At 49.6% G+C, this 57,671-nt stretch carries 50 protein-coding genes and 1 tRNA gene (2 of these 51 cut by a window edge); 44 read left to right on the top strand and 7 right to left on the bottom strand.

The window, feature by feature from the left end; translation table 11 throughout:
• The 5 genes from JRC49_00535 to JRC49_00515 all read left to right on the top strand — a co-directional run.
• On the top strand, nucleotides 1–489 hold the final stretch of the coding sequence (locus JRC49_00535) for a phosphonoacetaldehyde reductase (protein QTE71353.1). The gene continues 648 nt to the left of window position 1, outside the view; 489 of the gene's 1,137 nt are visible here — the last part of the coding sequence; its start codon lies beyond the left edge, outside the window; it ends in the stop codon at nucleotides 487–489.
• Between the two features lie 2 nt (nucleotides 490–491).
• Complete coding sequence (gene radC / locus JRC49_00530) at nucleotides 492–1,193, top strand: DNA repair protein RadC (protein ID QTE71352.1); 702 nt, start codon at nucleotides 492–494, stop codon at nucleotides 1,191–1,193.
• A gap of 3 nt (nucleotides 1,194–1,196) precedes the next feature.
• The gene (locus JRC49_00525; protein QTE71351.1) at nucleotides 1,197–1,829 is read left to right on the top strand and encodes a YdcF family protein; all 633 of its coding nucleotides are present in this window, start codon (nucleotides 1,197–1,199) and stop codon (nucleotides 1,827–1,829) included.
• Nucleotides 1,830–1,833: 4 nt separating this feature from the next.
• On the top strand, nucleotides 1,834–2,553 hold the full coding sequence (gene rsmG, locus JRC49_00520) for a 16S rRNA (guanine(527)-N(7))-methyltransferase RsmG (GenBank protein ID QTE71350.1): 720 nt from the start codon (nucleotides 1,834–1,836) through the stop codon (nucleotides 2,551–2,553).
• Between the two features lie 54 nt (nucleotides 2,554–2,607).
• Nucleotides 2,608–2,689: transfer RNA gene (locus JRC49_00515), tRNA-Leu, on the top strand.
• A 76-nt stretch (nucleotides 2,690–2,765) separates the two neighbouring features.
• Here JRC49_00515 and JRC49_00510 read toward each other — a convergent pair.
• Nucleotides 2,766–5,108 (bottom strand): SH3 domain-containing protein, encoded by a 2,343-nt coding sequence (locus JRC49_00510; protein ID QTE71349.1) that lies wholly within the window; start codon nucleotides 5,106–5,108, stop codon nucleotides 2,766–2,768.
• 256 nt (nucleotides 5,109–5,364) lie between these two features.
• Here JRC49_00510 and JRC49_00505 point away from each other — a divergent pair, with 256 nt between their 5' ends.
• From JRC49_00505 to JRC49_00490, 4 genes are read left to right on the top strand one after another with little or no spacing between them, the layout of a single operon-like run.
• Nucleotides 5,365–6,729: a phosphoglucosamine mutase gene (locus tag JRC49_00505; protein ID QTE71348.1), complete on the top strand. Its 1,365-nt coding sequence runs from the start codon at nucleotides 5,365–5,367 to the stop codon at nucleotides 6,727–6,729.
• On the top strand, nucleotides 6,729–7,388 hold the full coding sequence (locus JRC49_00500; protein QTE71347.1) for a UDP-N-acetylglucosamine pyrophosphorylase: 660 nt from the start codon (nucleotides 6,729–6,731) through the stop codon (nucleotides 7,386–7,388). Before JRC49_00505 ends, JRC49_00500 begins: the two co-directional genes overlap by 1 nt.
• 30 nt (nucleotides 7,389–7,418) lie before the next feature.
• Nucleotides 7,419–8,150: a glucosamine-6-phosphate deaminase gene (locus JRC49_00495; GenBank protein ID QTE71346.1), complete on the top strand. Its 732-nt coding sequence runs from the start codon at nucleotides 7,419–7,421 to the stop codon at nucleotides 8,148–8,150.
• A gap of 3 nt (nucleotides 8,151–8,153) precedes the next feature.
• On the top strand, nucleotides 8,154–8,972 hold the full coding sequence (locus tag JRC49_00490) for an MBL fold metallo-hydrolase (protein QTE71345.1): 819 nt from the start codon (nucleotides 8,154–8,156) through the stop codon (nucleotides 8,970–8,972).
• Between the two features lie 40 nt (nucleotides 8,973–9,012).
• Here the strand turns inward: JRC49_00490 and JRC49_00485 are convergent, their stop codons facing one another.
• A complete protein-coding gene (locus JRC49_00485; GenBank protein QTE71344.1) occupies nucleotides 9,013–11,097 on the bottom strand; it encodes a glutamine synthetase III in 2,085 nt (694 codons plus the stop codon).
• A gap of 205 nt (nucleotides 11,098–11,302) precedes the next feature.
• Between JRC49_00485 and JRC49_00480 the strand changes: the two genes are divergently transcribed.
• The 24 genes from JRC49_00480 to dnaX all read left to right on the top strand — a co-directional run bounded on the left by JRC49_00480 (nucleotide 11,303) and on the right by dnaX (nucleotide 40,586).
• Complete coding sequence (locus JRC49_00480; protein ID QTE71343.1) at nucleotides 11,303–11,599, top strand: hypothetical protein; 297 nt, start codon at nucleotides 11,303–11,305, stop codon at nucleotides 11,597–11,599.
• A 2-nt stretch (nucleotides 11,600–11,601) separates the two neighbouring features.
• A complete protein-coding gene (locus JRC49_00475; protein QTE71342.1) occupies nucleotides 11,602–13,926 on the top strand; it encodes a UvrD-helicase domain-containing protein in 2,325 nt (774 codons plus the stop codon).
• Nucleotides 13,923–15,887, top strand: coding sequence for an NAD-dependent DNA ligase LigA (gene ligA, locus JRC49_00470; GenBank protein QTE71341.1), 1,965 nt, complete (start codon nucleotides 13,923–13,925; stop codon nucleotides 15,885–15,887). Before JRC49_00475 ends, ligA begins: the two co-directional genes overlap by 4 nt.
• A gap of 35 nt (nucleotides 15,888–15,922) precedes the next feature.
• Nucleotides 15,923–16,690 carry a site-2 protease family protein gene (locus JRC49_00465; GenBank protein QTE71340.1) on the top strand — a complete coding sequence of 256 codons (768 nt, stop codon included), beginning with the start codon at nucleotides 15,923–15,925 and terminating at the stop codon, nucleotides 16,688–16,690.
• 22 nt (nucleotides 16,691–16,712) lie between these two features.
• Entirely contained in the window at nucleotides 16,713–17,513 is an 801-nt protein-coding gene (locus tag JRC49_00460) for a segregation/condensation protein A (protein ID QTE71339.1), read from the top strand.
• Nucleotides 17,503–18,063, top strand: a complete 561-nt coding sequence (scpB, locus tag JRC49_00455) for an SMC-Scp complex subunit ScpB (GenBank protein ID QTE71338.1) — start codon at nucleotides 17,503–17,505, stop codon at nucleotides 18,061–18,063. Before JRC49_00460 ends, scpB begins: the two co-directional genes overlap by 11 nt.
• A 48-nt stretch (nucleotides 18,064–18,111) precedes the next feature.
• Entirely contained in the window at nucleotides 18,112–21,006 is a 2,895-nt protein-coding gene (locus JRC49_00450) for a peptidase C11 (protein ID QTE71337.1), read from the top strand.
• A 24-nt stretch (nucleotides 21,007–21,030) separates the two neighbouring features.
• Nucleotides 21,031–22,890, top strand: a complete 1,860-nt coding sequence (locus tag JRC49_00445) for a TIGR03960 family B12-binding radical SAM protein (protein ID QTE71336.1) — start codon at nucleotides 21,031–21,033, stop codon at nucleotides 22,888–22,890.
• Nucleotides 22,868–23,542: a DUF2344 domain-containing protein gene (locus tag JRC49_00440; GenBank protein QTE71335.1), complete on the top strand. Its 675-nt coding sequence runs from the start codon at nucleotides 22,868–22,870 to the stop codon at nucleotides 23,540–23,542. Before JRC49_00445 ends, JRC49_00440 begins: the two co-directional genes overlap by 23 nt.
• A 2-nt stretch (nucleotides 23,543–23,544) precedes the next feature.
• The gene (locus tag JRC49_00435; GenBank protein QTE71334.1) at nucleotides 23,545–24,651 is read left to right on the top strand and encodes a ribonuclease E/G; all 1,107 of its coding nucleotides are present in this window, start codon (nucleotides 23,545–23,547) and stop codon (nucleotides 24,649–24,651) included.
• Nucleotides 24,648–26,045: a tRNA (N6-isopentenyl adenosine(37)-C2)-methylthiotransferase MiaB gene (gene miaB / locus JRC49_00430; protein ID QTE71333.1), complete on the top strand. Its 1,398-nt coding sequence runs from the start codon at nucleotides 24,648–24,650 to the stop codon at nucleotides 26,043–26,045. The genes JRC49_00435 and miaB overlap by 4 nt, the downstream gene beginning before the upstream one ends.
• A 15-nt stretch (nucleotides 26,046–26,060) precedes the next feature.
• Nucleotides 26,061–26,468, top strand: coding sequence for a YlbF family regulator (locus tag JRC49_00425; GenBank protein QTE71332.1), 408 nt, complete (start codon nucleotides 26,061–26,063; stop codon nucleotides 26,466–26,468).
• Nucleotides 26,469–26,481: 13 nt separating this feature from the next.
• Nucleotides 26,482–29,079, top strand: coding sequence for a DNA mismatch repair protein MutS (gene mutS, locus JRC49_00420; protein ID QTE71331.1), 2,598 nt, complete (start codon nucleotides 26,482–26,484; stop codon nucleotides 29,077–29,079).
• Between the two features lie 43 nt (nucleotides 29,080–29,122).
• Nucleotides 29,123–31,009: a DNA mismatch repair endonuclease MutL gene (mutL, locus tag JRC49_00415; GenBank protein QTE71330.1), complete on the top strand. Its 1,887-nt coding sequence runs from the start codon at nucleotides 29,123–29,125 to the stop codon at nucleotides 31,007–31,009.
• Between the two features lie 12 nt (nucleotides 31,010–31,021).
• On the top strand, nucleotides 31,022–31,945 hold the full coding sequence (gene miaA / locus JRC49_00410; GenBank protein QTE71329.1) for a tRNA (adenosine(37)-N6)-dimethylallyltransferase MiaA: 924 nt from the start codon (nucleotides 31,022–31,024) through the stop codon (nucleotides 31,943–31,945).
• Between the two features lie 9 nt (nucleotides 31,946–31,954).
• Nucleotides 31,955–33,205 carry a methionine gamma-lyase family protein gene (locus tag JRC49_00405; protein QTE71328.1) on the top strand — a complete coding sequence of 417 codons (1,251 nt, stop codon included), beginning with the start codon at nucleotides 31,955–31,957 and terminating at the stop codon, nucleotides 33,203–33,205.
• Between the two features lie 80 nt (nucleotides 33,206–33,285).
• Complete coding sequence (locus JRC49_00400) at nucleotides 33,286–34,098, top strand: transketolase (protein ID QTE71327.1); 813 nt, start codon at nucleotides 33,286–33,288, stop codon at nucleotides 34,096–34,098.
• A gap of 4 nt (nucleotides 34,099–34,102) precedes the next feature.
• Nucleotides 34,103–35,020, top strand: coding sequence for a transketolase family protein (locus JRC49_00395; protein ID QTE71326.1), 918 nt, complete (start codon nucleotides 34,103–34,105; stop codon nucleotides 35,018–35,020).
• 85 nt (nucleotides 35,021–35,105) lie between these two features.
• Complete coding sequence (locus JRC49_00390) at nucleotides 35,106–35,975, top strand: diacylglycerol kinase family lipid kinase (protein ID QTE71325.1); 870 nt, start codon at nucleotides 35,106–35,108, stop codon at nucleotides 35,973–35,975.
• Nucleotides 35,976–36,028: 53 nt separating this feature from the next.
• Complete coding sequence (locus tag JRC49_00385) at nucleotides 36,029–36,571, top strand: hypothetical protein (protein ID QTE71324.1); 543 nt, start codon at nucleotides 36,029–36,031, stop codon at nucleotides 36,569–36,571.
• On the top strand, nucleotides 36,552–37,181 hold the full coding sequence (locus JRC49_00380; protein ID QTE71323.1) for a hypothetical protein: 630 nt from the start codon (nucleotides 36,552–36,554) through the stop codon (nucleotides 37,179–37,181). Before JRC49_00385 ends, JRC49_00380 begins: the two co-directional genes overlap by 20 nt.
• Before the next feature lie 5 nt (nucleotides 37,182–37,186).
• Nucleotides 37,187–38,593 carry a cysteine--tRNA ligase gene (locus JRC49_00375; protein ID QTE71322.1) on the top strand — a complete coding sequence of 469 codons (1,407 nt, stop codon included), beginning with the start codon at nucleotides 37,187–37,189 and terminating at the stop codon, nucleotides 38,591–38,593.
• Nucleotides 38,511–38,948 (top strand): helix-hairpin-helix domain-containing protein, encoded by a 438-nt coding sequence (locus JRC49_00370; GenBank protein QTE71321.1) that lies wholly within the window; start codon nucleotides 38,511–38,513, stop codon nucleotides 38,946–38,948. The genes JRC49_00375 and JRC49_00370 overlap by 83 nt, the downstream gene beginning before the upstream one ends.
• Before the next feature lie 12 nt (nucleotides 38,949–38,960).
• Complete coding sequence (gene dnaX / locus JRC49_00365; GenBank protein ID QTE71320.1) at nucleotides 38,961–40,586, top strand: DNA polymerase III subunit gamma/tau; 1,626 nt, start codon at nucleotides 38,961–38,963, stop codon at nucleotides 40,584–40,586.
• A 50-nt stretch (nucleotides 40,587–40,636) separates the two neighbouring features.
• Here the strand turns inward: dnaX and yajC are convergent, their stop codons facing one another.
• The 4 genes from yajC to JRC49_00345 all read right to left on the bottom strand — a co-directional run bounded on the left by yajC (nucleotide 40,637) and on the right by JRC49_00345 (nucleotide 44,219).
• A complete protein-coding gene (gene yajC, locus JRC49_00360) occupies nucleotides 40,637–41,026 on the bottom strand; it encodes a preprotein translocase subunit YajC (protein ID QTE71319.1) in 390 nt (129 codons plus the stop codon).
• A gap of 109 nt (nucleotides 41,027–41,135) precedes the next feature.
• Nucleotides 41,136–41,492, bottom strand: coding sequence for a DUF1667 domain-containing protein (locus JRC49_00355; protein ID QTE71318.1), 357 nt, complete (start codon nucleotides 41,490–41,492; stop codon nucleotides 41,136–41,138).
• Nucleotides 41,493–41,497: 5 nt separating this feature from the next.
• A complete protein-coding gene (locus tag JRC49_00350; protein ID QTE71317.1) occupies nucleotides 41,498–42,757 on the bottom strand; it encodes an FAD-dependent oxidoreductase in 1,260 nt (419 codons plus the stop codon).
• Nucleotides 42,738–44,219: an NAD(P)/FAD-dependent oxidoreductase gene (locus JRC49_00345; GenBank protein ID QTE71316.1), complete on the bottom strand. Its 1,482-nt coding sequence runs from the start codon at nucleotides 44,217–44,219 to the stop codon at nucleotides 42,738–42,740. The genes JRC49_00350 and JRC49_00345 overlap by 20 nt, the downstream gene beginning before the upstream one ends.
• Nucleotides 44,220–44,380: 161 nt before the next feature.
• Here JRC49_00345 and JRC49_00340 point away from each other — a divergent pair, with 161 nt between their 5' ends.
• From JRC49_00340 to JRC49_00310, 7 genes are all read left to right on the top strand, one after another.
• Complete coding sequence (locus tag JRC49_00340; GenBank protein ID QTE71315.1) at nucleotides 44,381–45,307, top strand: 1-phosphofructokinase family hexose kinase; 927 nt, start codon at nucleotides 44,381–44,383, stop codon at nucleotides 45,305–45,307.
• Nucleotides 45,308–45,312: 5 nt separating this feature from the next.
• Entirely contained in the window at nucleotides 45,313–45,780 is a 468-nt protein-coding gene (locus JRC49_00335) for a GNAT family N-acetyltransferase (protein ID QTE71314.1), read from the top strand.
• Nucleotides 45,777–46,556 carry an alpha/beta hydrolase gene (locus JRC49_00330; GenBank protein QTE71313.1) on the top strand — a complete coding sequence of 260 codons (780 nt, stop codon included), beginning with the start codon at nucleotides 45,777–45,779 and terminating at the stop codon, nucleotides 46,554–46,556. The genes JRC49_00335 and JRC49_00330 overlap by 4 nt, the downstream gene beginning before the upstream one ends.
• Before the next feature lie 163 nt (nucleotides 46,557–46,719).
• Nucleotides 46,720–48,168 (top strand): UDP-N-acetylmuramoyl-tripeptide--D-alanyl-D-alanine ligase, encoded by a 1,449-nt coding sequence (locus JRC49_00325; protein QTE71312.1) that lies wholly within the window; start codon nucleotides 46,720–46,722, stop codon nucleotides 48,166–48,168.
• A 19-nt stretch (nucleotides 48,169–48,187) separates the two neighbouring features.
• The gene (locus tag JRC49_00320; protein QTE71311.1) at nucleotides 48,188–49,399 is read left to right on the top strand and encodes a D-alanine--D-alanine ligase; all 1,212 of its coding nucleotides are present in this window, start codon (nucleotides 48,188–48,190) and stop codon (nucleotides 49,397–49,399) included.
• 12 nt (nucleotides 49,400–49,411) lie between these two features.
• The gene (locus JRC49_00315; GenBank protein ID QTE71310.1) at nucleotides 49,412–51,301 is read left to right on the top strand and encodes a 1-deoxy-D-xylulose-5-phosphate synthase; all 1,890 of its coding nucleotides are present in this window, start codon (nucleotides 49,412–49,414) and stop codon (nucleotides 51,299–51,301) included.
• The gene (locus JRC49_00310; protein QTE71309.1) at nucleotides 51,237–52,106 is read left to right on the top strand and encodes a TlyA family RNA methyltransferase; all 870 of its coding nucleotides are present in this window, start codon (nucleotides 51,237–51,239) and stop codon (nucleotides 52,104–52,106) included. Before JRC49_00315 ends, JRC49_00310 begins: the two co-directional genes overlap by 65 nt.
• On the opposite strand, the gene JRC49_00305 is transcribed toward JRC49_00310, so the two are convergent.
• On the bottom strand, nucleotides 52,101–52,799 hold the full coding sequence (locus JRC49_00305) for an RluA family pseudouridine synthase (protein ID QTE71308.1): 699 nt from the start codon (nucleotides 52,797–52,799) through the stop codon (nucleotides 52,101–52,103). The genes JRC49_00310 and JRC49_00305 overlap by 6 nt on opposite strands.
• Before the next feature lie 75 nt (nucleotides 52,800–52,874).
• Between JRC49_00305 and JRC49_00300 the strand changes: the two genes are divergently transcribed.
• From JRC49_00300 to JRC49_00285, 4 genes are all read left to right on the top strand, one after another.
• Complete coding sequence (locus tag JRC49_00300; GenBank protein QTE71307.1) at nucleotides 52,875–53,687, top strand: NAD(+)/NADH kinase; 813 nt, start codon at nucleotides 52,875–52,877, stop codon at nucleotides 53,685–53,687.
• 26 nt (nucleotides 53,688–53,713) lie between these two features.
• Nucleotides 53,714–54,169 (top strand): arginine repressor, encoded by a 456-nt coding sequence (locus JRC49_00295; GenBank protein QTE71306.1) that lies wholly within the window; start codon nucleotides 53,714–53,716, stop codon nucleotides 54,167–54,169.
• A gap of 14 nt (nucleotides 54,170–54,183) precedes the next feature.
• The gene (recN, locus tag JRC49_00290; GenBank protein QTE71305.1) at nucleotides 54,184–55,905 is read left to right on the top strand and encodes a DNA repair protein RecN; all 1,722 of its coding nucleotides are present in this window, start codon (nucleotides 54,184–54,186) and stop codon (nucleotides 55,903–55,905) included.
• 149 nt (nucleotides 55,906–56,054) lie between these two features.
• Nucleotides 56,055–57,671, top strand: the 5' portion of a protein-coding gene (locus tag JRC49_00285) for a pyruvate, phosphate dikinase (protein ID QTE71304.1). 1,026 nt of this gene lie beyond the right edge of the window; only the first 1,617 of its 2,643 coding nucleotides appear in the window; the start codon lies at nucleotides 56,055–56,057; the stop codon falls past the right edge of the window.

Below are 57,671 nucleotides of genomic sequence, written 5' to 3'. Positions count from 1 at the left end.
CTTGAAGGCGATCTGCATGCGGCCGAAGAGATGCTGGATGCCAGCTATCAGAGCGGCAAAGCCATTCAGATTACGCGTACTACTGCAGCGCACGCCATGTCTTATATGATTACCAAGAAAATGGGACTGGCACATGGACACGCCTGTTTTCTGACGCTTCCTGTTCTTTGGGAATCAATGCAGGACAAGGAGGAGATGCAGGACATCCTGAAAGATCTGAGTACAAAGATGCGCCTTGGAGATATAAGAATGGGTCCCAAACTGCTGAAGGGCATCCTGTATGATCTGGAGATGCTGATTCCGCCTGTGCCCGACGAAGCTGTGCTGGAGGAACTGGCTTGCTCTGTTAATACAGAACGGCTTAACAATCATCCGGTGAAAATGACAAAAGAAGAAATCAAACAAATCTACCGCAGGGCCATGATACTCCCCAGGGCCAATGAAAAGCAGGCGTGCCTGGATATCTGGAGATACTACGGGAGGGAATAAAGATGGAAGACAACATTCATGCCGGTCATCGGGAACGAATGAGGGAACGGTTTATTCACGACAAAGGATTTGAGAATTTCGAAGATCATCAGATCCTTGAACTCCTTCTTTTTTATTCCAAAACCAGAGGAGATACCAATCCGCTGGCGCATGAGCTGCTTGATCAGTTCGGCAGCCTGAAAGGGGTTCTGGAAGCCAGACCGGAACAGCTGATGCAGGTGAATGGGATCGGAGAACAGCAGGCAACGCTGATCAGCATGGTTGTTCCGCTGACCAGAGTATGGCACAGATGCGCCATGACCGAGCCGCAGAAGATCGGCAACAGCAGGGAAGCGGAGAATTATTGCCTTTCCATTCTGGCTGGAGAACGTACAGAACGGTTTTATGTCATCTCCCTGAATGCCAAGTGCAATGTCCTTGGCCGGCGGAAAATTTCCGAAGGTTCATTGAGTGAGGTTTCAGCCTATCCGCGGATGGTTATGGAAACCGCGCTGAACTATAACGCGCACAGCGTATTGCTGTGTCACAATCATCCAGGAGGAACCTGTGCCCCGTCCCCAGAGGATATATCTTCCACCATCCAGCTGCAGAGGTTGCTGAACGGCGTGGGCATTCTGGTGCTGGATCATATTATTGTGGCGGGAGACAGGACGTACAGCATGATTCAGCACGGAGACATTGATTACAGAATAAAAGGCAGGTAAAGCATGAAAGGGAAAAGGAAACACCTGCTGCCATTGCCGGCCAGGATCATCATCCTGCTTGTTACGCTGGCGGTGGTAGCTTATACAGGTATTATCGGATATGTTTGTATCAATGAAAGGAGCGTGCAGACAACTGTGCCGGAAAAGGACAGTTATGATGCTATCATCGTTCTGGGCGCACAGGTAAAGAAGGACGGAACGCCCAATGTTCAGCTCAGCTGGAGGCTGGACGCCGCCTGTGAAGCATACGGACGTAAAGCGGTGCCTGTTGTTGTCTGCGGCGCGCAGGGCAGGGACGAGCCGGTTACTGAAGCAGAAGCCATGAAAAAGTACCTGATGGAGAAAGGCGTTCCGGAGACTGATATCCTCACGGATCCTGAATCCTTCAATACAAATCAGAACCTGAAAAATGCCGCGGCGCTCCTGAAGAGTATTCCAGACGTCCGGAAGGTCCTGATTGTAACAAGCGACTATCACGTTCCGCGCGCGCTTGCGCTGGCAAAGGATCTTGGCTACGAGGCATGTGGACTTGGCAGCCCATGCAAACCCGAATACTGGCTGCGGAATCATGCGAGGGAAGCACTTTCATGGTGTAAATACTGGGCAGTAAAGTATCTTCATCTACCGTTGGAGTAAGTGTATGAACAGCAAAGAAATCAAAACGCGGCTGGAACTGAATGAAGTGCCGTTCAGGGAAGATTTGCCTGAAAAGCTGTACCTGTATCTGGAACTGCTCCGTGAATGGAACAGCAGAATGGATCTGACGGCTGTGACAGATGATGAGGAAACTGTTGATAAGCACTTTATTGACAGTCTGATTGTGCTGAAAACGGGCCTGATCAGGGGCAGTGAAAAACTGATTGATGTCGGTACAGGTGCGGGATTCCCGGGACTTGTGCTGGCCATGGCCTGCCCGGAAATGAAAGTAACGCTGCTGGATTCACAACAGAAGAGACTGTCGTTCCTGGAGACAGTGGGTGAGAAAAGCGATACAACAAACATTACCCTTGTACACGCCAGGGCTGAGGACGGTGCAAGAAAAAAAGAGCTGAGGGAACAGTTCGATATTGCTGCAGCACGGGCTGTGGCACCGATGAATGTTCTGTGTGAATATCTGCTGCCGTATGTGGCAGTGGACGGATGCGCGCTCTGCTGGAAAGGTCCCGCACTGAAAAATGAGCTTGAAAGCGGAAGAAAGGCTGCACATTTGCTTGGCGGCAGGATTGAGATGCCGGTGGAAGGTTCCGTGCACGGACGGGACTGGGATCACATGATCCTGCCGGTCAGAAAGATTCAGCATACCGCCTCCATTTATCCTCGAAAAGCCGGTACTCCGAAAAGTAAGCCGCTGGGTCTGTAAAAAGGACAGAACAGCTTGACGCATTTTTCTGTCGAATGGTATACTATCTTCAATGCGGTTGTGGTGGAATGGCAGACACCGGGGACTTAAAATCCCCTGCCCATAAAGCGTGCGGGTTCGAGTCCCGCCAACCGCACGAAAAGCGGCGTATGAACATACGCCGCTTTTTTATCATAATGATCTGAAATCGAAGATTATTCCTGTTCAGAGTATTACGGTTCGGTTTCTGTACCGATTGAATCGAAATTGAATTCAAATGTATTCAAGGTGCCGGCGTTTGGATGAATCCAGCCGGTTTTTCCGTTTTCAAGCCTGATCTGATACCAGCCGTTATCAGACACATCCAGAATCTCATATTCAGTGGAGGCTTTTGCAAAGCCGATTACCCGGGAGGAAAATTTGGGCTTTTTGTGCACGTTTGGATTGTTTTTATCTCTGATCCGGATTCGCTTGACAACGATCACATCTTCACTGCCGTCCAGGGAAAGGGAATTTCCGGAGGAAGAAACGAAGGTGTTGATATACAGGTTCTGCAGGTCTTCAATCCGCTTTTCACAGACTGCCAGTTTTTCCTGAAGCGACGCATTTTCATCGGAGAGCGACTGTAAGTCCGCTTCGGCTATCTGACTCTTTTCTGTTTCCTCGGTCCGGGCTGCAGCGTCTGCGGTTAAGGAATCAATCTGCTGCGCCTTGACAGCAATCTCAGCCTGCAGTGTTTCGATGATCTTTGCTTTATCAGAAAGATCATTTTCCAGGCTGCTGATCTGCTCAGTGCGGGAGGAAAGGTCTGTGTTCAGCGTTTCAATCTGCTGAGACAAATCAGACAGATTTGTTTTCTGCGTGCTGATCTGCGTTTCCTGATCTGCGACGACCGCGGTAAGGTTTTCAGCCTCTGTGTTTTTTTCGGAAAGGGAAGCCTGAAGGGTTTCAATCAGGGTATTCTTTTCTTCCAGTTCATTACTGAGTGTCTGAATACGGGCATCCTTTTCTGCGACAGCGGAGTTGAGGGTAAAAATCATAAGGGATTTGTTTTCAACTTCGGATTTCAGGTTTTTCAGTTCTTCAGTATTGTCAGGAATGTCAGCGCTATTCGAGACGGCTGCTTTATCCGCAATGTCAGGTTCGGAAGAGGCTGAGGCAGCAGGAACTGCGTCAGTACTGTCATTGCCGGATTTGTCTTTCAGCTCGGCAATGGTCTCGGTAAGCTCGCTGATCCTGGAATCCTTTTCGTCAACTGCGGAAGATAATGTCTGGATCTGAGACTCTTTGCCAAGAATGCTGGTTTCCAGCGCTGTGATCCGGCTGCCCATGGCTTCATTATCGGCGGTGATGGACTCAATAAGCGTGTTTTTTTCGGTGAGGGCGTTTTCCAATGCTTTGATCTGTTGTTCCTTTTCCGCGATATCGGCATTCAGGGAAGCAATCAGAGCGGTATAATTCCCGGAATCTGCTTCCTGGATGAGGCCGGAGGATTGCTGATCAGCATTCTCTGAAGACAGCGCAGCATTAACGGATATGTCTTCCGGTGCTTTTTCGGCCAGAGTCTGAATCTGCTGTTCTTTTTCTTCCAAAACGGCATTCAGGGAGCTTATGAGGGTGTTTTTTTCCTCCAGATCGGCTTCCAGTGAGACGATTCTGGTATTCAGACTGTTATTCTCGGCGGCAATCGTTTCAAATCCGGCTTTCTCCTCTGTGAGCGCATTGTCCAGGGAAATGATCCGCTGTTCATTCGATGCCATATCAGCTTTCAGAGAGTCAATCTGATCATCTTTTTCTTTCAGGGCAGATTCGAGTTCGCTGATTCGTGCGGCATTTCCTTCGCCTGCGGTTATAAGAGATTCAATTCCCGCAGCTTTTTCGCTGACAGTATTATTCAGGGCCTGAATTTGTTTATCCTTATCCACAATGTCATTATTCAGTGAAACGATCTGTTCGGCTTTTTGATCCAGTTCTGCCTGCAGCTCGCTGATGAGGCTTTCCTGTGAGTCTGTTGCTGAAGTGAGGGACAGGATGTCCGCCTTTTTTTCTGTCACTTCGTCAGTGAGTGATACAATCTGCTGCTCTTTTTCAGCAATTTCAGCCTCCAGTGAATCAATCAGAGCGGCTTTCTGGGCGGTATCATCGGTCAGTGATTGTATTGTGGAAGCCTGTTCTTTGCTGCTTGATGAAAGGGATTCAATCTGTTTGTTCAGGTCAGCAATCTGAGCGGAGAACTCATCCATCCGGATCTGCCTGTCAGCAAGATCGGTTTCATACTGCTGCAGCTGAAGGTTTTGATCGGACAGGAGGGATTCTGCTTCAGCTGATTCTGCTTCAAGAGAATGGATCCGGTCATCTTTTGCCAGAAGATCGCCGTTCAGGTTCTCGATTTCGGCATTGCGAAGTGAAATATCAGACTCAAGCTTTCTGACATTCTCAGAGAGTGTATCTATATTCGCGGAAAGGGAATCAATTTTCCGGTCTTTATCCTGATTGCCTGAAATATACAGAACACAAAAAACAACTGCCAGTACAGCCAGCATAGCCGTAAGTATAAACAGAAACCCTCTCTTCATCGGAAAAACCTCCCGGTCAGGTGCTGAGTATTCAGAAAACGAGGGATATAAAAGGGTATTTGTATTATCTCATACGCATCAGAATAAAGTCAAACAAAGAAGAAAAGAAAGATATTGTCTTTTAGGGGAGTGATGTTGCAGCGTCTACCATATCATGTATTGACAAGACAAAAATAAGACGTTATAATACATCTGATTTTTGCGGTGATTTTATTTTTTCAGACAAAGTTTATGTAACTGATAAGGAGGACAAGCAATGGGCAGATATTTCGGAACGGATGGATTCCGCGGCAAAGCCGGCGTTGTTCTGACCGCTGAACACGCATTCAAGACAGGACGATACCTGGGCTGGTATTACGGCAAAAAACACCTGGATGACAAAGCAAGAATTGTAATCGGTAAAGATACACGGCGCTCCTCATACATGTATGAAAGCGCGCTGGCCGCCGGCATTACTTCTTCCGGTGCTGACGCATATCTGCTGCATGTTACAACGACTCCGTGCGTGAGCTATATCACGAGGACGGAGGATTTTGACTGCGGCGTGATGATTTCAGCAAGCCATAACGTCTTTTACGATAACGGCATCAAGCTGATGAACGGAAAAGGCGAAAAAATGGACGATGAACTCCAGGATGCCATTGAAGACTATATTGACGGAAAAACGGAAGAACTGCCCTTTGCAGCGGAAGACCGTATTGGCTGCACCGTTGACTTCTATACCGGCAGAAACCGCTATATCGGATATCTGACCAATCTGGCCACACGTCCTTTTGATGATCACAAAGTGGCCCTGGACTGTTCAAACGGCAGCAGCTGGATGATAGGTCCCGCGGTATTCAACGCGCTGGGCGCAAAAACCTATGTTATACACAATAAACCGGACGGCCTGAACATTAACCGGAACTGCGGCAGTACACATATTGAGTCCCTGAAGGAATATGTGAAAGAGAATAAACTGGACGTTGGTTTCGCTTTTGACGGTGATGCCGACCGGTGCCTGGCTGTGGATGAGAACGGCAATGAAGTGAACGGTGACAAGATCATGTACATCTGCGCCAAGTATCTGAAGAGCAAGGGTCAGCTGCCGAGCAATACGGTTGTAACCACGATCATGAGCAATTTCGGCCTTTATAAGGCGCTGGATGCGGCCGGAATCAACTATGAAAAGACTGCAGTGGGCGACAGGTATGTTTATGAGAATATGAAAGCTTATAACCACCTGATTGGCGGCGAACAGAGCGGTCATATTATTTTCCGCAAGCACGCCCGGACCGGCGACGGCCTGATCACCGCGATTATGCTGATGGAAGTGATGATCGATACGCAGCTGCCCCTGTCAGTCCTTGCGGAGCCCTGCAAAATGTATCCGCAGGTTCTGAAAAATGTGGTTGTGGACGATAAAGACGGCACACTGGCTGAACAGAAGGTAATGGACGCAGTGAATCACTGCACGGAGGAGCTTGGCGACGCCGGACGCGTCCTGCTTCGCAAGAGCGGCACAGAACCGGTGCTTCGTGTGATGAGCGAGGCAACCAGCACCGAGGAATGTGAAAAGTATGTTGATTATATTATCGAATCCATGAAGGAAAGCGGACATCTGATTGAGGTGAAAAAGTAATGCTGAGGACAAAAGATCTGTATGACCTGACTCATACCCGGGCTGCATCCATCCTGGAGAATACTGAGTATCCCTGGGAAGCACTTGCCAAAATCAAGGACTTTATCATTGAGCTGGGGAAGACCCTGCCCAAGGAAGAATTTGATGAAGTCAGCGAGAACGTCTGGATTGCCAAGGACGCAAAGATTTATCCCAATAACTATATCGGAGCGCCTGCCATCATCGGGCACGAAACCGAAGTCAGGCCTGGTGCATTTATCCGCGGCAGCGCGCTTATCGGAGATCACTGCGTGGTTGGCAACAGCACTGAGTTGAAAAACGTGATCCTTTTTGACAACGTACAGGTTCCGCACTACAATTATGTCGGCGACAGCATACTGGGATACAAAAGCCACATGGGTGCCGGATCCATCACTTCCAATGTGAAAAGCGACAAACTGCTTGTGGTTGTCAAATGCGGAGATGAGAGAATCGAAACCGGCCTGAAAAAAATCGGCGCTATGCTGGGGGACCGGGTGGAAGTAGGATGCAACAGCGTGCTGAATCCCGGTACAGTCATCGGACGTGATTCCAATGTGTACCCGACATCCTGCGTGCGCGGCACAATCCCGGAGAAAAGCATCTGGAAGAACAACGGCACCGTTGTTGCAAAAAAATAAAAAAAAAATCATTTCAAGGGGGAAATGAAAATGAAGGTTATTATCGCAAAGGACTATGAAGACGGCGCACGTAAAGCTGCGGACATTATCGAGAAGATCGTGAGGGAAAACCCTGAGTGCACCCTCGGCCTGGCTACAGGTTCCAGCCCGGTGGGAATGTACAGGGAGCTGGCGCGGCGCTGCAAGGAAGAAGGCCTGGATTTCAGCCGGATTCACAGCGTGAATCTGGACGAATACGTCGGCCTGGACGGTACGCATGACCAGAGTTACCGCTATTTTATGAATACCAATCTGTTTGACCATATCAACATTGACAAGGCCAACACCTATGTGGCCAAAGGAACCGGCGATGTCGCGGCAAACCTGAAAGAGTTCAATGACATACTGGACAAGACAGAGATTGAAATTCAGGTTCTGGGTGTCGGACCGGACGGTCATCTCGGTTTCAATGAGCCCGGTGAAACGCTGTATGACGGCGCCCATGAGGAAACACTGGATGATTCCACAATCGAGGCCAACAAACGGTTCTTTGCGAGCAAGGAAGATGTTCCCACACATGCGGTAACAATGGGTATGGGAAACATCATGCGGGCGAAGCGTCTGATTATGATCATTAACGGCAATAAGCAGGAAGCGGCAACTAAGCTGCTGATCCAGGACAAGATTGATCCGAAATGCCCCTGCACCTTCATGCGGCTGCACAGGGATGCCACAGTGATTATTGAAAAGAAACTGGCTGACGAAATCGGCTATAAGGCGTAAAGAATGTTTCATGCTGAAAAAGTATTCCCGGGAGTGACGCACATCTCTGATGCCATGGGTGTCTCCATGACGTTGATTGAGGGAACGGAAAGCGCCATTCTCTTTGATGCGGGATACGGAACAGAAAATGTAAAAGCTTTTGTGCAGACACTGACAGGGAAGCCTGTCAGTGTGCTGCTTTCTCACGGCCATCATGATCATATTCTCGGAGTCAGATGGTTCGGTGAAAGCAGGATGTGTTCCGAAGATCTGGATGAATTCAGACAGCGGACTGGTTCCCTGCAGAGAATGAAGGTGGCAAAGCAGGCGGAACAGAAAGGCGTGCCGATACCGGAAGACTTTATGTCCGTATGCTTTAAAGAGCCGGAACCCATCCTCTTCGATGAATTATCCGGGCGGTTTGAAAAGACTACAGTGGAGCTCGGTCAAATGCAGGTACAGGTGATTCATGTTCCCGGACACACACCGGGAAGCATTGTGCTGTATCTGAAGGAGCTGCAGCTGCTTCTGACAGGCGACGACTGGAATCCATGCACATGGATATGGTTTCCTTCCTCGCTGCCGGTATGCAGATGGCGGGAAAATATGAAAGAACTGGTCCGTACTCTGGAAAAGGAGCATGGACAGGAAATCCTGCATGTGCTTTGCTCCCATCAGCCGATGGTAAGATCAGCAGAGGAGCTGAAGGCATTTCTTGAGTATATGGATGATGAAAGGCTGGAATCCGCGCCGGCTGTGGATATGGGCGTGCCCATAGAAACCCACGAAATCCGGAAAGAGCCGGAAGGCTGGACCCTTCTGTTCGATAAGGAAAAGCAATAAAATACAGGCTGCCGTACGGCAGCCTGTTCGGTTTTTGGAATCAGATGCTGAAAAGCAGTTCGTTATAAGTCGGGAACGGCCAGTAACTGCGTTCAGTCAGCTGCTCAAGCGCGTCTGCGGAGGAACGCAGGTTTGACATGGCGGGCAGAACGGTGTCATGCATATAGCGTGCAGCAGCCAGCAGGTCGTCCCCGGCGGGGAAAGCGCTGACAGCAGATTCGAGCATGGTGAGATCCCGGTTCAGTTGATCTGTGGTACTGCAAAGCGTGGACACCAGCTCGGTACCGCTGGATAAATCAACGCCGATTTCCCGGATGTTCCTGGACGCCGCAGCAATGTCACCGGTGAAACGAAGTACGGCAGGCAGGATCTGACGGCGGGTCATCATAATCATGGTTTTAGCTTCGATCATGATGATTTTGGCGTAGGAATCCAGGCCGATATCCCGGCGTGAACGAAGCTCAGACTCGGAAAGAACCTTATGGGTCTCAAAAAGACGGATATTCTTTTCCGCCGTATAGCAGGGGAGCGCGTCCACCGTGGAATCCAGCCGGGCAAGACCGCGCTTCTCAGCCTCTTCCACCCATTCGTCCGTATAGTTGTTGCCGTTGAAAATGATGCGTTTATGATCGTGAATGGTTCTGACGATCAGATCATGCAGGGCGGTGCGGAAATCGGCTGCATTTTCAAGCTCGTCAGCAAACTGACGGAGGCTTTCCGCGACAATGGTATTCAATACAACATTGGCATCGGAAATGGAATCAGATGAACCGAGGGAACGGAACTCAAATTTGTTGCCGGTAAAGGCAAAGGGGGAAGTCCGGTTGCGGTCTGTGGTGTCTTTCGGGAATTTGGGAAGCACATGAACACCGATGGTCATGTCGGTTTTTTCACGCCCGTTATAGATGGAACCGGCTTCCAGCGCCTCAAGGATTTCAGTAAGCTCATCCCCCAGGAAGATACTGATGATTGCGGGAGGAGCCTCGCAGCCTCCGAGACGGTGATCGTTTCCGGCAGAGGCCACAGATGCACGGAGAAGATCCTGATACTCATCCACGGCCTTGATCACAGATGTCAGGAAAAGCAGGAACTGGGCGCTTTCATGTGGACTGTCACCGGGATTCAGGAGATTATAGCCGGTGTTGGTAAACATGGACCAGTTGTTATGCTTGCCGCTGCCGTTGACCCCGGCAAAAGGCTTTTCTGACAGCAGGCAGTGAAGACCGTGGCGACGGGCGACTTTCTTCATGATTTCCATTGTCAGCTGGTTGTGGTCGCAGGCAACATTCACGATGGAATAAATCGGGGCCATTTCATGCTGAGCGGGAGCAGTCTCGTTATGTTCTGTTTTGGCAAGCACGCCGACTTTCCACAGCTCTTCATTCAACTCTGTCATAAAAGCCTGGACCCTGGTTTTGATTGTGCCGAAGAAATGATCACCCAGCTCCTGTCCTTTGGGAGCAGGGGCTCCGAAAAGTGTGCGTCCAGAAAAAATCAGGTCGCTACGTTTGTCATAAAGCTCTTTCTCGATCAGAAAATACTCCTGCTCGGGACCGACTGTGGGCATCACGCGGGTAGCATCCAGACGGCCGAACAAACGGAGAATGCGGACTGCCTGCCTGTTCAGCGCTTCCATGGACCGAAGCAAAGGAGTCTTTTTATCCAGCGCTTCTCCGCCGTAGGAACAGTAAGCTGTCGGAATGCAGAGAACGTGTTCCTTGATAAAGGCATAGGAGGTAGGATCCCAGGCAGTATAACCGCGAGCCTCGAAAGTGGAGCGCAGGCCGCCGCTGGGCAGGGAGGATGCGTCCGCTTCGCCGCGGACCAGTTCTTTCCCGGAGAACTCCTGGATGACTTTACCACCCTGTACCGGAGTAATAAAAGCGTCATGTTTTTCAGCTGTGACGGAATTCAGCGGCTGGAACCAGTGCGTATAATGTGTGGCACCGCGTTCCAGAGCCCAGTCCTTCATGGCGTTTGCAACAACGCTTGCAACCTGGGGATCAAGACGGCGGCCCTCATCAATGGTCTTATGCAGGGTTTTGTAGGTTTCCTTGGGGAGACGCTGGCGCATCACGGAATCATTGAATACATTGATACCGAAATTCTCTTCGACAAACGCCATTGGAATCCCACCTTTCATCATCATAAGTATATGTCAGTTTAGAAGAGATAAAGAACCGTGTCAAGGGTTTATTCATAAGAAGCACACGGATACATAGCAAAGGTAAACATTAAAAACGTAACAATTAATACATATTTTTTTCGGGGAATTTATGGTATCATATATTCGCACGCTAAAGTGTGAAATTGAGCGGGAAGTGACGTTTATGTTTGAACCTAAAATCAGAAACAGTCAGACCGATCTGCTGATGAAGGCTATCCTTACGCTGAAGAGCGAGGAAGATGCGTATCGCTTCTTTGAGGATATCTGTACGATCCCGGAAATCAAGAGCATCAGCCAGCGGCTGGAAGTGGCTTATCTGCTTGACAGAAAGGAAACTTACCAGAAGATCGCGGAGGAGACCGGCGCATCCAGCGCCACGATCTCCAGGGTTAACCGCTCGCTTTCATACGGAGCGGACGGCTATCGCCGTGTTCTTGACGCTATGGGAGAAGAAAAATAAGCATGGATCTGACTACATTAAACCCGGAACAACGAAAGGCCGCTGAAACGCTGGAGGGCCCTGTACTGATTCTGGCCGGAGCAGGAAGCGGCAAAACCCGGGCACTGACCTACCGGGTTGCAAACCTGATTGACCACGGAGTGCCTGCCTGGTCGATTCTGGCACTGACATTTACAAACAAGGCAGCAAAAGAAATGAAAACGAGGGTGCAGAGCCTGATTGGTGAGGAGAAGGCTGAAGAAGCCTGGATCAGCACCTTTCACTCCACCTGTGCCCGGATTCTTCGCAGAGATATTGAAAAGATCGGATACAGCCGGTCTTTTACGATTTATGATGACGATGATCAGCAGAGGATCCTGAAGGATATCCTGAAACAGCAGAATATAGACGATAAGTTCCTGCCGGTAAGGGAAATACGGGCTAAAATCAGCGACGCAAAAAACAAAATGCTCATGCCGGATGAATGGTTCGCAAAGTCACTGCGCGACAGAAGATCCTCCATGATCCATGATGTCATGACGGAATATGAAAAGCGCATGAAATCAATGAATGCGCTTGATTTTGATGACCTGCTGCTGAAAACCCTTGTATTGCTGGCCGACCATCCGCCTGTCCTGGAGGTATACCGGAGACGATTCAGGTATGTCATGGTCGATGAGTATCAGGATACAAACCGCACACAATATGAGCTGCTGAGACTGCTGACAGCGGAAAGCCGGAATCTATGCGTGGTCGGGGATGATGACCAGAGCATATACGGATGGCGCGGCGCGGATATACGGAATATCCTCGAATTTGAAAATGATTACCCGGATGCAGTCGTCATCAAACTGGAGCAGAATTACCGCTCCACAGGCAATATCCTGGATGCTGCCAATCAGGTTATTGCCCATAATGAAGGCCGGAAGGACAAAACCCTGTGGACGGAACACGGTGACGGAGACAAGATTGTCAGTTACTGCGGACAGGATGAAAGAGACGAAGCGGCCTGGATTATCCAGCAGATTCAGGAACTGAAAAAACAGGGAATCCCTTATGGGGACATGGCGCTGCTGTACCGGACGAACGCGCAGAGCCGTATTCCTGAAGAAGTACTTATGCAGGCCGGGATTCCTTACAGGGTTTTCGGCGGGCAGAAATTCTACGAACGCAAGGAAATCAAGGATATCCTGGCATATCTGAGGGTGGTTGCCAATCCGGCGGACGATATTTCGCTGACCCGTATTATCAATGTACCCAAAAGATCGATCGGGGATACAACAGTTCAGGCGCTGGCAGAACATGCAGCAAGACAGGGCCTGCCGCTTTTTGCCGCGATGGCGGATCTTCCTGATGATATGAGCAGCCGCGCCAGAAACTGCGTGACAGAGTTTTTCCGCCTGATGACAATGCTGTGCGCCATGAAAGAAACCATGGAGCTTGAAGCTTTTGTGGATATGCTGATCCAGATGACCGGGCTGGAGGAACAGTACCGGAAAGAAGACACTGAGGAATCACTGAACAGAATTGAAAACATACAGGAATTCCGTGGCTCGGTGCATGAATTCGCGATGCTGGGTGAACAGCCGACCCTGGAGGCATACCTTGAGAATGTGGCGCTTGTGACAGATCTCGACCGGGCGGAAGACCGGAGCGGATATGTGACAATGATGACCCTTCACTCAGCCAAAGGTCTGGAATTTGACAATGTTTTCATTCCCGGTATGGAAGAGGGCATTTTCCCGTCGGCCAGAAGTCTGGAAGAGGACAACAGGCTTGAAGAGGAAAGGCGCCTGATGTATGTCGGTATAACAAGGGCAAGAAAACGGCTGTATCTGTCACGCGCATCTGAACGGATGATGTACAACCAGTACAGTCATAATCCGCCGAGCAGGTTCCTGGATGAAATCCCTGCCAGGCTTGTCCGGGAAGAGTACTCGGCAGCCGCCGGATACGGATATGGACGAAGAGTCGAAAAGAGACCGGGACGGGCAGAAGGTTTCAGTACGTGGGAGAGTGAATTCCCGGAAACCGAGACTGTAAAACGTATACCGCTTGCTTCACTCGGCAAGCCGAAGCTGAAGCTGAACGGACAGAACCTGAACAGTATTCCTGGTGTGTCCAGGGGTTTTACAGGCAGCGCTGCAAACGCTTTTGCGGGGTCTGCCATGCAGAAACTCTTCAGTCCGGGCGAAAGAGTCAGGCATCCGAAGTTTGGTTTCGGAGAAGTGACAGAAGTCTCCGGAAACGGCGCAGAAGCGAGAATCAGGATCAATTTTGAGACGGCCGGTGAGCGTGAACTCTCACTGGCGGTGGCTCCGATCGTAAAAGTGGGGGAAAAGGAATGAGCGAGGCACGGGAACGGATGGAGCAGCTGGTCAGGCGGCTGAATGAGACATCCTATGCCTATTATGTGCTGGACGATCCCATCATTTCTGACATGCAATGGGATCAGATGTATGATGAACTGAAAAAGCTTGAGAGCGAAACCGGCATTGTACTGCCTGATTCCCCGACAAAAAAAGTCGGCGGAGAGCCGCTGAAAAGCTTTGAGGAACACCGCCATATCACAAGGCTGTGGTCCCTGGACAAGGTGCAGAGCCTTGAAGAACTGGAAGCCTGGATTCAGCGGACGGAAAAACTGGCAGAGGCTGAAAACCTCCAGTACTATCTGGAATACAAGTTTGACGGACTGACGCTGAACCTGACGTATGAAAACGGTAATCTGGTTCAGGCTGCCACCCGCGGAAACGGTATTACGGGCGAGGCGATTCTGCCGCAGGCACGCACAATTCATTCGGTTCCCAAAACCATTCCGTACAAGGGGCTGCTGGAAGTACAGGGTGAATGCATCATGCGGCTGAGCACCCTGGAAAAGTATAATAAAACAGCAAAGGAACCGCTTAAAAACGCGCGGAATGCAGCTGCAGGAGCGTTGCGGAATCTGGATCCGGCGGTTACGGCTTCCCGGCATCTGGACGCATTTTTCTATCAGGTCGGGACCATTGAAAACCCGCCCTATGACAGCCAGCCCGGTATGCTGGATTTCCTGCGGCAGAACGGTTTTCAGGTCAGCCCATACCTGGGAAGCAGCAAAGGACGCCAGGCTCTGGAAGAATGTATTCTGGAGGTGGAAAAACGACGCAGCAGTCTCGACTGGCTGATTGACGGCGTTGTGATCAAGGTCGGTGATTATACCCTGCGGGAACGGATGGGATTTACGGAAAAATTCCCGCGGTGGGCGGTTGCATATAAATTCAAGGCAGAGGAATGCGTCACAAAACTTCTCGACGTCACCTGGGAACTTGGAAGAACCGGGAAACTGACCCCGCTTGCTCATGTGGAACCTGTGGATTTCTACGGGGTGACAGTGAAAAAGGCCACGCTGAATAATCTGGGAGATATACAGCGAAAAGACGTGGCGATCGGCTGCGATGTGTGGATCCGGCGAAGCAACGATGTTATCCCTGAAATTATGGGACGGGCCGGAGATCCGAAAGAGGATGAAAAACCGATTGAAAAGCCGCAGATCTGTCCGGCGTGCGGAAGTCCTCTGATTGAACGGGGAGCACATCTGTTCTGCATGAACCGTGAAAGCTGCCGGCCCCAGGCTGTGGCACGACTGGCTCATTTTGCCGGGCGCGAAGCGATGGATATTGACGGCTTCAGTGAAAAGACGGCCGGGCAGCTGTATGACCAGATGGGTGTCAGACAGCCGGCAGACCTGTATACACTGACGCCCATGGATTTCCTTATGCTGGAAGGCTTTAAGGAAAAAAAGGCCGGAAACCTGTCGGACGCCCTGGAAAAGAGCAAACACTGTGATCTGGATGCCTTCCTGTTTGCACTGGGCATTCCGAATGTGGGCAGGAAAACGGCCAGGGATCTGGCCCAGCACTTTGGATCGCTGGAGAAACTGAAAGCAGCTGATGAAGCGTCGCTGACGGCCATTCCGGATATCGGCGGGATTGTGGCGGGCAGTGTAATTGAGTATTTCAGTTTCCCGGAAAACAATCAGATGATTGAAAGACTGTTTGCTGCCGGTGTTCATCCCGGTGAAATGCATTCCGCGGCGGAAGGTGTTTTTTCCGGCATGAGTATTGTGGTGACAGGTACGCTGCCAACACTCAGCCGGAAGCAGGCGGAAGACCTGATCCGCAGCCGGGGCGGCAACGCTTCCGGATCCGTCAGTAAAAAAACCGCATTCGTGGTAGTCGGCGAAGACGCAGGCAGCAAGCTGACCAAGGCGCAAAGTCTTGGCATCGAGACCATTGATGAGGCGGAACTGCTCAGGAGAGCTAATTCATAAGGAGATTTGAAACTATGTTTTCTGGTATTACGTCGATGCTGCAAGAACTGAGGATGGATCCGGGCGGAACGATTATCACATTGCTGTATTTGGCTATCTGCCTGTTGTTCAGCCTGATCATCCATGAATGTGCACACGGTTATGCCGCACTGAAATGTGGTGACTCTACAGCATGGTGGCTGGGGCGTCTGACACTGGATCCCCGCAAACACCTGGATCCGCTTGGTACGATCTGTATGATTTTTCTGAGGGTGGGATGGGCAAAACCCGTGCCGGTCAATCCCCGCAATTTCCGTCATTACAGAAGGGATTACATCATTGTTTCCCTGGCAGGTATTGTGACGAATCTGCTGATCTGTATCCTGAGCCTGATTATTTCAGCTATTCTTGCAAAATTCATCTGGGGGAAAGAGATTGTTTCACAAATGGGTGATAAAGCCCTGCTGATCAATATTTATGAAGGTTTTTTACCGTATTATGTTTATTCCGGAGAGTTAAAGGCTTTGGCTGATTATGCACAGATCCCCTGGCTGATGTATGTGCAGAGGCTGTTTCTGATGCTGGCGCAGATGAACCTGGGCCTGGCAATCTTTAATCTGCTTCCCGTGCCGCCGCTGGACGGCTTCCGGTTCATGGATCAGTTTGTTTTCAAAGGCCGTTTGGCTTTGAGTGCACAGACAATGCAGACCATTCATGTTGTTTTTCTGGTTATCTGCATGAGCGGTGCTCTCTCAGGCGTGCTCTCCGCTGCGAACAGCGCGGTGATGGGTGCCCTGACATCTGTGATATCCCTGATTATCTGAGGACGGAGATAATAGATTATCAATGATCACACTGGCCTTTAAGCTGAAGGATTTTGACGGTCCGCTGGATCTGCTGCTGACATTGATCGGCAAAGCCCAGATTGATATCAGGGATATCTTTGTCAGTGAAATCACAGACCAGTATCTGGAAATAGTCCGGAATGCGCCTGATCTGGATATGGATGAGGCAAGCGACTTCCTGCTGATGGCGGCAACGCTGCTGGAAATCAAAAGCCGGGCCATGCTGCCGCGTCTGCCGAAAACGGAGGATGAAACAGATCCCGAAACTGAACTGATCAGAAGGCTCGAGGAATATAAACGATTCCGGGAAACGGCCGAAAGCATGAAATCCTTTGAAGACGCCGCAAAACGTGTTTTCACAAAGCTGCCGGAGGAATACCCGCTTCCACCGCAGGAGGTTGAACTGACAGGCCTGACGCTGCAGGGACTGCAGGAAGCCTTCCTCAGAATCTGGCAGCGGAGGCCGCAGCTGGATGATGATCCTGAAAGCAATCATTACGCACCGAGGAACATCCACAGAGACAGTCATACAGTGCAGGAATGCATGCTGAACCTGATCTATCGTATCCGTAAGAAAAAAAGGATGCGGTTTGAGGACGCTTTTTCGGAAGCACCTACACGGGAGGAAGTCGTTACGTATTTCCTGGCGGTTCTGGAGCTGCTTAAGCTGGGACAGATGCATGTGAAACAGGATGCTGTATACGGCGGGATAGAGCTGATTGCCGGAAAAGCCAGGCAAAAAAAGACACCGAAGGATCTGACGGATATGACCGGGGAGGTGACTACGACCCTTGAACAATGAGGAAGGAAACCTGAAAGGAAGAATCGAGGCCATCCTGTTTGTGGCAGGGGAAGCAGTACCTGTCAAGGAACTTGCACGCGCGCTTCAGACCGGGGAAAAGGAAGTCCGGGAGGCAATCGACAGCCTGAAGGACGAATATGATTATGAGCAGCGGGGATTTCTGCTGAAACGGTTCGGAGATCATGTGCAGCTGGCGACAAGACCGTTGTACTCCGGAGATGTTGTAAGGCTTTTGCAGCCTGTTCAGCAGCAAAGCCTCAGCCAGGCGGCAATGGAGACGCTGGCGGTTGTTGCTTACAAACAGCCTGTAACCCGCGCTGAGGTAGAACAGATCCGGGGTGTCAAGTGCGATTACAGCCTTCAGAGCCTGATGCTGAAGGGACTGATTCGTGAAGCAGGAAGAAAAGACACCATCGGGAGACCGATCCTCTTCTGTACAACGGATGAGTTCCTGAGCCATTTCGGACTGGAAGATCTGAACGGGCTGCCGCCGATGCCACAGCCGGAAGATGCGGAGAAAAAGGATGATACGGAAGAACTGATTCCGTAAGAAACAAGATTATACAGGTACACGAACCCAAAGAAAGGAGAAAGAACCATGGACGAGCAGAGAAAACCTAGATCCCGGGAGAAAAAGGTTGTCAATGAAGGCAAAGGCGTCGAGAAACGCGGTGAAGGTCTTGGCACAGGCCCTGTAAACAATACGGGAAGCTACGAAGACCGCCGTCAGCAGCAAAGTGCATCACAGGCGTCGCCTTTCGGCAATATGAACCAGCGGCCGGCATCGGGACAATCGGGTTCCGGACGTCCGGTTCAGCAGAATCCTTTCGGGCAGCAGCGCCCTGCCCAGAGACCTGACAGCTCCGGATTCCCGTTCGGACAAGGCGGTCAGAAGGCAGGTGCACAGAATCCGTTTGGAAATACAGCCAGGCCGGCAGGCGGTTCTGCAAATCCTTTCGGGTCACGTCCGGCAGCCGGTCAGGCTGATCCATTCGGTACACATCCTTCCACCGGAACAAACGCAGGCGGACAGGGACAGCATCATTACGGAGTGAAACAGAACGGCACGGGAACCCAGCGCGCCTCAGGAAGCGGTTCCGGCATGGGCGGAGGCAAACTGCTGCTGATTATTGCCGCCCTCGTACTTCTCCTGGGAGGCGGCGGACTGAGCGGCCTGTTCGGAGGGGAAGACAGCGGCAGCAGCAGTGTATCGAACATTCTGAATACAGTAACACAGTCCGGCGAAACCTCTTCAGGCTCAACTGCTTCTTCGGGAAGCGGGATGGATATCGGTAACCTGCTGAGCTCCCTCATGGGATCCGGAAGCACAGCCTATGACTATACCGGCAGTGCTGACAGCCTTTTTTCCGGACTGACAGGAACGGGAACTGTTTCGAATCAGAGCAGCGCGGTTCCTTACTTTACTTCTTCTGGTGAAGACAACACAACGGCACTGGACGAGACTGTTGCCACGGGAGCACGGGCTAAATTCACAGAGATTATCGGAAACAAGCAGGATAATGTGACAATCATGGTTTACATGTGCGGCACAGACCTGGAAAGCCAGCAGGGAATGGCGACTTCCGACCTGAAGGAAATGGCTGCTGCAACAGTCGGAGACAAAATAAACCTGATTGTGTTTACCGGAGGATGCAGCAGATGGCGTAACAATGTTGTTTCCTCATCTGTAAACCAGATTTATCAGATAAAGGATGGCAAGTTCCTCTGCCTGGAAAAGGATATGGGCAGAGGAAGCATGGTCAGTCCCGATACGCTGACAACCTTTATACAGTACGGTAAGAAAAACTTCCCGGCAAACCGGATGTGTCTCATTTTCTGGGATCACGGCGGCGGTTCGGTCAGCGGATTCGGTTATGATGAAAAGGTCGGCCATAACCAGTCCATGACACTGGCCGGGATTAACAGCGCCCTGAAAAAGGCGAACGTCAAGTTTGATTTTATCGGATTTGACGCCTGTCTGATGGCAACCGTGGAAAACGGCATCATGCTGAGCCAGTATGCGGATTATATGATTGCCAGCGAAGAAACGGAACCGGGTGTCGGCTGGTATTATACAAACTGGCTGAACAACCTGAACAAAAACACCAGTCTTCCCACAATTCGGATCGGAAAGCAGATCGCGGATGATTTCGTTGAAGTTTGCAACCGCCAGTGCCGCGGGCAGGCAACAACCCTCAGCGTTGTGGACCTTGCCGAACTCCAGGCTACGGTTCCGGATGAACTGAAACAGTTCAGTATTGATACAAACGAGCTGATTCAGAACAAGGAATACAAGACGGTATCCAAAGCACGCAGTAAAACCAGGGAATTTGCCCAGTCCAGCCGCATTGACCAGATCGACATGGTGGATTTTGCAAAGAATATGGGTACTGCTGAGGGCAAGTCGCTGGCCAAGGCACTGCAGGGGGCTGTGAAGTATAACAGAACCGGCGGCAGCATCAGCCATGCCTACGGCCTGAGTATCTATTTCCCTTACCAGCGGGCAAACAAGGTGAATCAGATGGTGTCCACCTACCAGGCGATCGGCATGGATGAAGAGTACACCCGGTGCATTCAGGAGTTTGCCAGCCTGGAAGTCAGCGGCCAGGTCAGCGCAGGGACGTCCCTGAACAATTATGGGAGCGGTGCCTATGCATCACCGGACCTGCTTGGAAGCCTGCTCGGACAGGGCGGCGGTTATACATCCTCCTACTCTTCAGGCGGCCTTACGGAACTGCTGGGCGGCCTTTACGGAGGCGGCAGCAGCAGCGGTTCCACGGGAAGCATCCTGGACCTGTTCATGGGCCGCAGCATGACGGCGGAAAACGCGGCTGAATATATCCTGGATAATCATTTCGACGCTTCCCGGCTGGTATGGAAAGACGGAAAAATTACGCTGGAGAAAGAACAGTGGGATCTGGTGACCTCCCTGCTGATGAATGTGTTCTACAATGACGGAACAGGATTTATCGACCTTGGTATGGATACCACCTTTGAGACTGAAGGTAACAGCCTTTTGTCCGAATATGACGGCACATGGCTGTCTATCGACCGTCAGCCGGTGGCCTATTACTATCTGAACTCCGTGGATGACGGTGATAATTATGTAATCACCGGATATGTTCCTGCTTATCTGACTAAAAAAGGAGAAAATAAGAATTCGCGAGTATTGATTGATTTGATTGTGAATTTTGACAGTGAACATAACGGAGACGGATATATTGCGGGAGCATTGTACAGATACGGGGATGGTGTTTCTGATACCCAGTCAAAGGAACTGATTGCAATTGGTAAGGGTGATACATTGCAGTTTGTCTGTGACTACTTTGACTATGAAGGCGTTTACCGTGATACTTACGAGCTGGGTGAACCGATCACGCTTGGTGATACGGTTGAGATTGCCAATACACCGATTGACAGGAGCAAATGCCAGGTTACCTTCAGGCTGACTGATATTTATCAGCAGAATTACTGGACACCTGCTGTCAGGTAAAAACAGAAAATGGAGCATCCTGATATGGATTTAAATGACAAAATTGAGAAAATCCTGGAAAAGGTTCAGAAGGCACCGCGCTATACCGGCGGCGAGATGAATACGGAAGTGAAGGGCTGGGATGAATGTCCGCTGCACTTCGGATTCTGTTTTCCGGACACATATGAGGTAGGCATGAGCCACCTGGGCATGAAGATTCTGTACGGGCTGATTAACCGCGAAAGCTGGAGCCTGTGCGAACGGTTTTTCATGCCTTGGACGGATATGATCGCACTGATGGAGGAAGAGCAGCTTCCGCTGCTGTCCATGGAAAGCAGACATCCGCTGAACGCATTTGACGTTATCGGCTTTACGCTCCAGTATGAAATGAGCTTCAGCAATATCCTGGCGATGCTGAAGATGGGTGGTGTTCCGCTGGAAAGCAGTGAACGGGGAGAAACTGACCCCATTGTGGTGGCAGGGGGACCCTGCGCCTTTAACCCGGAGCCGCTGGCTGATTTCATTGACGCGTTTATGATCGGCGACGGGGAAGATGTGATGACAGAGCTGAACCGTGTCATTCTCGAACGCAAGGAAAAAGGATTGAGCCGGGAAGCATGCCTGAAAAAGCTTGCCCAACTGGAAGGCGTGTATGTTCCTTCCCTGTACGACGTGACATACAATGAGGACGGGACTGTTGCGTCTGTGACACCCAATTGCGCGGAAGCACCGGCGACTGTCCGGAAACGGGTGGTTGTTGACCTGAACAACACCTATTATCCTGAAGAGTTTCCCGTACCTTATACGGAAGTGATCTTTGACCGTATCATGCTGGAAATCATGCGCGGGTGTACAAGGGGATGCCGTTTCTGTCAGGCAGGCATTCTGTACCGGCCTGTACGGGAGAGAAGCATGGAAAAGCTGATTGACCTGGCTGAAAAACTGCTGAATTCCACCGGATATGAAGAGATCAGTCTGAGCAGCCTTTCAAGCGGAGATTACAGCTGCCTGCCTGAACTGATCCGGGAGCTCATGAAACGCATGAAGGAAAAGCGTGTATCTATCTCTCTGCCAAGCCTGCGGATCGACAGCGTGCTGAAAGAAAGCCTTGAGGAAACGCAGCAGGTCAGGAAAACCAGCCTTACTTTTGCGCCGGAAGCAGGAACGCAGCGCATGCGTGATGTGATCAACAAAGGCGTAACGGAAGAGGATCTGCTGGGCAAAGTGCGGGATGCCTTTGAAGGCGGATGGAGCAGCGTAAAACTGTATTTCATGTCCGGCCTGCCGACGGAAACCACAGAAGATCTGGACGGTATCGCGGACCTGGCCAGGAAAGTCATTGCCGAATACTTTAATGTCCCCAAGACACAAAGAGCCAAGGGGCTGCGGGTGACAGTGAGCGTAAGCGTATTTGTCCCCAAGCCCTTTACGCCCTTCCAGTGGGCTGCCCAGGATACGCTGGATGCGATTATCGCAAAGCAGGAGCATCTGAGACAGGTGCTCAATATCAAAGGCGTGACTTTCCACTGGCATGAGCCTTATGTCAGTTTCCTCGAAGCCTGTTTTGCCCGGGGTGACCGAAGAATGGGCCGTGTGCTGAGGAGCGCTTTTGAAAAGGGATGCATTCTGGACGGGTGGAATGAAACCTTCCGCTATGATCTGTGGATGGAAGCATTCAGGGACTGCGGCCTTGACCCGGCTTTTTACGCACACCGGGCCAGAACAAAGGAAGAAGTCCTGCCCTGGGATCATATAGACAGCGGGGTTACAAAACAGTTCCTCTGGCATGAAAAAGAAAAAAGTGAACGCGCGGAGACAACGAAGGATTGCCGGAAAGGCTGCAACGGATGTGGTTTACAGCGCTGGAAGGGAGTATGTTCATATGCGAATGCTGGCAGTGTTTGAAAAAGGTGAAAGAATCAGGCATATCGGACATCTTGATATTCAGCGCAGCGTACAGCGCGGACTCCGCAGGAGCGGCCTGCCGGTTGCATATTCCAACGGATTCAATCCCCATATCCTGATCACATTCGCGAGTGCTTTATCAACAGGAGCCTGCGGGACCCGGGAAATTATGGATGTGACGATGGCTGAGGAGGTCAGTGAAGAGGAGTTCCTTGATCGGATGAACCGTGCCATGCCAAAGGATATGCAGCTGTCTGAAGCACGGGCGGTGGATCAGAAACATCCCGCACTGATGGCCAGCCTTCGTGCGGCAGAATACGACCTGCTGATCAGGGATCCGGAGACGGCAGAGAAGCTGACAGCCGCCATTCCTTCGATGATGGCAAAGGAAACGGTGACTGCCATGCGAAAAACAAAAACAGCGTTGAAGGAATGCGATATCAAACCGCTGATCTATGAACTGAAGGGTGAAGGACAGCATATCCTGGCGACACTTGTGCTGACTGAACGCGAGGCCTGCAAACCGGGGATGCTGATTGAAGCGCTGGCCAGGGAAGCCGGGATAAGCGAAGAAGTTCGAATGCTGGTTACCCGGACAGGACTCATGGGAATGGATCCGGAAGGCCGGCTTGTTCCGCTGGAGAGGCTTTGAGTATGATAAGGAAAATCATATGCGGCCCCGGGTTTTGTGCTGTTACGGAAGACGGTGTGCTTGTTGAATACATACCAAATGATCCGTCGGATCAGTGCGGGGATATTCTGCTTGGAAAAACTGACCGGTTGATGCCCGGAATGAACTGTGCATTTGTTGATATAGGGAGGAAGAAAAGCGGCTTTCTTCCGCTGGATGAAAACAGCAGCAGTTTTACAGGAGGGAAAGTACGCTCCGGTGAAAGCCTGACTGTCCAGATCAAGAAAGAGGAAAACGGGACAAAAGGAGCGTTTCTGACACGTGATATAACGCTTCCCGGAACGATGGCTATCCTTATGCCTATGAACCGCTATATCGGTGTCAGCAGCAGAATTACCGATGAATCTGTTCGTGAGGAACTGAAAAAAACAGGACGTGAAATAGCTGCAGACCGATTTGGTCTTGTGATGCGAAAAGCAGCGGAAGCTGCGGCACCAGAGATGATCCGGCAGGAGGCAGAATCACTGTACGAAACCTGGCGGATGACAGAGGAAAAAGCTTCAAAGGGAGGAAAACCGGGGAGTCTTCTTTTTTCAGGCAGTATTGCAGAACGGCTTCAGGAAGATTATGCCCGGGACAGTATCAATACAGTTCAGGAGTCTGCGGAAACCGATGACGGTATTGCCAGGCAGGTCAGACAGGCCAGAGAACGTACCGTGCGTCTTCCGGGGGGCGGCAATATTATCCTGGATCGGTGTGAGGCAATGACGGTGATTGATATCAATACCGCTTCTTCTGCCGTTTCCGGATCCAAAGAGCAGACAATACTTGAAACCAATCTGGAGGCATGCGGCGCCATTGCCCAGCAGGTACGGCTGCGGAATCTGAGCGGAATCATCCTGATCGATTTTATAGACATGGATAATGAAACAGACCGTAGTATGGTCCTGACCAGGCTGGAGGAGTGCTTCAGCAGAGACCGGGTGAAGACAGTTATACACGGCTGGACGAGTCTGGGATTGATCGAAATGACCAGAAAGCGCACAAGAGCGGGAATATATGATAATCTATTGAAAGCCTGTCCCGTCTGCGGAGGAACAGGATATGTACTGAGGGAGCAGAGAGAATGAACACAAAGGAGATCCTTGTCACAACTGAAGAACAGGAACGCCAGGAGCGGTATACAGAGCTGATCCGGGAGCTTCCGCACAGACCGCAGAGTTATTATGTTGTCACATACGGATGCCAGATGAATGCCCATGATTCTGAAAAAATCGCCGGCATGCTGGATCGTATGGGGATGAAACCCGCAGCGGAACGTGAAGAAGCTGATTTCGTAATATTCAACACATGCTGTGTACGTGAAAATGCTGAAAGACGTGCATTGGGCAATGTTACATGGCTGAAAGAAGTCAGGAAAACAAAGCCGGATATGATCATAGCTGTCTGCGGCTGCATGATACAGGAACCCGGAATGGCGGAAACCATTCTGAAACAATACAGGTTTGTGGATCTGGCGTTCGGTACTGCCAATCTTCATAAGTTACCGGAAATGCTGTTTGAAACGCTGAACAGCAGCACTCAGCAGGTGTGTGTTGAGGATAAAGACGTTATTGCAGAGGGGCTTCCGGTCAGGAGACTCAGACAGGATGCTGCCTATCTTACGATTATGTACGGCTGTAATAATTTCTGCAGCTTTTGTATTGTTCCCTATGTACGCGGCAGGGAACGGAGCCGCGAAATGAGCAGTATTCTTCACGAGGCTGAAGAACTGGCAAAGTCGGGCGTAAAGGAAATTATGCTGCTGGGCCAGAATGTCAACAGCTACGGGAAGGGATTGCCCGGTGACCCGACTTTTGCAGCCCTGCTGAAGCAGCTGGACGGAATCGGTATTCCGCGGATCCGTTTTATGACGAGCCATCCGAAAGATCTGAGCGATGAGCTGATCGACGTGATGAGCAGCGGTAAACACATCCTGCCGCAGTTTCATCTGCCGGTCCAGAGCGGCAATAATGAGATTCTGGAAAAGATGAACCGGCACTATACCCGGGAACAGTATCTGGACAGGGTCCGGAAACTGCGGGAAGCCATTCCCGGAATCGGACTAAGTACAGATATTATTGTCAGTTTTCCCGGTGAAACAGAAGCGCAGTTTGAGGACACGATGAGCCTTGTGCGTGAGGTCCGGTACGACAGTGCCTTTACCTTTATATACAGTCCGCGGAAGGGGACAAAAGCGGCAAAAATGGAGGGCCTGATTCCGGATGAAGTATCCCGGGAGAGAATCCAGCGCCTGATTGCACTTCAGGAGGAACTACAGCAGGATACATTGAAACGGTTCATCGGGTCAGAAGAAGAAATCCTGGTCGAGAGCCTGAGCAAAAGAAGCAAATCTGCTGTATCCGGAAAAGGCAGGCATGCGGTGTCTATTACGGTCAACGGCAGTAATGAAGATATCGGACAGATCCTGAAATGCCGAGTGACCGGATTGAAGAATAATACGCTGACCGGCGAAAGAATATAAGGGAGACAAACGGATATGAGAGAAGTTATGATGAAAGCCCAGGAACTTGCGGAAGCGATCCTGAACAGTGAAACGTATCAGAAAATGAAACAGCAGGAAGGGGCTGTGCGCCATGATCCTGATGCTGCCGCGGCGCTGGGGGACATGATCGAAAAGAGACAGCGTGTGGAAGCGATTCTGTCAGCCGCAGATATGAATGCGAACGAACTTGCTGAGGCCAGCCGTGAAATGGAAGAAGCGGAAAAACGGATGAATGAGAATGAAATGATCCGGACGCTGAAACAGTACAGAAACGATTTTCAGACCATGATGGATAATGTAAACAAGATCCTCCGGCTGGTGATTACCGGCGAAGTGGAAGAGGAAAACAGCGGCAGCACGGGATGTTCCGGCAACTGCTCCTGCTGCAGCGGATGCCGCTGAGAAAGGGATCAACATGGCACTTTCACCTATGATGCAGCAGTACCTGCGGATTCATGACCAGTATGCGGATTGCTTGCTGCTGTTCCGGCTGGGGGACTTTTATGAGCTCTTTTTCGAAGATGCCAAAACCGCCTCCAGAGAACTGGAGCTGACCCTGACCGGAAAAGACTGCGGTCTGGAGGAACGCGCACCGATGTGCGGCGTTCCTTATCATTCCGTGAATACCTATATTGAAAAGCTGATTGCAAAAGGCTACAAGGTTGCCATCTGTGAGCAGATGGAAGATCCGGCACTGGCCAAAGGCCTCGTGGACCGGGATGTGGTCCGGGTGATCACAGCCGGCACGGTGACGGATCCTGCCATGCTGGAAGACAAGGCAAACAACTATCTTATGTGCGTCTATCTGGACGGCAAAAAGACTGGCATAGCCTATGCAGACGTATCCACAGGTGAGTTTTTCGTTATGGAGCCTGAAGTAAATCTGCTGAGGGCGCAGATTGTCCGTGTGAATCCGATGGAAGTCATCTGCAATGATCCGCCGCAGCTGACAGCGCTGACAGGAGGAGACATCAGAGGACTCAACGGACAGCCAAGGGTCTGGTTCCAGCGGAAAAACGCAGAAGATACCATCTGCGAGCATTTTCATCTCAGCCAGCTGACATCACTTGGCCTGGATGATAAAAAAGAAGCCACCTGTGCAGCCGGTGCGCTGCTGCGTTATCTTCATGAAACACAGAAGAACAGTCTGGAACATATCCGTACGCTGCGAATTGCAGAAAATGGGAAAACCATGCTTCTGGACCAGAATACCAGGCGGAATCTTGAGCTTACAGAGAGCCTGAGAGGAGAACGCAGAAAGGGTACACTTCTCGGCCTGCTTGATTTGACAAGTACGGCAATGGGCGGAAGACTGCTTCGCCGATGGGTGGAACAGCCCCTTCTGGATGAAAAGGAGATCAACAACCGTCTGGATGCCGTGGAGGAACTTGTCAATGACAGGATTCTCGGCATGACACTGGCGGAAGAACTTGAAGGCGTGTACGATATGGAGCGCCTGATGAATAAGGTTGCATACAGGAATATGAATGCCAGGGACTGCCTTGCCCTGTGTGCGAGCCTGAAGCGTATACCGGGAATCCGCAATCTGCTTATCAATGTGCAAAGTGCAGAAATGATCAGGATCCATGATGAACTCAATCCGCTGGAGGAACTGACAGACCTGCTGGATCGGGCCATTCATCCGGACGCGCCTGTCATTATCACGGAGGGCGGGATTATCCGGGAAGGATATTCACAGATCCTGGATGAATACCGTGAAGCACAGACCAGCGGAAAACAATGGATCCTGGATCTCGAAGCCAGGGAAAGAGAAGAGACGGGTATCAGAAATCTCAGGATTCAGTACAATAAGGTATTCGGGTATTACATTGAAGTGACCAAAAGCTTTCTGAGCCAGGTACCTGAAAGATATATCCGGAAGCAGACGCTGACCAATGCAGAACGGTATATGACTCCTGAACTGAAAGAAATTGAGCAGAAGATCATCGGCGCACAGGAGCAAAGCGTACGCCTTGAACTACAGCTTTTCAGCGAGGTCAGGGATCGTATTGCTGAACAGATTGAAGGAATCCAAAGAACCGCTCAGGCGCTTAAGGAACTTGACGTATTCCAGAGCCTGAGCCGGGCAGCTTCGGAAAATCATTATGTACGTCCTTCCATTACTTCGGACGGAACGCTTTCGATCGTTGAGGGCCGTCATCCTGTGGTGGAAAGGAATATGAAGGATGGCGGGTTCATTCCCAATGATACGCTGCTGGACGGAAATGAAAACCGGATGATGATTATCACCGGACCGAACATGGCGGGTAAAAGTACCTATATGCGTCAGGTGGCGCTGATCTGCCTGATGGCGCAGATCGGAAGCTTTGTTCCTGCCAGGGAGGCCAGCCTTCCGGTCTGCGACCGTATTTTTACGAGGGTAGGCGCCAGCGATGATCTGGCCAGCGGACAGAGTACCTTTATGGTTGAGATGAGCGAAACCGCTCATATCCTCAGGAACGCAACGAAAAACAGCCTGATTATTCTTGATGAGATCGGACGGGGAACCAGCACATTTGACGGACTGTCCATTGCATGGGCAGTGGTGGAATATATTGCTGACAAGGAACGGATCGGAGCAAAAACCCTGTTTGCGACGCATTATCATGAATTAAGTGAACTCGAGGGTCATCTGGACGGGGTGAAAAATTTCTGTATTTCCGTCAAGGAACATGGGGAAGACGTTATCTTCCTTCGGAAAATTGTTCGCGGCGGTGCGGATAAAAGCTTTGGTGTTCATGTGGCCAGGCTGGCGGGAGTGCCTCATCCGGTAATCGTGCGTGCGCATGAGATTCAGGCCAGGCTGGAAGTCAGTGAAATCAACCAGAATACCATTGGCCAGAATATTCTGGGTGAGGATACTGGTTTCAGGAAAAATGAACAGATGGATCTGTTTGAGTATAAAAAAGATGAAATAATCAAGGAGCTTCAGGAAATTGACGTGATGGCAATCACGCCGATGGATGCGATGAATACGCTGTTCCTGCTCCGGGAAAAGGCACGCAAGCTGTAATCAGCCTTAAGCCGGGAAAAGGCAATTTGAAAAGGAGAACACTATGGGAAAGATCAGACCGCTGAGTGAAAACCTGATTGGTAAAATAGCTGCGGGTGAAGTCGTGGAAAGACCGGCAGCAGCTATCAAGGAACTGATTGAAAACAGTCTGGATGCCGGTGCTACAGCTGTGACAGTCGAAATCCAGGAAGGCGGACTGACAAGCATCCGCGTAGCCGATAATGGCAGCGGTATTGATGAAAGCGATATCCGCATGGCGTTTGAACGGCATGCCACGAGTAAAATCAGCAGGGAACAGGATCTTGACGCCATTGCAACCCTGGGCTTCCGCGGAGAGGCTCTTGCAAGTATTGCAGCCGTATCACGGATTACAATGACAACCCGGACCGCTGCAAGCGATACAGGATTGAAAGTAAAAAACGAAGGCGGACGGATTACTGATATACAGGAAATTGCCTGCCCCGTCGGCACAACAATCCAGGTGAATGATTTGTTTTTCAATGTTCCTGTCCGCAAAGGATTTATGAAAAAAGCCGGTCAGGAAGCTTCGGCAGTTCACGATCTGATTGTCCAGCTTTTACTGAGCCGCCCCGATGTCAGTTTCAGGTATATTTCAAACGGTAAAACAGAATTCCATTCACCCGGAGACGGACAGACAGCCACGGCATTGCAGACGGTTTACGGAAGCTATGCCATGAAGTTTATGAAAGAAGTGAATGATCACGGGAACGGACTGATCATCAAGGGGTATGTCGGCATCGGAGAGAACGGAAGAGGAAACCGGAATCAGGAAATGTTCTTCATCAACGGCCGTGTCATGCATAATAAAATCCTGAACGAGGCACTGGAAACGGCCTGCAGGGAACGGGTGATGATTGGAAAATTCCCGGTCTGTGCACTGTATATCACCATTCCATATGAAGCAGTGGACGTCAATGTACACCCGAATAAGCTGGAAGTGCGATTCAGGGATGAAACCGGGGTTTATGAAGCTGTACTCAGTGCGGTGCTGATGGCATTGAAAGAAAAGGATGCTTTTCAACATCCGGTTGAGATGACTCTCAGCCCCCAGAAGGAAAAAGCTTCTGACCGGATAATGGAAGTTCCTGTCCAGGCGGCTCCTGTCATGCGCCGTCCGCTGCCTTCTCCTGATGAATCGGTGACAGTCAGCCGGACGCTCCCTGCCAGTGCGTCTGCTTTTTCTCCTGCCCCCAAACCGGAACCGGTTTACAGGGATATCCCGCCAAGACCGGCAGAGACAATCAATATCCCTGCTGCCGGCCGTGAGTATGCAGCTCCTGCTGTGATGAAAGAAAGTGCAGAACAGGTTAACACAATCCTGAGTGCAGTCCGAAAACCGATGAAAGTATTCGGCGCGCTGTTCAACACGTTTATCCTGGTTGAATATGAAGACCAGCTGCTGATGGTTGACCAGCATGCGGTTCATGAGCGTCTGCTGTTTGACAGGCTTATGAGTGAACACACGGAAAAAGCCCAGGCCGGCCAGGAAATGCTTGTTCCTGTTGTGCTTGGTGTTACAAATGCTGAACAGCGCCTGCTGGAAGATAACAGGGAAGCGCTGGAAAGCATAGGACTCGTTGTTGAGGCGTTTGGTGAGAAGGATGTTGCTGTCAGGACGATCCCCGTGATTCTGGGCGAGGCACAGACAAAGGATTTTATACGGGATGTGATCAACGATCTTCAGAACGGAAAAGATCCGACTTTTGAGAAAAAACGGACACAGCTGCTTCAGACCGCCTGCAAGCATGCCGTTAAAGGCGGGGAAACGCTGACAGAAGAAGAATTGCGGAGCCTTCTTGACACAATGATTGAACAGAAGGTGACACCCACCTGTCCCCATGGAAGACCGCTTGTGGTTTCCATCAGCCACAGGGAACTGGACAGGAAATTCAAACGCATACAGAACTGACCGGAGAACATTATGACAGAACAGATTGTCTGCAGAGTCATAACGGGGCCTACAGCCAGCGGGAAGACCAGTCTGAGCGTACGTCTCGCACAGGAGCAGGGATGGGATATTCTGTGTATGGACAGTATGCAGATTTACAGAAGAATGGATATCGGAACCGCTAAACCGACAAAGGAAGAAATGGGCGGTGTATGTCATTATCTGATGGATATCTGTGAACCAACGGATATGTTCAGCGTTGCAGATTACAGGGATGAAGCCGAAAAACTGATTCTGCAGCTTACAGAAAAGGGCAGACATGTATTGTTTGTCGGAGGAACTGTACTCTATCTTCAGTCGCTGATGCATCCCATGGGAATGGGAATGACGCCGGCCAATGAAGAACTGAGGAAGATATTGAATGCAATGGCGGAAACGGCAGACGGACGCGCCGCACTGCATGAGAGGCTTCGAAGTATAGATCCGGTAACCGCCCAACGTCTTCCGGTGAATGATGTCAGAAGGATTATCCGTGCAATAGAAGTATGGGAGGCTACCGGCATTCCTTTTTCCGAACAGCCCAGGCGTGAGAATGAGAATGACCGCCGATTCTGCTGGAAGGTGGTTTCCACTGAAATGGACAGGGATTTACTCTATGACCGGATCAATCAACGCGTGACGGATATGATCCAAAAGGGATTAAAGAATGAAGTGGCATCCCTGCTGGAGGAAGGCGTACCTGAAGACGCCAGGAGCATGAACGGCCTGGGGTACAAGGAGATGATTCCCTGTATACGCGGTGAGTATTCTGTTGAAGATGCGGCAGAGATGATCCGTAAGGGAACACGTCATTATGCAAAAAGGCAGATGACGTTCCTGCGCAGGGAAGAATGCATTCATTATGTCAGAACCGACAGAGAAGATGCGTACGATGAAATCAGAAGATATTTGCTGTGAGGTATAAGCATGAACCGTATTGAGGAAATGATCCTGAAAGCGGAGGAAGAGCTGAAGGAATCCTTTGCCAGGATCGATGAAAATGAAATGAAGCGTACGAAACAGGTGCTCGACTTGTTCCGGCAGGAAGGGGTCAGTTACAGGCATTTTGCCCCGTCCACCGGTTACGGATACGATGATATCGGACGGGACACCCTGGAAAGGATATATGCGGGGATTTTCCATACGGAGGCGGCGCTTATGAGGCCGCACGTAGCCAGCGGAACGGCAGCCCTGAGCCTGACTCTCTTTGGCCTTACAAAACCGGGAGAAAAAATCGTCAGCGCTACCGGTATGCCCTATGATACCCTGCTGGGAGTTATCGGAACAGGAAAAGGCAGTCAGCCGGGGTCACTGAAAGAAATGGGCGTTTCTTTTGAATGTGTGGAACTGAAAGACGGGAAGATTGATGTTCCGGCCGTGGAAAAGGCGATCACGAAAGATACATCCCTTGTGATCGCTCAGAGAAGCCGGGGATATGCCTGGAGACCCAGCCTGTTTCCTGAGGAATTTGCGGAACTGGCCGATATGATTCACAGCAGGCATCCCGGCGTAACGCTGATGGTTGATAACTGCTACGGCGAATTTGTGTGTAAGGATGAACCTACGGATTACGGCGCGGATATATGCGTAGGCAGTCTGATCAAGAATCCGGGCGGAGGAATTGCACCAACCGGAGGATACGTGGCCGGAAAGCATGATAAAGTGGAACGTATTGCAGGAAGGCTGACAGCACCCGGACTTGGCCGGGAGCTCGGTTCCTATGCTGCATCATACAGGCCGTTTTATCAGGGACTGTTCATGGCACCGCACACAGTGGCCCAGGCGCTGAAGACGGCACTTCTTGCTTCAAGACTGTTTGACAATCTGGGTTTTGAGACGTCGCCGTCATCAAAGGAACAGCGCGCTGACATTATTCAGGCGATTAAGATGGAAACTCCTGAGCGGCTTGTGGCGTTTTGTCAGGGAATTCAAACAGCCAGCCCCGTGGACAGTATGGCCATGCCCGAACCCTGGGACATGCCGGGCTATGATGATCAGGTTGTTATGGCGGCAGGAACATTTGTTGCCGGCGCCAGTATTGAACTGAGCGCTGACGGTCCTATCAGGGCACCGTACACTGCTTTTATGCAGGGAGGACTGACATATGTTCACGGGCGGATTGCGCTTTCAGAAGCACTGCGCAGAATGATGGAAACAGGGGCGCTCAAAATGCCGTAATTCTTGACAATGACAGGCTTAGCTCATATAATAATTTAATGTTTGAACATTCAGGAAATTACATGATCGGAGGGACGGAAATGGATATCCAGACACTTGAAAAATATGCGCGGCAGGTGAGAAGAGACATCATTATCATGACTGCTGCTGCAGGCTCAGGACATCCCGGCGGATCTCTTTCCAGCACGGAGGCTATGGTTGCGCTGTATTTTGATGTAATGAATGTGGATCCCAAGGATGACAAGAACCCTGACCGTGACAGGTTTGTTCTTTCCAAGGGCCATTCCGCTCCCGCTCTTTACGGAACACTTTGTGAACGCGGCTTTTTCGGTCGCGAGGAATTTGATCATTTCCGTCAGCTCCACGGTATTCTGCAGGGACATCCCGACACAAAAAAATGTCCCGGCGTTGATGCCTCCACCGGCTCTCTCGGACAGGGAATTTCCATTGCGGTCGGTATGGCTCTCGGAGCAAAGCATACAGGGAAAAAATGCCATGTTTACACAATCATAGGAGACGGTGAAAGCCAGGAAGGCCTTGTATGGGAAGCCAGCATGGCTGCCGCGCACTATAAGCTTGACAACCTGACCGTTATTCTGGATCATAACGGACTTCAGATTGACGGAACAAATGATGAAGTTATGAGTCTCGGAGATATCAAAGCAAAGGCTCTCGCTTTCGGATATGACGTGATTGAGGTTGCGGACGGCAACGATATGAAACAGGTTGTAGAGGCTCTGCATGTGCCTGCCTGTCCCGGCAAACCGAGATATATTATTCTGAATACGCTGAAGGGTAAGGGCGTCAGCTTTATGGAAGGCCAGGTCGGCTGGCATGGAAAAGCTCCGAATGCTGAACAGGCTGCCCAGGCACTGAAGGAATTGGAGGGCTGAAGAAATGGAAAAGAAAGCAGTTCGTGTTGCATATGGTGAGGCCCTTGTCAAACTGGGCGAAGAAAATGAGAAAGTCGTTGTGCTTGATGCTGACCTGGCCGGCGCAACAATGACAAACGGATTCAAGAAAGCGTATCCCAACCGGTTTTATGACTGTGGTATTGCAGAAGCAAACATGGTTGACGTTGCTGCCGGTATGAGTACAATGGGACTTATCCCTTTCTGCTCCACATTCGCGGTTTTTGCAGGCCGCAATTATGACCAGATCCGGAATGGCGTCTGTTACCCCAAATTCAATGTCAAGTTTGGTTTCAGCCATGCAGGCATTACGCTGGGTGAAGACGGCGGCAGCCATCAGGCTATCGAGGACATTGCGCTTATGAGAGTCCTGCCTGGTATGACTGTGTTTGTTCCTTCCGATGCCAACGAGTGTTACCAGTGTGTTGAAGCGGCAGCGAAAATTGAAGGCCCTGTATACATCCGTACAGCCAGACTCGCTACTCCTGTTTATGATCCCAGACCGTTTACCGTAGGAAAGGGAAATGTCATTCGTGACGGAAGCGACTGTGCGATATTCACATGCGGTATTATGCTGGAGCACGCTATAGAAGCTGCTGATATCCTTGCGGGCCAGGGTGTGAATGCGGCGCTCGTATCTTTCCATACGATCAAGCCTTTTGATGAGGAACTTGCTCTTCGCTATACAGCGAAATGCAGAAAAGTGTTTACTGTCGAAGAGCATTCCATCATCGGCGGACTTGGAGACACAGTAGCTTCCGCTATTATCGGAAACGGTGTTGAGAAGTTCATGAAGATTGGTATCAACGATGTGTTCGGCCAAAGCGGAAAACCGGCCGACCTCCTGAAAGAATATGAGCTGACCGGTCCCCAGATTGCAGAAAAAATCCTGAAGAATCTGTAATGCAATTCCCCCCTTTCCTGCGGCCTGAATGACATGCGGAAAGGGGGGTTCTGCAAAGATATGATTTTTTATTGGGTGATGAGTCATGTTATTTGCTTTTATCGTAAACCCTGCGGCAGGAAACGGATATTCTCTTGAAATCATGCAGAAGCTTGAGGAAACCCTTAAAGCCAAAGGTACGGAATACCGCATACACAGAACTGAACGGCCCGGCCATGGTACAGAGCTCGCTGTTAAACTTGCGGCTGATGAAGATGTTACAGCCGTTGTATCTGTCGGAGGAGACGGAACTGCGGGGGAGGTTGCTGCAGGTCTTACAGGAACAGGGAAACCCATGGGCATTATTCCAGCTGGTACCGGAAATGATTTTATCAAATCCGCGGGTATTCCCAATGAGCCTGACAAGGCGCTGGAATTGCTGCTGACAGGAATTGCAAAGCCCACTGATACAGGCACAGTAAACGACCGCTTTTTCCTGAATGTCTGCGGTACGGGATTTGATGTTACAGTCCTGGATTATGCGGAGAATGAAAAGAAAAAGCACAGGGGGCTCACACCTTATTTCCTTGGACTGATCAAAGCAATCTTTCATTATCAAAGCATTCATCTGAAGATAACCGCTGACGGAAAAGAACAGGAAGGAGAGTATCTTATCTGTTCTGTGGCGAACGGCCGTTTCATCGGCGGTGGCATCCCCATATGTCCGAAAGCTGATATTGAAGACGGAAAGCTTGATCTTGTTATGATCCGCAGTGTTCACAGGTGGCAGATTCCGTTTTACCTGCCGGGCCTGATGCTTTCCAAAGATCTGAAATTCAGAATAACGAAGCATTTCAGAGCTTCCGATATCCTGATAGAGGGAAACAGTCTGCGAATCAATGTGGACGGAGATATCAGTCCGATGAACAGCGTCGAATTCAGAATCAATCCAGGTTCATTGATGCTTATTCGGTAAAAGCCTGCTCTCAGGCTCAGACGCCATTTTGCAGGCTAAAGGAGGACAATGCGTTGGCAGTCAGAAAAGATATTCGGGACAAGGCGAAAAACCTGTGGATCAAAGGGATGAAAGCGATCGGCAATACTGCTGCCAGTATCGCAAATAATACACGGTACAAAGTGGACGAAGTTACTATCCAGAACCGCAGGAGGGAAGTGCTTGGTGACCTGGCCAATAAAGCCTATGCTTTATGGCTGAAGGGAGAAACATTTCCTGAACCAATGACCAGGATGCTTCAGGAACTGAAACAGCTTGATGAACAGCTCAATGATATCAGAGCTGAAAAATATGCAGCTTCCCTTACCGGAACAGCTGCAGCTCCGGCTGAACAGGACAATGAAGGCAGCGATGACGGCACAGAGGAAGAAGAGGATGACGAATTACCTGTATCAGAAGATAATTCATCTGTAAGCGCTGAAATAAACGGCTTGTTTGATAATACGGTTTCAGTGGGGAAAATGGCAGAGAAAGTAAATTCCACACTTAATCAGATGAGTGAAAGAATACACAGTTTTCCCCAGGACAGCAAAGACGATGATCAAAGGCAGGAATGAAGCGGGAATGAAACTACGCGTATTGAACCTTATCCTTTTTGCTATACTCCTGATCTGCTGTACAAACGCTGTATGTGAGCATACAGCGCAGATACAGATCACTGCCGACAACGAAGAATGGTCATGGGATCCCGGTGCGTACAATCAGTTTTCAGGCCGGATCGACCTAGCGGAGTTTTGCGGAAAAGAATTAACGATCAGAATATCCACTGATCTTTCATACGGCGGAGCCCCGGAAGAGGATCACAATCCGTTGTTTACAGTTGTTAACGGGCATCGTATTACGATGCTGAAACAAAAAAGCTCGGCTGTCTTCACACCTGATACGGAAAACCCTGCATTTGATTTTTCAGCCAGTATCAAGCTCCCTGAGAAAGGTCATGTGCGCAGTATAAGGCTGGATTTCAGAATTGTTGACGAAAACGGTACGGAACTGATGAATCTTCAGGATACCATCAGTGCCGGAGACAATGCCGCAGGCAGGGAGAACGGAACCTTTTACATTCCATACGATATCAGAACGATCATTTGGATTATTACCGCAGCCGCTGCTTTAGTCTGGGCGGTTGTACTGCTCAGAGACTTTATTAAGAAAAAGTATAGGAGATAATCATTATGCAGATCTATAACAGCATGACCCGTAAAAAAGAAACTTTTAAGCCGATCCATGATGGAAAAGTGGGTATCTATGCGTGCGGCCCTACTGTGTATAATTATTTCCATATCGGCAATGCCCGGCCTTTCATCACGTTTGACGTGTTGAGAAGGCAGCTGGAGCGGGAAGGCTATGAGGTTACTTTTGTCCAGAATTTCACAGATATCGATGACAAAATGATCAGAAGAGCCAATGAAGAAGGCATTACTGTAAAGGAACTTGCCGACAGATTTATTAATGAGTATTACAAGGATGCCAAAGCGCTGGGAATCCGTCCGGCTACGGTTCACCCCAAAGCGACAGAACATATTCCGGAAATCATCGCGCTGATTTCAAAACTGATTGAAAACGGTCATGCTTACGCATCGCCTTCAGGTGATGTTTATTATCGCGTATCCGCTTTCCCCGGCTATGGGAAACTGTCGGGCCAGAATGCAGACGACAGGGAAACCGGAGCCAGTGAAAGACTGAATGTTGATACCGACAAGGAAGCTCCTGAAGACTTCGCTTTGTGGAAGGCGCAGAAACCCGGAGAGCCCGCATGGGACAGCCCCTGGGGAAAAGGCAGACCCGGATGGCATGTTGAGTGCTCGGCCATGAGTATGAAGTATCTTGGAGAGACTTTCGATATACACTGCGGCGGCAAAGACCTTCTGTTTCCTCACCATGAAAACGAAATTGCCCAGAGCGAAGGCGCCACAGGGAAGAAGTATGTCAATTACTGGATGCATAACGGCTTCATCAATGTGGACAATCAGAAGATGAGTAAAAGCCTGAACAATTTCTTTACGGTCAGAGATATCGCGAAGGAATATGATCTGGAAGCTGTTCGTCTTTTTATGCTCAGTGCGCATTACCGTAGCCCGATCAATTTCAGCCGGGATCAGATTGATTCTGCAAATGCCAGCCTGAATCGTTTGTATACTGCACGGAATTCTCTCAGGTTCCAGCTTGAAAACGGGGAAGACAGACCGCTGAACGATAAGGAAAAAGAATTCATTGAGCGTCTGAAAGGATACGAAAAACGCTTTGATGACGCAATGGATGATGATATGAATACGGCGGACGCGCTGGGCGCTGTATTTGAACTGGTTAAGGACGCAAATGTTACTGTGGTTCAGGGCGCATCCAGGGAAGCTGCTCAGGCTGCACTGAAAAGCCTGGAGTCAATCTGCGACGTGCTGGGTATTCTCAGTAAAAAAGAAGAAGAACTGCCTCCTGAAATTGCAGCACTTGTAAATGAAAGGGCTGAGGCCAGAAAAAACAAAGACTGGGCCAGGAGTGATGAACTCCGCAGCAGGATTATACAGGCCGGATATATTCTTGAGGATACGAAACAGGGACAGAAAGTCAGAAAAGATGTCTGATAAAGCAAAACAACTGACGGGGCTTTTCCTTGTTCTGACGGGGATCGTGCTGAGCCTGATCCATGTTCTTACACCTGTATACAGTAACGGGATGGTTTACAGAACAGGCAGCCGTATATACTGGCAGCTAGGCAGTATTCCTGCCAAACAGGACGGAATCGTCAGAATCAACGACGCCGGGGAGGAAGAGTTGGAAACACTCCCCGGCATCGGGAAGGTTTATGCAATACAGATGATTGATGAACGAGACAGGAACGGTCCGTTTTTTTATCCTGAGGATCTGACAGCGGTTCACGGAATCGGACCCGGAACATTGAAGAAACTGTATCAATATATTGATCTGAAGATTGAATAAAGGGAGGCAAAGATGGCATATCGTGCACTGTACCGTGAGTGGAGACCCAAGGATTTCTCCCATGTCGTCGGACAGGCTCCGATTATCGGAACGCTGAGAAATCAGGTTGTCACCAACAGGATTGCACATGCATACCTGTTCTGCGGATCCCGTGGAACCGGAAAGACCTCCACAGCCAAAATTCTGGCTAAAGCGATTAACTGTCTGCATCCTGAAAACGGTGATCCATGCGGAAAATGTGAGAATTGTCTGCGTGCTGACAATGAAGAAACCCTTGACGTTATTGAAATCGACGCTGCCAGCAATAACGGCGTGGATGAGATGCGGGAACTGAGGGATACAGTCAAATATCCGCCCCAGTACGGGAAATATAAAGTTTATATTATTGATGAAGTACATATGCTGTCCACATCAGCATTCAATGCACTGCTGAAGACACTGGAGGAACCCCCTGCCCATATTGTTTTCATCCTGGCAACAACCGAACCGCAGAAACTGCCTGAAACAATCCTGAGCAGATGCCAGCGGTTTGATTTCGGCCGGATTCCGAGCACGGAAATAGCCGGGAGACTGAAGGAAGCAGCTGAAGGCAGCGGAGCGCAAGTGTCTGACGGCGCTCTTATGATGATTGCAAGGGCCGCCGACGGCGGTATGCGTGATGCACTCAGCATTCTGGACATGTGCCTTGGATACAGTGATCAGGTAGATGAAGATCTCGTCCGGAGCATTCTCGGAACAAGCGATACATCCTTTTTATTTGAGTTCAGTAAAGCACTGGCGGAACAGGATGCATCGAAAGTTTATCTCATGATAGACAGGCTCATGCGTGACGGCAAAGACCCGGCTGTTTTTGCAAAAGATGTCTGCAGACATATCAGGGCCCTGTTGATTGCAAAAACCAGCCCGGAGGATGTATCCATGATTATGGACATATCCAAAGACGAAGCTGCTGAATACGTTCGTCAAAGCAAGTCAATGACAGTATCCAGGCTTATGAAAATACTGGATCTGTTTATGGCGCTCGAAACGGAAATGAGATATGCTTCCACACCCCGTATGGCTCTGGAAAACGCCAGTATCAAGAGCTGCCTGAGAATCGACGGGACAGACACTCAGGCGCTGAATGACAGGATTGCTGAACTGGAAAAACGGATAGACGATATGCTGAAGAATCCTGCGGGAAGAGCAGCTGCTGTACAGATGCCTGTTCAGGAAGCAAAGCCCGACCGGCAGCAGCCCAAAGAAGAGAAAAAGATTCCTCACACTGCCGGAAAAGAAAACGGTGGAAATCAGGCTTCAGTATGGAAAGAACTGATGAGTACAATCCGCGGAAAAGATATGACTGCCTGGAGCTTCCTTTCCCAGGGACGCATGATCGGATGCAAAAACGGACGGTATCTCTGGCAGGCGGACAGGAAAGAAGCTGAAGCGCAGTTTATAACTGTTCTCAACATGCCGGAGAGGAATAAAACCATCTGCGAATGCCTTCAGGAGATAACCGGCCAGTCGTGCGCATTTGCTGCCGTGCCTCAGGGTAAATCAGCTGAAGCAGCTGAAAACAACGGTGATGATGAATATCTTGAATCCATTTATGAAACCTTCGGAAAAGAACCTGTAAATATTGTGGATGAAATCTAAAAGATCCCGGCTGAATTTTCAGCCGGGATCTCTGGTATATGCAAGGCGGATCAGTTCAGTTCCTGAGCATCATTCTCAATAGTGACTTCCTCAACACTGCGGATTGCCCAGCGTGCAACAACCATGGAAAGATTGTCCTTTCCGACAGAAAGGGTAATGGTATCGTCTTTCAGGCCGGTAATGGTGCCATAAATACCGCCGATTGTACAGATGCGGTCACCGGCTTTCAGGTTGTTCAGCATTTCCTTGACCTGTTTGTCTTTTTTGCGCTGCGGACGAATCAGCATGAACCAGAAGACAACAAAAATAAGAATAAGGGGGAGGAACGTGGTTGCCAGAGCAGCAATGGAACTGACCTGCTGGACTTCTCCTTCAGCGCCGGCAACAGCGGCGGTTTCTTCAGCAATGGCTGAAGCGATGCCGAAAATGTTTTCAATCATGACAGAATAAACTCCTTTCAAGCTCATGTAGCACATATTATAACAGACAAACATAACGGTTACAAGACATCGGAAAGGGAGAATAACAACAAAAAACAATATTCAGGTTTTATGGCAGGGTACGGGTTGCCACGATATCGGCATCAGTTTTCAGTATATGAGGAATGATGACCTGGCCTGCCTGAATCGGGGTGTGGATCTGAATGCGGCCAAGTTCCCGCATCACATCCTGAATCAATTCCTTTGGAACCGGAACCGATGTTTTGACGGAAAGGGGCATCCGGCTTCCTTTAACCGGTACAACAGCTGTGATGATACGCTTGGGAAGTGTGCACTCCTGCCGGGCGTATACAGCACCGCGGGGGCAGGTATTGCCCGTAACAGAAAGGAATTCGCCTGTATCTGAAAGCGAAACTGTCATACGGCATCCAACGGGACAATTTATGCATGTAATGATCTGTTCCATGGAATTCAGCTCCTTTCCATACGCACGGTGAGAACATCTTCTCCCAGGCCGCGAAGACTTTCAGGCTTCAGTGTGATAAGTGCCATTTCCCCGGGGGTATAAATCAGAGCCTTCTTCCTGCAGATTTCAACATTTCCGCATTCCACTACAGCAGAGCAGTTTCGGTATACGCCTGCAGGGCGGAACATAAGATCAACGGGAGAATCCACGTTCCGGTGTATTTTCTGCGGAACGGTTCCGCGGACACCGTCACCGTCCACGACGGTAAAATATGAGTCTCCGGAATGCCTGTTCATTACAAATGATGCTGCAGATAATCCGGCTTTATAGCTTTCAGCTGAAACATGATCCACAAGATCATGGACGTGCAGTACATTTCCGCATGCAAAAATTCCCGGTACATTTGTTTCAAATGTTTCATCCACGACTGCTCCGGATGTGGCGGCTGAAAGCGTTACACCAGCGCCGAGACTCAGCTCGTTTTCAGGAATGAGACCGCAGGAAAGCAGGAGCGTATCGCAGCTGAAGTGTTTTTCCGTTCCTGGGACAGGTTTTCTGTTCTGATCCACTTCAGAGACTGTGACTCCCTCAAGACGGTGAAGCCCCTGTATATCTGTTACCGTATGACTGAGAAACAGCGGGATATTGTAATCCTGAAGGCATTGCACAATATTCCGGTTTAATCCGGAGGAGTAAGGCATAATCTCTACACAGGCAAGTACTTTTGCTCCCTGCAGCGTCATGCGTCTGGCCATGATCAGCCCGATATCGCCGGAGCCGAGGATAACGACTCTTTTTCCGGGCATAAAGCCTTCAAGATTCACAAAACGCTGTGCTGTACCGGCAGAATAAATACCGGCACAGCGTGTTCCAGGGGTGCAGAGAGCGCCGCGCGGACGTTCACGGCAGCCCATGGCGAGAACCACAGCTTTTGCAAGAATGCGCTGCATCCCGTAAACAGGAGATACGCATGTGACAAGACGGTCTCGTGAGACAGACAATACCATTGTGGAACATTCGATCGGAATCCCCAGTTCGGCAGCTCTGTCAATATCTTTTTGTGCATATTCCGGCCCGGTCAGTTCTTCTTTAAAACGATGAAGTCCGAAACCGTTGTGGATACACTGGCGGAGTATGCCGCCCGGCTCCTTTTCACGATCAATGACAAGAAGGGAGCTGATACCGGCTTCTCTGGCTGCTATGGCAGCAGCCAGTCCGGCAGGACCTGCACCGATTACCAGTATATCAATATTCCGATCTGTCATGTGTTGTATCTCCTTTCAGGAAGGATTCAACAGAACCTGCCAGAATGAAACTGTCTCCGTTTCCTTTTTTTACGTCCTGTAAAGGTATTCCCGTTTCTTCAGCGATGATATCAGCGACGCGCGGCATACAGAAACCGCCCTGGCATCTTCCCATGCCTGCGCGTGTGCGACGCTTGACTCCGTCTATTGTGCGGGCACCGACAGGGCGGCGGATGGCAGCACGTATCTCTGCTTCCGTGACAGTTTCACAGCGGCAGATGATATTGCCGCAGGCAGGATCAGCGGCTACAGCTTTTTCTCTTTCTTCTGTATCCATATCACGGAAGGGTACGGGCAGAATGCAGCAGGGAATCATTTCAGCCTTGGCTGAAAGCTTTAGCTGATCAGCAATCATCCCGGCCAGATCCTGCGCAATGGCGGGTGCGGAAGAAAGCCCGGGACTTTCAATCCCGATGGCTTCATAGTATCCGGGACAGGAGTCACAGGAACCAACGATAAAATCATCAGTTGCAAGATGGGCACGCACACCGCTGAAATTGGTTATATTGGATCGTACAGATATTGTCGGCCAGGTAAGGGCTGCTTTCCGGAGAACTTCAGCCAGCCCCTCTGAAGTGGTGGCTGTGTCCATCGGATCTTCAATATCTTCAGCTGTCGGCCCCAGAAGGGTGTTGCCATGAACGGTAGGACTGACCAGCACTCCTTTTCCCATGGATGACGGACATTGGAAGATTGTGTGCCTGAAAGGCAGGTTGTCCGTACGGTCCAGAAGATAATACTGTCCGCGGCGGTGAATCATTTCCAGCTTTGCGCCTGAGAGCTGATTGTGAAGAAATGCCCCGTAAGAACCGGCGCAATTGACGAGGGCACGGCAAAAATATTCATCAGAGCAGGTAACGACACGGAATAATCCGTCAGGCTGAAGATGAACTGAAACAACATTTTCATTGAAGCGAAAGGAAACACCGTTCAAAGCAGCATGATCTGCAATTGCAAAGGCAGTTTCATAAGGGCTGATGATCGCACTTGTCGGAACATAAAGCGCACATTTGACCTGAGGATTGAGCGCCGGCTCCATGGAAAGGAGTTCGTCGTGCTCCAGAATTCTGAGCCCGGGAACGCCGTTTTTTTCCCCGCGAAGCCTGAGCTGCACGATGGTTTCCCGATCCTGTTCATTCAGGGCGATAACCAGGGCACCACACTGTTTGTAAGGCAGACCAAGCGAAGAACATAAACCGGGATATATGGACGCGCCGCGGACGTTGTAATATGCCTTCAGGCTGCCGGGTGCAGCATCATAACCGGCATGAACAATACCGCTGTTAGCTTTGGTCGCACCTTCAGCAATGTCACTTTCCTTTTCCAGAACAATGACGGAAGCATTATAGGCTGCAAGTTCCCTGGCAACACAGCATCCTGTGATACCGGCACCAATAATCAGTATATCTGACTTTGTTTTCATGTTGTCGCCTCCTGCATCATAATATCAGAAGATACGGAGGCATGCAATCCGGAATACTATGGAAATGAAGGACTCGCGTTGTGCCGCGGACAGATTGATCGGTTGCGTATAGGGCATGGGAATGATATAATAATCTGAATCATGCTTAATGGGGTGAAGAGATGATAACATCGATTTGTCTGAATCCCTGTTTTGACAAAACAGTCAATGTTGAGAGCCTTCAGACAGGCCAGGTGAACAGAATACGGGACGCCCGTGTTGATCTGGGCGGCAAGGGGATCAACGTTGCCGTCGTCGCCGGCAGACTTGGACTGGATGTACAGTGTATCGGGATTATGGGGGAAAACGGTGCGTCTGACCTGACTGCCATGATGGACAGGGAAGGACTCAGACATCATTTTCTGACTGTGCCGGGACATGTCAGGACCAACATGAAGGTATACAGTCTTGACGGCCAGGGAGTAACCGAACTGAATGAACCCGGCACCCCTCTGACAGCTGAAATGATCGGAAAATTTACGGAACTGGCGGAACAGGCTACCGCTGAAAGCGATATGATCGTATTGACAGGCAGCCTTCCTCCGGGCTGCCCCGAAGGAACATACAGGGATCTGATGACGGCCCTGAAGGGTAAAAAATGTATTCTTGATACTGAAGGAAAAGAACTGGAACTCGCTGCAAAAGGAGCCCATCCTTTTCTGATCAAGCCTAATCTGCGCGAAATGGAAGCAACGCTTGGGATTGAACTGAGAACCATGAGGGCAATTCGTGACGCGGCACTTCTGTTTATAAAGCTTGGGGTACAGCATTCAGTGGTATCAATGGGTGCTATCGGCGCTATGTACATCTCCGCAGACAAAACACTTTTTGCTCCGGCTCTCCGTGTTGAAACAAAATCCACTGTCGGTGCCGGGGATGCAATGATCGGCGGTATGCTTCTAGGATATGAGATAGAGAAGGATATGGCCAAGGCGTTCAGATACGGTATAGCCGCCGGAGCAGCCAGCGTCATGACAGAGGGGACACAGTTAATTGTCAGATCTGATTTTGAAACGCTGCTTGATCAGGTCAAGGTACAGGAAGTGTAATAAAGATGCTATTTCGGCGAAACAGGGTTGAGTATTCAGACGGAGAGATTGATCTGATTCCAATCCATATCGGCGTACTGAACCGGGAGCTTGCTCTTGGCCATGAACAGATCTGGAGGATCACAATTCACGATCAGAAACAGGAAATCGGACAGATCAGTTATCGTGACGGAGAAGGCCGGAATGTCTATTACTTCGGACATATCGGATATCACATTGATCCGCCGTACCGCGGAAAACACTATGCCTACAGGGCGTGCAGTCTTCTTGCAAGGGAAATAAGGCTGTCAGGGAAGAGCTCTGTTGTCATTACCTGTGATCCTGATAATGAGGCGAGCCGGAAAACCTGTATAAGACTGGGATGTTTCTTTGAAAGAATAGCGGATGTCCCGGAGGATATTTACAGCAGATTTGAGATCAGCCATACTAAATGCCGGTATATCTGGCATATTGAATCAACGGATGAAAGATGAAAGAGAACATTAAAAACACGGAAATCCATTACAGACTGGAAGGAAACGGTGAAAGCAGGGTCGTTCTTCTCCATGGATGGGGCTGTGATATGAAATTGATGGCTCCTGTGGCGGACGCGCTTGTGCAGACACACCGGGTTCTTCTCGTGGATTTCCCGGGACACGGTGAAAGCGGACGGCCACCGGAACCATGGGGCGTACCGGAATATGCGGCATGTCTGAAGGAACTTTTGGAAAAGATTGAATTTTTTCCTTGCTCAGTGATCGCTCACAGCTTTGGATGTCGTGTGACAGCATGGCTGGCTGCGAAAGAGCCGGAGCTTTTTGATCGAATCGTTTTTACAGGCGCTGCGGGCATAAGGCCTAAACAGACAGAAACCGCCCGGAAACGCAGCGAGGAATATAAAAAACTGAAGAGACATTGTGAAAGGCTCAGGCATATCCCTTTCCTCAGGCCGGCTGCTGACAGATTTGAAAAAAAGCTCAGGGAAAAATACGGAAGCCGTGATTACAATGCACTGGATGATGAAATGAAAAAAACGTTCGTGAAGGTTATTAACCTTGATCTTACAGACCTTTACGAAAAATTTCGTGCAAGCACACTCCTGATCTGGGGTGATTCCGATACGGAGACACCGCTCTGGATGGGAAAAGAAATGGAAAAACGCATTCCGGATGCCGGCCTTGTTGTTTTTGAAGGCGGTACACATTTTGCTTATCTGGAACAGCTGCAGCGATTCAATACAATCGTCGGCCAGTTCCTGAAGGGAGCTTAATCAAATGCTTTTATCTGTCCTTCTGTGCATGGGAATTGCTGCCGGATGTCTGCTGGCAGGACGGATTTTTCTGCATTATTTTCAACTGGAAAGCTATCAGTTTCCGGGGTATTTCCGCACCGTCAGGCGAAATCTTCTCAAGTCGATCCTGCCTGGCATATGCATGATGATACTCCTGGCTGTTTCATCACAGCTGATTTCGCTGAAGCTGACGGATGTCAGCAGACAGTGGTACCTGTACCTGGCTGAAATTATTATCCTGGTAACAGGAGGTTACTTTATCGGGAAGGCCTTTTCGGAAAGAAAAGCCAAGAAAGCATTTGTGATTACGCCCCGTGTGAAACGGCTTTATGCAACGTCTTTCATCGTCCTTTCGCTGCTGTTGATTCTGCTGATGATTTGGGTGAGAAACAAGGAAGCGAGAGTTGCAGGCGCGCTTATTCTTATATTCCCTGCACTTCTGCCGGGGCTGATCGCATTATGCGGTTTGCTTGCATGGCCGCTGGAAAAGATTATCAGTGAACTTTACTTCAGGGATGCCCAGAGAATCCTGAAAGAACGCGGTGATCTGCTCAGAATCGGAATTACAGGGAGCTGGGGGAAAACAAGCGTCAAATTCATCCTGGGAACAATTCTTGGTGAAAAGTATCAGACACTGGTGACACCTGCCAGTTACAACACTCCGATGGGAGTGACAAAAGTGATCCGTTCAAGACTGGAGCCGGGACATCGTATTTTTATTGCGGAGATGGGAGCCCGGCATGTGGGCGATATTAAGGAAATGTGCCGGCTGGTACATCCTCAGATCGGTATCCTGACTTCTGTAGGTCCGCAGCATCTGGATACATTCAGGACGCTGGATAGAATTAAAAAGACAAAGTACGAGCTGATTGATGCTCTGCCGGCAGACGGAAAAGCTTTTTTTGCTGATGACGACGGAATATGCAGGGAGCTGTATGATCAGACAGAAAAACAGAAATATATATCCGGTTTTGACAGCAGCAGAGATGATGTCTGGGCTGAAGAAATAACCTATTCACCTGAAGGCAGCAGTTTTCTTTTGTGTACAACGGACGGAAGCATTCCATGCAGTACACAGCTGCTGGGTGAACTGAATATCCGGAATATCCTTCTGTGTGCATCTGTCGCATTGAATCTGGGGCTGACAATGGAACAGATATCCCGCGGGATTCGGAAAATCAATCCCATTGAACACCGGCTTCAGCTGATCAGGCATCCCGGCGGACTGAACGTCATAGATGATGCTTTCAACAGCAATATACGCGGCGCCCGACAAGCTTTTGATGTCCTGAAGCAGTTCCCGAAACAGAGGATTGTTGTCACTCCCGGGATGGTTGAACTTGGAGAACGTGAGACTGAAATGAACCGGGAATTCGGACAGGCTTTGGCCGATTGCTGTGATATGGTAATCCTTGTCGGAAAAAAACGCAGTGAAGCTATCAAAAGAGGCCTTCAGGAAAAAGGTTTTCCGGAAAAAGATATCAGAATTGTTTCCAGCCTGACGGAAGCAACTGCAATACTGAAAGAAATATCCGGAGCCGGGGATACGGTTCTGTTTGAGAATGATCTCCCCGATAATTACACAGAATGAAAACTGGGAGGACAGAAGCATGAAAAAGCAGATCGGTGTAATTTTCGGAAGCAGAAGCTGTGAGCGCGAGGTTGCGATTATCAGCGCAGTTCAGCTTATGCGGCATGCCGACAGGGAAAAATATGACATTATTCCGGTATATATCAGTGAGGACGGAAACTGGTATACAGGTGACAAACTGAAAGAAATCCAGACTTATAAGCCTTTCCATCCTGATCAGAAGGGAATCATCCGTGTTTTTCCGGATCTGTCTTCGGGTTCAGGTGCACTGCTGACAGTCAGAAAAGATTCCGGACTGTTTGCACGGGAAAGAACAGAGATTGCAGCACGTATAGATGCCTATATCATCGTCATGCATGGGTTGAACGGTGAAGACGGCACACTGCAGGGACTGATGGAGCTGATCAACGTACCCTATACTTCCACAGGCGTTGCGGGAAGTGCGCTGGGAATGGACAAGATCATGATGAAGCAATTCTTTCAGGGCGCCGGGCTGCCTGTTCTGCCGGGATTAAGTTTTACACGCAGCGGCTTTTCCAGGGAGCGTGAAACTGTCCTGAACAAAGTTGAAAAGGAACTTGGCTTCCCGGTTTTTGTAAAACCTGCGAATCTGGGATCCAGTATCGGAGTAAGCAGGGCGGACGATACAGAATCGCTGGCTGACAGTCTTGAACTTGCGTTCGAGTATGACAGACGGGTGCTTGTGGAAAAAGGGCTCGACAGGCCTATCGAGCTCAACTGCAGTGTTATGGGATATGACGATGTTGTTGAGGCTTCACCGATTGAAATGCCCCTGAACAATGATGAATTTCTTGATTTCAAGGATAAATATCTTGCATCCGGCGGAAGCAAAGGAATGGCAAGCCTGCACAGAGTGCTTCCCGCACCGATAGAGGAGGAGCTGAAGAATGAAATCCAGGAGATGAGCCGGACCATATTCCGCATGCTGGATTGTAAAGGTGTTGTACGGATTGATTATATGTTTGATAAACACAGCGAGAAACTGTATATAACGGAAATAAACACCATTCCGGGCAGCCTGGCGTTCTATCTGTGGGAAAATGCAGGAATACCGTACAGTACACTGATTGACAGAATGATTGATTTTGCTGAAAAAGCACATGCTGATAAAAATCAGGCCAATTATGCCTATTCGAGTGACATTCTGAAAAATGTTTCCTTCGGAGCCAAGGGTGCTAAAGGGTGCAAAGGAATGAAATACTCTAAATGACGAAGGGATGTCATGTCAAAGATGCTGGAAAAAATACAATCTCCGCGCGATCTGGACGGAATGAGCTATGAACAGCTGGAACAGCTTGCGGGGGAGATACGGAAATCACTGATTTCCACAGTTTCCTCCAACGGCGGTCATCTGGCATCCAATCTTGGTGTTGTCGAGCTTACGCTGGCACTGCACCGTGTGTTTCATATGCCTGAAGATAAAATTGTTTTTGACGTGGGGCACCAGAGCTACATTCATAAAATGATCACAGGCCGGTATGACCGGTTTTCAACGCTCAGATCCTACGGCGGCTTGTCCGGATTTCCGAAAAGATGTGAAAGTGCATATGATTGCTTTGAAACCGGCCATGCCAGCACCGCAATATCTGCTGCTCTGGGCATGGCAAGAGCGAGGGATTATCAGAACGGACATTATGATGTGATAGCTGTTGTGGGTGACGGAGCGCTTACAGGAGGTATGTGCTATGAGGCGCTGAATGATGCCGGAAACAGCAAAACAAATATGATCGTTGTACTGAATGATAATGAGATGAGCATCGCTCCCAATGTGGGCGCACTTTCACAGTACCTTACGCGGCTGCGCATCAGTGCCGGATGGCAGAGTGCCAAACAGCATGTACGGCATCTGAATCAGATCCCTGTTATCGGCAAACCGCTGTACAGGGTTATTCACGGCATCAAGAAAGTGCTCCGTTCACTGGTCGTCAGAGACAATGAAACCGGTTTTTTTGAAGCGCTTGGATTTGAATATTACGGTCCGATAAACGGACACGATATAGAAGAAATGGAAAAGGCTTTCCGGCAGGCCAGGAACAGAAAAGGTCCCTGTGTTATACAGGTTCTGACAAAAAAAGGGTATGGATACGATAAAGCGGAAGAACGCCCTGAAGCCTTTCACGGAACTCCGCCTTTCTATGTTGAAACAGGATACAGGATTGATAAGCCGCAGTCTCCATCCTGGGGTCATATTATGGCAGATACACTGGCGGATATGTCTGAAAAAGACAACAGGATTGTTGCAATAACAGCGGCGATGAAACTAGGGACAGGTCTGGATCATTTTGCTGAACGTTTTCCTGAGCGACTGATTGACGTAGGGATTGCAGAGGAACATGCGGCGACAATGGCCGCCGGACTGGCATCAGGCGGTATGAGACCGTATGTCGCGGTTTACGCCAGCTTTTTCCAGCGGTGTTATGACCAGATGATCCATGATGTATGTATGCAGCATCTTCCTGTGGTATTTCTTCTGGACAGAAGCGGTATCGGAGGTGAAGACGGTCAGACCCATCACGGTCTTTTCGATTTTTCCATGACAATACCGGTTCCGGGCATGACTGTGCTGGCTCCTTCCTCCTCTCAGGAACTGATCAGCATGCTGAGATGGAGTCTGGAACAGGATGGCCCATGTGTGATCCGTTATCCCAAATCGATCAAACCGGTTCAGCAGCAGAAGCAGGATCGCTCCTTTACAGCAGGAAAATGGGAGGAGCTGAAGGCAGGCTGCGATGTAATTCTGCTTGCCACAGGATCAATGGTTCCAAAGGCGATGGATACTGCCCATATCCTGGAACAGCATGGAATCAGTACCTGCGTTGTGAACTGTTCGACCGTGAAGCCGCTGGATGAAGAATATCTTGCTTCCATTCCTCAGGGTGCGCGGGTGTACACAATGGAAGAACATATGCTGGCAGGAGGATTCGGAGAATATGTCAGCCGATACTGCCTGGACAAGGGCTACAATGTTCCTGCCTTCTGTTATGCAGTCAGGGACTGTTATATTCAGCACGGTGATCATGAGAGACTGATCAGGGATGCAAAGCTGGATGCAGAATCACTTGCGGAAGATATATGTCAAAAGACGAAAGGAGAAAACACCTGTGGCCGATAAAATCAGGGCAGATCTTGCGCTGGTACAGCAGCATCTGTGTGAAAGCAGGGAACGCGCACAGGCCGCAATCATGGAGGGCCGTGTTTTTGTCGGGGAAAGAAGGATCAATAAAGCTTCCGAAAGCATCGGAAGCCTGGATGTTCTTACTTTGAAATCTCCTGAAAACGAGTATGTCAGCAGAGGAGCGCTGAAACTGGAAAAGGCTGTGCGTGTATTTGACGCTGACCTGAGGGACCGCGTGATCATGGATATCGGATCGAGCACAGGAGGCTTTACCGATGTATGTCTGCGCAATGGCGCAAGGAAAGTATATTCAATCGATGTGGGATACGGACAGCTGGACTGGAAACTGCGCAATGACCCGCGTGTCACTGTTATGGAAAGAACCAACGCAAGATTTCTGGAAAGCAGCATGTTTTCCGAAAAACCTGAGATAACGGTGATGGATGTAAGCTTTATTTCAATACGTCTGATTCTGCCGGCTGCCGCAGGAATCATGGGAGATCAGGGAGTGTTCTATACACTGATCAAACCCCAGTTTGAAGCCGGAAGGGAAAATGTGGGCAAAAACGGGGTGGTACGGGATCCGGAGATTCACAGGAGTGTTATTACAAATATAACAACTTTTACCGAAAAGATGGGGTGGTGCACAGTCAAACTGGATTATTCACCTATCACCGGGCCGAAGGGAAACATAGAATTTCTGGCTGAAATCAGGAAACAGGACGGAAGCAGAACAGGAGTTACTGCTGACAGAATTCATACTGTAGTAAACGAAGCTCACGAAAGCATGATACATTCATAAACAAGATAAATCAAAAAGCGTCCAAGGAAAAACTTCGTTCGGCGGAGACGAAACAGACACCTGCGCATCTTCATTCCATGGATGGGGAAAAGAAAGGCTGTATGCCCATAAAGCAGGAGAGGATGCCTTGATACGGCTGCCGTATTTCCGGTCGCCGACCAATGGAAAGCCCCGGGAGGAAAACTGTACACGGATCTGATGCGTGCGGCCTGTGTGCAGCGATATACGCATAAGAGAAAGAGGCTGATCATTGCAGAAGGCTGTTCCGATTACCTTCCAGTCACAGAGAGCTTCCTTGACGCCTTTTCTTTTTTGTCTGACAACATAGGTTTTATTGGATCTTTTATCATGATAAAGATAATCACGGAAAGATCCGTTTTTTTCTTCCGGTTTTCCTGAGATGACAGCCAGGTATTCTTTCATGACTCTTCCTTCCAGGAAAAGTTTCTGAAGTCCCGTGCAGGCATGGGCTGTAGCAGCAAGCACACATACTCCTCCGGTACCCTGGTCCAGGCGGTGGACAGGATAAAACCTGCCGCCCAGCTGCTCCTGAACCATATCCGGCAGCCCTGGCGACTCCGAAAGCACGCCGACAGGTTTGCTGCAGACTAAAAAATCCTTGTCAGTATACAGAACCGGAATCATTTTTGCACATGCCTTTCTGCTTTTTTGCATATATTCATCAATATACAAAAAAATGCATATCTCTTGAGTATATATACAGGTTGTGATACTATTTTGTCAAATCCTGCGGGAGGAAAGATGCAAATGCTGAAAGCGGCCGGGCTGATTCTGAATGTGGAAAACCAGGATGCGGTGAGATATGCTGAAAAAGCTTCTGCCTTTTTTCAACGCCATCATATTCTGACGTTTAATCCTCAGACGGACGATAATCATCTTAAGCCGGATCTGATCGTTACCTTTGGCGGAGACGGCACGCTGCTGATCGGAGCAAGGTATGCCATGGAATATGATATTCCTTTACTTGGCATTAATCTCGGGACAGTCGGCTTTCTTACCGAAGAAGATCCGAAACACCTGGAGGAAGCGCTTACCGCCATTATCAACGGCCAGTACCATGTGGAATACAGAAGCCTTCTGCATGTTGTCAATAAACGAACAGGCGACGAATATTACGCCTTGAATGACGCGGTGATTACACGCGGCGGTTATGCAAGACTGATCCGCGTTGACGTTACAGTGGACAGAAAGGAATACTGTACCTTTACAGCGGACGGACTCATTGTGGCAACACCGACAGGATCAACCGGATATTCACTATCGGCGGGTGGACCGATTGTTGAACCGGGAATGAACTGTATGATTATTACGCCTGTATGTCCACACAGTATGCAGCATTGCCCGTGTATTGTTTCAGAGAAAGCAGACATACGCCTTTTACTGAAACCGGAAAGGGAACAAACAGCAGAACTACAGATCGACGGACAGAATATGGGAAGTCTCAGCGCCGGAGATGAAATACATGTCACCGGTACAGACCGGAAAATCAGCCTGATTCGACTGCATCCATATGATTTTTTCGGACTGACACGCAGAAAACTCAGTGAATGGGGCTCATAAAAAACAGATTGGAGAGAGGAACCGATATGAAATCCAGCCGACAGGATGAAATTTTACGGATTATCAGGGAAAGAGATGTGGAAACACAGGAAGAGCTTGCGACAGAACTGCGGAAAACAGGATATAAAGTCACACAGGCCACAGTATCCAGGGATATCAGGGAACTGAAACTGATCAAAGTGGCTGCGAATGGCGGCGGCTTCAAATATGCAAAACCAGAAAGACATGAAACTGCTGTCAGTGACAGACTGACAAGAATACTGAATGATTCTCTTGTGAATGTTGATTATGCTGGAAATATGATTGTGGTCAAGACGCTCAGCGGCTCAGCCAATGTGGCAGCTGAAGCGCTGGATAATCTTGGTTGGGAAGAAATACTCGGCACAATTGCCGGAGACAATACCATTTTCATTGTTGCCAGAGATGAAACGGATACGGCTGAAATCACGAACAGAATCCGTAAACTGACTGATCACAGATAAAACGGGAGCTGTATATGCTAAAATCCTTAACAATCCACCAAATCGCTCTCATCGATGATGTTACGATTCAATTCCATGAAGGCATGCAGGCTCTGACAGGTGAAACGGGAGCCGGGAAAAGTATTGTTGTCGATGCTGTAAGCCTTATCCTCGGCGGAAGAGCAGACAGAGACCTGATCCGGACAGGATGCGAGAAAGCATCGGTAGAGGCTGAGTTTTCTGTCCGGGACAACCCGAACGTCCAGGCTTTCATGGATCAGGAAGGCATTGAGTATGACGGTACCAATATAACAATCTACAGGGAGATATCCACAGGCGGCAAAAACATATGCAGGGTTTGCGGCGTGATGATTCCTGTTGCAAGGCTCAGGGATCTTGCAGGATGGCTGCTTGATCTTCATGGACAGAATGACCACAGATTTCTTACCGAACCTGATATGCATCTGGCGTTTCTTGATCAGACAGGTGACGATAAGCACAGATTACTGCTTGAAAAAGTCAGGGAAGACTGCGATGCTTTTCTGAGCAATCACAGAGCATACGCGCGTCTTGTGAAAAAAAATGAAAACAGAGAAGCAAAACTGATTTCGCTCGAACGGGATCTTGAAGAGCTGCGGAAGGCGCGCGTCAGGAACGGAGAAGCAGAACGGCTCCTGGATGAAAGGAAAAAGGCTGAAGGGATCCTGAAAAAATCAGAAATGCTTAAGGAGATCCGGGAACATCTGTCCGGGAATGAAGATGGTTTTTCCGCACTTTCAGAGATCAGAACAGCTTCTGCTCTGATGAAGAACCTTTCAGAAAAAAGCAGCGAGATAAAAGAGATCGGTGAAAAGTGCGAGTCCCTGTTTTTTGAACTGGAAGAAATAGCTTACCAGATCAGCCAGATGTCAGACAGAATCGGCTTTAATCCGGAAGACGTAGAACGGATAGATCAGAGGCTTGACCTGATTCATCGGCTGGAGCGTAAATACGGGGTGTCATCATCGGAAATACAGGAACTGACAACCGGAATGGAGGAGGAATACAAAACACTGGTAAACCTGGAGGACGAAGTTAACCGAATGTCCTCTGAACATAAAAAAACACTGAGCATTTACAGAAATACCGCAAAAGAACTGACAGAGTCCAGGAAAAAACTGGCGTCTGCCTTTGAAAAAAAGATGATGAAGGAACTCGGCGACCTGGGTATGGGGAATACTGTTTTCAGTGTTGCATTTAAGCCCAATGAAACCGGAAAGCCCATTATGCCTTCAGAAAATGGAGATGACCGAATCGAATTTATGATAAGTCCGAATCCAGGAGAACCATTAAAACCGCTTGCGAAAATCGCTTCCGGCGGTGAACTGAGCAGGATCATGCTGGCAGTCAAGACAATGGAAACTTCACATTCCGGAGTGGAATCCATGGTCTTCGATGAAATCGATACAGGAATAAGCGGCCGTATGGCCCAGGTTGTAGCAGAAAAAATGATGTCTATTTCAAGTGAGAAACAGGTTATTTGTGTTACACATCTTCCTCAGATTGCCGCCGCATCGGATTATCATTATCTCGTAAAGAAATCTGTATTGGGGAACAGGACGCATACTTCTGTCACAGAACTGGGACATGAGGAAAGAGTTTCAGAAGTCGGGAGGATGATCAGCGGGGCTGATGGCATTACAAGTGAATCCAATGCATACGCCGAAAGACTGATAACAGCCGCAGACGCTATAAAGCATCAAAGGAAAAAAATGTAAAAACCCGTGCCTGAACGACAGGAACAACAGCTGCATAAAAGAAAATACTTGCATTGTATCTTTTCTGCTCTTATAATAAATTGATGGATAAGTAACGGCTTTCGAGGACTGTAAGCCGTTCCGTGAATATGATCGGGGAGGAATTTTGAATGTCCAAAAAGTATCTGTACCTCTTCACTGAAGGCGATGCTACCATGCGTGAATTGCTTGGCGGCAAAGGCGCTAATCTTGCCGAGATGACCAAAGTCGGCCTGCCTGTTCCGCAGGGATTTACCATTTCGACGGAAGCCTGTACCCAATACTATGAAGACGGTCGTCAGATTAACGACGAAATCCAGGCACAGATCATGGAATATATTACCAAAATGGAGGAAATCAACGGTAAGAAGTTTGGCGATCTGAAAAATCCGCTGCTGGTTTCCGTCCGCTCCGGTGCACGGGCATCCATGCCTGGTATGATGGACACAATTCTCAATCTCGGACTGAATGATGAAGTTGTGGAAGCCATGATTGCCGGAAACAGCGATCCCAAATTTGCCCGTTTTGTATACGACAGCTACCGCCGTTTTATCCAGATGTATTCCGACGTGGTTATGGAGGTCGGTAAAAAATACTTTGAACAGCTGATCGACGAGATGAAGGCAAAGAAAGGCGTCACCTACGATGTCGAACTGACGGCTGAAGATCTGAAAGAACTGGCAGGTCAGTTCAAAGCTGAATACAAATCCAAGATCGGGGAAGATTTCCCCGCTGATCCCAAAGAACAGCTGATGGGCGCTGTAAAAGCTGTGTTCCGTTCCTGGGATAACCCCCGCGCAAATGTATATCGCAGAGATAATGATATTCCGTACAGCTGGGGCACAGCAGTCAATGTTATGCCCATGGTATTCGGCAACCTGAATGACAATTCCGGCACAGGCGTTGCATTTACCCGTGATCCCGCAACAGGCGAAAACAAACTGATGGGCGAATTCCTTGTGAATGCCCAGGGTGAAGACGTTGTTGCGGGTGTTCGTACTCCCATGCCTATTTCCCAGATGAAAGATCAGTTCCCTGAAGCATATGCTGAATTTGAAAAAGTCTGCAGCCTGCTTGAAAAGCATTACCGTGATATGCAGGACATGGAATTCACCGTTGAAAACGGAAAACTGTACATGCTGCAGTGCCGTAACGGCAAGAGAACAGCGCAGGCTGCGCTGAAGATTGCATGTGATCTTGTGGATGAAGGCATGCGCACTGAAGAAGAAGCAGTATCCATGATTGATCCCCGCAATCTGGACACGCTGCTCCATCCTCAGTTTGATGCCGCGGCTCTGAAGAAGGCTGAACCGATCGGAAAAGGACTTGGCGCTTCTCCCGGCGCTGCCTGCGGTAAAATCGTGTTCACCGCAGAAGATGCAGAAAAGTGGGCGGAAAGAGGAGAAAAAGTTGTCCTGGTCCGTCTGGAAACTTCTCCGGAAGACATTACCGGCATGAAGAGTGCACAGGGTATCCTGACTGTGCGCGGCGGTATGACAAGCCATGCGGCAGTTGTGGCGCGCGGCATGGGTAAATGCTGCGTTTCCGGCTGCGGTGAAATCGCCATGGATGAGGAAAACAAAAAATTCGAGCTGGCTGGAAAGACCTTCAAAGAAGGAGATTTCATTTCTATCGACGGAACAACGGGACGCATTTATGACGGCCTGATTCCTACCGTTGATGCAAAGATTGCCGGTGAATTCGGCAGGATTATGGCCTGGGCTGATAAATACCGCAAGCTTCATGTC

Source organism: Clostridiales bacterium FE2011 (assembly GCA_017569305.1).
Taxonomy (GTDB): Bacteria; Bacillota; Clostridia; order Christensenellales; family Aristaeellaceae; genus Aristaeella.
The sequence above is the reverse complement of the archived record's forward strand: the minus strand, read 5'-3'. Positions and strand labels throughout refer to the sequence as shown.

Coding starts and splice junctions, on each gene's coding strand:
- JRC49_00490 (QTE71345.1), top strand. CDS start 8,154: ATGTTTCATGCTGAAAAAGTATTCCCGGGAGTGACGCACATCTCTGAT.
- JRC49_00435 (QTE71334.1), top strand. CDS start 23,545: ATGATAAGGAAAATCATATGCGGCCCCGGGTTTTGTGCTGTTACGGAA.
- JRC49_00495 (QTE71346.1), top strand. CDS start 7,419: ATGAAGGTTATTATCGCAAAGGACTATGAAGACGGCGCACGTAAAGCT.
- JRC49_00400 (QTE71327.1), top strand. CDS start 33,286: ATGGATATCCAGACACTTGAAAAATATGCGCGGCAGGTGAGAAGAGAC.
- JRC49_00375 (QTE71322.1), top strand. CDS start 37,187: ATGCAGATCTATAACAGCATGACCCGTAAAAAAGAAACTTTTAAGCCG.
- JRC49_00370 (QTE71321.1), top strand. CDS start 38,511: ATGAACTCCGCAGCAGGATTATACAGGCCGGATATATTCTTGAGGATA.
- dnaX (QTE71320.1), top strand. CDS start 38,961: ATGGCATATCGTGCACTGTACCGTGAGTGGAGACCCAAGGATTTCTCC.
- JRC49_00500 (QTE71347.1), top strand. CDS start 6,729: ATGCTGAGGACAAAAGATCTGTATGACCTGACTCATACCCGGGCTGCA.
- radC (QTE71352.1), top strand. CDS start 492: ATGGAAGACAACATTCATGCCGGTCATCGGGAACGAATGAGGGAACGG.
- JRC49_00440 (QTE71335.1), top strand. CDS start 22,868: ATGCGAATGCTGGCAGTGTTTGAAAAAGGTGAAAGAATCAGGCATATC.
- JRC49_00445 (QTE71336.1), top strand. CDS start 21,031: ATGGATTTAAATGACAAAATTGAGAAAATCCTGGAAAAGGTTCAGAAG.
- JRC49_00325 (QTE71312.1), top strand. CDS start 46,720: ATGATGATACTCCTGGCTGTTTCATCACAGCTGATTTCGCTGAAGCTG.
- JRC49_00320 (QTE71311.1), top strand. CDS start 48,188: ATGAAAAAGCAGATCGGTGTAATTTTCGGAAGCAGAAGCTGTGAGCGC.
- JRC49_00450 (QTE71337.1), top strand. CDS start 18,112: ATGGACGAGCAGAGAAAACCTAGATCCCGGGAGAAAAAGGTTGTCAAT.
- JRC49_00390 (QTE71325.1), top strand. CDS start 35,106: ATGTTATTTGCTTTTATCGTAAACCCTGCGGCAGGAAACGGATATTCT.
- ligA (QTE71341.1), top strand. CDS start 13,923: ATGAGCGAGGCACGGGAACGGATGGAGCAGCTGGTCAGGCGGCTGAAT.
- JRC49_00345 (QTE71316.1), bottom strand. CDS start 44,219: ATGAAAACAAAGTCAGATATACTGATTATTGGTGCCGGTATCACAGGA.
- JRC49_00395 (QTE71326.1), top strand. CDS start 34,103: ATGGAAAAGAAAGCAGTTCGTGTTGCATATGGTGAGGCCCTTGTCAAA.
- JRC49_00295 (QTE71306.1), top strand. CDS start 53,714: ATGAAATCCAGCCGACAGGATGAAATTTTACGGATTATCAGGGAAAGA.
- JRC49_00335 (QTE71314.1), top strand. CDS start 45,313: ATGCTATTTCGGCGAAACAGGGTTGAGTATTCAGACGGAGAGATTGAT.
- JRC49_00405 (QTE71328.1), top strand. CDS start 31,955: ATGAACCGTATTGAGGAAATGATCCTGAAAGCGGAGGAAGAGCTGAAG.
- JRC49_00330 (QTE71313.1), top strand. CDS start 45,777: ATGAAAGAGAACATTAAAAACACGGAAATCCATTACAGACTGGAAGGA.
- miaA (QTE71329.1), top strand. CDS start 31,022: ATGACAGAACAGATTGTCTGCAGAGTCATAACGGGGCCTACAGCCAGC.
- JRC49_00340 (QTE71315.1), top strand. CDS start 44,381: ATGATAACATCGATTTGTCTGAATCCCTGTTTTGACAAAACAGTCAAT.
- JRC49_00350 (QTE71317.1), bottom strand. CDS start 42,757: ATGACAGATCGGAATATTGATATACTGGTAATCGGTGCAGGTCCTGCC.
- yajC (QTE71319.1), bottom strand. CDS start 41,026: ATGATTGAAAACATTTTCGGCATCGCTTCAGCCATTGCTGAAGAAACC.
- JRC49_00300 (QTE71307.1), top strand. CDS start 52,875: ATGCTGAAAGCGGCCGGGCTGATTCTGAATGTGGAAAACCAGGATGCG.
- JRC49_00505 (QTE71348.1), top strand. CDS start 5,365: ATGGGCAGATATTTCGGAACGGATGGATTCCGCGGCAAAGCCGGCGTT.
- JRC49_00475 (QTE71342.1), top strand. CDS start 11,602: ATGGATCTGACTACATTAAACCCGGAACAACGAAAGGCCGCTGAAACG.
- mutS (QTE71331.1), top strand. CDS start 26,482: ATGGCACTTTCACCTATGATGCAGCAGTACCTGCGGATTCATGACCAG.
- mutL (QTE71330.1), top strand. CDS start 29,123: ATGGGAAAGATCAGACCGCTGAGTGAAAACCTGATTGGTAAAATAGCT.
- JRC49_00310 (QTE71309.1), top strand. CDS start 51,237: ATGCAGAATCACTTGCGGAAGATATATGTCAAAAGACGAAAGGAGAAA.
- JRC49_00380 (QTE71323.1), top strand. CDS start 36,552: ATGATCAAAGGCAGGAATGAAGCGGGAATGAAACTACGCGTATTGAAC.
- JRC49_00485 (QTE71344.1), bottom strand. CDS start 11,097: ATGGCGTTTGTCGAAGAGAATTTCGGTATCAATGTATTCAATGATTCC.
- JRC49_00425 (QTE71332.1), top strand. CDS start 26,061: ATGAGAGAAGTTATGATGAAAGCCCAGGAACTTGCGGAAGCGATCCTG.
- JRC49_00315 (QTE71310.1), top strand. CDS start 49,412: ATGTCAAAGATGCTGGAAAAAATACAATCTCCGCGCGATCTGGACGGA.
- miaB (QTE71333.1), top strand. CDS start 24,648: ATGAACACAAAGGAGATCCTTGTCACAACTGAAGAACAGGAACGCCAG.
- JRC49_00510 (QTE71349.1), bottom strand. CDS start 5,108: ATGAAGAGAGGGTTTCTGTTTATACTTACGGCTATGCTGGCTGTACTG.
- rsmG (QTE71350.1), top strand. CDS start 1,834: ATGAACAGCAAAGAAATCAAAACGCGGCTGGAACTGAATGAAGTGCCG.
- JRC49_00480 (QTE71343.1), top strand. CDS start 11,303: ATGTTTGAACCTAAAATCAGAAACAGTCAGACCGATCTGCTGATGAAG.
- recN (QTE71305.1), top strand. CDS start 54,184: ATGCTAAAATCCTTAACAATCCACCAAATCGCTCTCATCGATGATGTT.
- JRC49_00525 (QTE71351.1), top strand. CDS start 1,197: ATGAAAGGGAAAAGGAAACACCTGCTGCCATTGCCGGCCAGGATCATC.
- JRC49_00460 (QTE71339.1), top strand. CDS start 16,713: ATGATCACACTGGCCTTTAAGCTGAAGGATTTTGACGGTCCGCTGGAT.
- JRC49_00355 (QTE71318.1), bottom strand. CDS start 41,492: ATGGAACAGATCATTACATGCATAAATTGTCCCGTTGGATGCCGTATG.
- JRC49_00465 (QTE71340.1), top strand. CDS start 15,923: ATGCTGCAAGAACTGAGGATGGATCCGGGCGGAACGATTATCACATTG.